The organism is Kitasatospora sp. NPDC001261, from assembly GCF_042896795.1.
Classification (GTDB): domain Bacteria; phylum Actinomycetota; class Actinomycetes; order Streptomycetales; family Streptomycetaceae; genus Kitasatospora.
Genome location: NZ_JBIAXP010000025.1, coordinates 57,672 through 115,342, shown reverse-complemented (window position 1 = coordinate 115,342; position 57,671 = coordinate 57,672). Strand labels below are relative to the sequence as shown.

Here is a 57,671-nt window from a genome sequence, read left to right as displayed (position 1 = left end):
CGCGGCTGACCAGGCCTCGGGTGAGCAGGGAGGGCGCGCCGGGGCGGTCCGACTCGTAGTTGGTCACCACGGGGAAGTCGACCTCGACGACCTCGGCGCCGGCGGCCTCCAGGTCGCGGCGGGCGGCCTGCCACAGGGCGATCACCGAGGCGCGGGTGTCGATCGACTGCCCGGTCTGGCCGCCGATGCCGCCGTCGGGGTTGGTGCCGGCGTCGGGGTCGGCGTTGATGTACATCCGGGGGACGCCGACGCGCCGGCCGGCGAGCGTCGCGCGCGCCGCCGCCGCGTCGGCGGGGGCCAGCGCCGGGTAGGAGGCCGGACGGACCTGGGACGGCGCGGGCAGCGGGATCCAGGGCTGGGCGCGCCACAGGTCGCCGCGGGTGTCCGGGTCGTCGGCGACGATGACGTCGAGCAGTTCGAGCAGGTCGGCCATGGTGCGGGTGTGGGGGACGACGACGTCCATGGTCGGGACGAGCGGCCAGTTGCCGCGCACCGAGATCACGCCGCGGCTGGGCGTGTAGGCGCACAGCGCGTTGTTGGAGGCGGGGGCCCGGCCCGAGGACCAGGTCTCCTCACCGAGGCCGAAGGCGCCGAACGAGGCGGCCGTGGCGGTGCCGGAGCCGTTGGAGGAGCCGGAGCCGTAGGCGCTGGTCAGCCAGTCGGCGCTGTACGGGCTCTCCGCGCGGCCGTACACGCCGCGCTGCATGCCGCCGTTGGCCATCGGCGGCATGTTGGTCAGGCCGATGAGCACGGCCCCGCCGGCGCGCAGGCGCTCGATGGCGAAGGCGTCGCGCTGGGCCACGAGGTGCTCGAAGGCCGGTGAGCCGGCGGCGGCGGTGAGGCCCTCGGCGAGGTAGCTGTCCTTGGCGGTGTAGGGGATGCCGTCGAGGGGGCCGAGGGTCTCGCCGCGGGCGCGGCGGGCGTCGGAGGCCTCGGCCTCGGCGCGGGCGCGGGGGTTCGTCACGACCATCGCGTTGAGCGCGGTGGCGGTGCCGGGCCGGTCGTAGGCGTCGATCCGGGCGAGATAGGCGTCGAGCAGGCCGACCGCGGTGGTCTCGCCCTTCTCCAACGCCGCGCGCAGGTCGGCGATACCGGTCTCGACGACGTCGAATGCGCGTGTCATGCGGGTGCCTCCAGGGTTTTCGGTTGAACGGTCCGAGGTGTCGGGCCTCGAAGGTGCGGCGCTGGGCCGCTGGTGGGACGTGACCCCGCCCGGGGGGTGGGATGCAGCTTCGCACGCGTCGGCCGAGCGGTGCCGCCCGGGCCGACGCCGGCTACAGGACGGCGGGGGCGAGTTCGGCGGTGTGCGGGTGCTCCTGGTCGGTGTCGGTCATGCGGCGGTCGGGGCGGCGCGCCAGCAGGTAGGCGAGGCCGGCGAGGGTGACGGTGCCGACGCCGAGCGGCGCCGCCCAGATCTGGTACCAGGGCGCTCCGGCCGGGGCGAGGATGGCGCGCGGCCAGCAGATGTTGACCAGCTCGAAGCCGGTCCACAGCACCGCGAGGACGTTGAGCGGGGTGCCGAGGCGTCCGTAGCCGACCGCTCCGGCGGGCGTCCAGGTGCCGCGCAGGCGGGCGACGAGGGCGACGAGGGCGAGGATGAAGAACGGCACGAAGATGGCGGCGCTGCCGAAGGTGATCAGGCTGCCGATGGCCGAGGTGTTCAGGCCGAGCACCAGCGCGGCGCAGCTGACCGCCGTGGCGGCGACGAGGCCGCCGATCGGCGCCTGGTGCCGGTTGACCTTGCGGACGTGGCGGGAGAAGGGGAAGACGTCGTCGCGGGCGAGGGAGTAGAGGCCGCGGGCGGCGCCGCCCTGGGAGGCCATCAGGCAGGCGGTGAAGCTGATCAGGACGACGAGGACGAAGGGCTTCTCGGCCCAGCCGCCGAAGGCGTGGGTGACGGCGGTGGTGACCGGGTCGAGGTCCTTGACCGCGACGACGTCGGCGGGGTCGGGGTGGGCGAGTTCGACGGAGACCGCGTTGAGGATGACGACGAGTCCGACGCTGAGCAGCGACCACCACATCGCCCTGGGGACCTGTCGGGCGGCGTCCTTGGTCTCCTCGGCGGTCGACACGCAGGCGTCGAAGCCCATGAAGGCCCAGCCGGCGACGGCCACGGCGGCGAGCAGGGCACCGGTGTCGCTGATGCCCAGCCCCTTCGGCGCGTTCAGGAAGTCGGTGAGCAGGGAGAGGCCGTGCTGCCGGAAGACCAGCAGCAGGGTGAGGCCGACCAGGACGGAGGCGACGGCTTCGGCGGCGATGCCCAGGCCGACGAACCAGCGCAGGAAGTTGATGCCGTAGGCGTTGACCAGGGTGCAGCAGAGGATGAAGCCGGCCGAGACGAGGACCTGTTCGGCGGGCGTCGGGACGGTGCCGAAGAGCGCGAAGAGCCAGGGCGAGGCGAGGTAGGCGACGGTGGTGTTGCCGAACATCACGGCGAACTGCCACATCCAGCCGCTCAGCCAGGCGACGGCCGGTCTGGCCAGGCGTCTGCTCCACTGGTAGGCGCCGCCGGCCAGCGGCCACTGCGAGGCGAGCTCGGAGTAGACGGCGACGACCAGGCACTGCCCGAGCAGGCACAGCGGCAGCGCCCAGACCCAGGCCCCGCCCGCGACGCTCATGCCGACCTGCACGGCGGCGTACAGCCCCACGACGGGGGAGACGACGGCGAAGCCCATGGAGATGTTTCCGAGCACGGTCAGGCTGCGCCGCAGCTCCTGCTGGTAGCCGAGCGTGGCCAGCCGGTCGGCATCGGTCGGGGTGGTCTCGGCCACGGGCTGCGCCTTCCAGATAAAACTAACTTTGTTAGCAACCGCTGTCGGTCTGGCACGATAGCCTCCGGACACGGGGAGCGGAAGAGGGGATTTTTCTGTGGGCCGACCGAGCAGGGCAGTGCTGACCCGCGAGCGGATCGCGCTCGCCGCGCTCCAGGTGGTGGACGAGGACGGCCCCGACGGCCTGACCATGCGGGCGCTGGCGGAGCGGCTCGGGGTCAAGGCGGCCTCGCTCTACAACCACATCCAGAGCAAGGACGAGCTGGTCGACGCGGTCTCCGGGCTGGTCAACGACGAGATCGACCACACACCGCTGGGCGATCCCGACTGGCGGGCCGGCCTCGCGGCGTACGCGCGCGGCTACCGCGCGGTCTTCCTGAGGCACCCGAACGCCATCGCCCTGCTCGCCCGCCGCCGCGTCGAAGCGGCCAGCGCGCTGCGCGGCTACAACGGGCTGCTCGCCCTCCTCGGCCGGGCCAGCCTCGGCCCCGCGGACGCGGCGGAGGTCGCCGCGGCGGTGGACTACCTGGTACTCGGCTCCGCGGTGGAGACCTTCGCGGCCGGCTTCACCCGGGCACCGGCCGAGTACCGGCCGGAGTACCCGGCGCTCGCGGACGCCCTGGACAGCTCCTTCGCCCGCGGCGGCGGTGCCACGGGCCTCGACGACCGCGGGTTCGAGCTCGGGCTCGGTCTGCTGCTCGACGGCGTGGAGCGTCGGACCCCGTAGGGCCGGGGCGGGGCGCCGCTGCCAGGGGAGGGGACCGAGGCTCGTGCCGGACGGCGGGGGCGTTCGCGCGCCGACGGGTTGTCGGTCTGCGAACGCCCCCGCCCGGGGCCGCGGCGGATTGCTCGCGCCGGTGTGCGGGTCAGTACCGGGTGGTGACGGTGACTCCGCTGAACGCGGTCTTGCCGTAGAGGGTGATGTACCGGTACCCGGCGGTGGTGTTGGTGACGGTGATGCTCTGGTCGGCGCCGTTCTTGGTCGAGGAGGCGGTGTAGGCCGTGTTCGAGGCCCAGGCGTCGGTGTTGTAGTACAGGTGGGCGGTGCCGGTGCCGCCGGCCGTGCTGACGTTCAGGGTGACGGTGCCGGCGGGCATGAAGATGTACAGCTTGTCCTGCTCGCCCTCGGCGGCGGACCGGTCGGTCCGGAAGCAGTTGCGGTCCATGGCCCGCGGGTCACTGCCGGTGCAGGCGGTGGGGGCCGCGGGGGTGGTGACGGTGACGGGCTTGCTGGTGCCGGCGGTCTTCCCGTTGGTGTCGGTGACGGTCAGGGTGACGGTGTAGGTGCCGGGCGCGGTGTACGTCTTCCACGGGGTGGTCTCCGCGGAGGTGGTGCCGTCGCCGAAGTTCCAGACCCGGGAGGCGATGCCGCCCTTTCCGCCGGTCTCGGTGGAGCGGTCGGTCAGCTGCGCGGTCAGGCCGGAGACGGTCGCGTCGAAGGCGGCGGTCGGCGTGCCCGCGCTCAGGCAGGTGTCGGCGGCGCAGGTGTCGAGCCAGGTCCTGAAGCCCGCGTCGTAGAGGGTGCCGATGGCGTTGTAGTAGGCGTAGCCCTGGGCGTAGTTGCCGGCGCGGAAGTAGTAGAGCATGCCCTGGATGACGCTCGGGTACCGCTCGACCATGTGGCGCACGGCGAGGTAGCCCCAGTGGTAGGTGCGGACGAGGTCGCTGTTGCGGTAGGTGCTCTGGAACAGGGTGCTGAGCGGGTAGGTGTGCTTGGGGGCCTGGGTCACCGCGTTGGTGTCGGTGACGCCGCGATACGTGTAGGAGACGTACTCGGCGACGCCCTCGATCCACCACAGGTCGGGGACACTCGTCTGCTGGTCGAAGCCGCCCTTGAGGTTGTAGCGGGCGTCCAGGACGTGGGCGTACTCGTGGTTGAGGTTCCAGATCCGGGCGGTGAAGCCGTTGTCGGTGGGGTGCCGGTACATGATGGTGACGGGCTGGTTGGCCGGGTCGGTCGGTGTCCCGGTGAGGGTGATGCCGCCGTTGTTGGTGTTGGCGCCGTAGATCGCCCCGGCGTAGGTCTGGTAGTCCGCCTTGCCGGAGAAGACCACGATCTGCACGGACGATTCGTACTGGCCGGGTATGGGGCCGTTGTCGCGGACGAGGTTGTGGAAGAACGCGTCCTCGCCCCTGAGATCGGTGCAGACGGCGGCGAGTTCGGCCGGGGTGAGGTCCTGGGCCAGGATGGTGCGGGTGGCGTCGCAGGTGTGGCGGACCGGCAGCGAGGCGGCGATCAGCCGCTTGTTCAGGTCGCAGGTGCCGTAGGTGGAGCACTGGTCCGGGTCGAGGTAGTCGGCCATGGCGGCGGTGGCGACCCACAGCGGGGCGGTCGGGCCGGTGATCGACGATCCGTCGAGCAGGGACTTGACCAGCGGCCGCACCTTGCCCTGGAAGGCCGGGTACTTGACGAAGCGGGTGAGCACGCGGCCGGCGTTGGCGTCCAGGACCGCGTTGTCGGTGCCGAGTAGGTCCCGGTGCTTGAGGGTGAAATCGTTCAGGGTGTCGATGATGCTCGGGTCGGCGGCGACGGCGGCGAGGAAGTCCGGGTTCTTGTCGTGGCCGCGGTCCAGCGGGGTGAAGACGCTGTTGACGAAGGTGACCATGTTCCTGGAGCCGTCGTACGAGCGGTCGTAGCCGTTCAGTACCCGCTTGTAGGTGTTCAGGTAGCGGGCCTGCAGCTTGGCGCTGTCGGTGAGGATGACGACGTCGTTCGCGATCTGACCGTGCGCGTCGGTCACGTCGGTGAAGTGCGGGCCCGCGACGAACGCGTCGATGCCGCGTGCCACGGCCTCGGTGAGCGTGTTGTCGAAGCCGGGGATGTGCGCGGGGTCGTTGGACTGCACGTAGTAGCCCGCGCGCAGGAACAGGACGAGCTGCCACGCACTCGTCGAGTTGTCACCCGGGTAGGTGGCGGCGGCGTCCCGGAAGGCGTCGGCGACCGTCGCCATCTGGCCCTGGCGGAACACGCTGACCGCCTCCGAACCGGAGGCGTAGAACAGCGAACCGATGCACTCGGGCTTCGAGGCTTTGACGAAGGAGACGAGCGCGGCACCGGAGCGGCCGCTGAAGTCGGCCGGGGTGCACGACTGGACGGCTGCCGGAGCCGCGGACAGCGTCTGCGGCGAGGCCTTGGCCGAAGCCGTTCCGGAGGAAGCGGGCTCGGGCGACACGGGAACGCCGGGCAGCGGGAGCTGATCGGGCGTCAGTCGGCGGCTCTGCGGTGCGTCGTGCTCCGAGGAGTCCGTCCCGGGAACGTCGGTGGGCGGCAGGAGGCTGCCAGGGGCCTGCCGGGTGCTGGGGGTGGTTGTGGGGGTGGGGGCGGCAGCCAGGCTGGGGCCGGCGGCCAGGCCGAGGAGGGTGGTGCTCGCCGCGATCGCGGCGAGCAGTCTGGGCATGCGTGAGGGCAGGCGCAACGTCGTTCCTTAGTGGGGGGAGGCAGACGAGCGCTCAGCAGACGGGGGAAGGGGAGGCGGCTGGGGCGCGTCGACGCATGCTCTCACGTGGTCCGACGCGCCATCAATAGGGCGTGACATGTCACATGCCTTTGGGGGGTGAGGCGTAGTTCGGTGGGGGGTGGCCTGAAGTCGCCCACGCGGAGAGGATCATGACCCGCAGTCGGTTGGTGGGCGACCGGGATCCGCCCGCAGGCGCCGGCCCGGCGAGCGGGCCGGCGCCTGCTGACGGCCTGACAGATCCTGGTTGCCGGTGGAGGTGCGGGTGCCGTCTCGTGTCAGGCCCTGGGGCGCCGCTGCCGCTGTGAACTGTCCGTCGGCATCGGGAGGTTGCGCAGTGTCAGCGCGGCCGGCGGAGGCAGCGGTCCGTTGGCCGCGTCGGCGCGGAACGACTGGAGCAGGTAGGCCACCAGGCGCCGGGACGCCGCACCGTCGTCCGGCAGGGCGGTCACCAGGGCGCAGTGTGCCAGCAGGACCACGGTGAGGTCGGAGGGGTGGAAATCGGCCCGCAGCGAGCCCGAGGCCTGGGCCCTGCGCACCAGGGTCGTGAGGTCCCGCTCGGCTCGTCGCCGGGACGGCGCGTGCTCCGGCGTGCTGTCCGGGAAGGCCGTGACGAACGCGGCCGGGAAGCCGCGTTCCTCCCGTTGCAGGGCGCAGACCGTCTCGACCAGCTGCTGGAAGCCCTGCCACGGGTCGGGGGCGGCCAGCGCCTCGGTGAGCGCCCGCGAGCAGGTCTCCATCTGCCGCGCGAACGCGCCCCGCACCAGGGCGTCCCGGGTCGGGAAGTGCCGGTACAGCGTCGCCACGCCGACCCCGGCCCGACGGGCCACGGTCGCCATCGGGGCGTCGATCCCGTGCTCCGCGAAGACCGTACGGGCGGCGACGAGGACGCGCTCCCGGTTGCGCCGGGCGTCCGCCCGCACCCCGTCCCGGGCTGTGATCCGAGAGGATTCCGCCATCACTGTCTCTCGCTTCCGGTCGAAACGGACGATTGCGTCCACTTGAGAGCCTACGGTCGCTGCCAGATCCCTACGGCCCCCGGCGGCAAGGCGGAACGATGAACGACCACATGATGAAGGCAGTGCTCTACGACCGCTACGGCGGCCCCGACGTGCTCTACACGGGCCGCGTGCCACGCCCCGAGCCGGCCCGCGGCGAGGTCCTCGTGAAGGTGCGCGCGTTCAGCGTCAATGGCGGCGAACTGGCCGTCCGCTCCGGCCGTCTCCGCCTCCTGAGCGGCCGGACGTTCCCCAAGCGCGTCGGCCTGGACTTCACCGGCGAGGTCGCCGCACGGGGAGCCGGAGTCACCCGGTTGGCGGCCGGCGACCGCGTCTGGGGAGTCCTGGGCCGCACCTCCGGGTTCGGCAGCGCCGCCGAGTACGTCACCGTGCCCGCCGAGCGGGTCGGCCGGCTCCCCGACGGCCTCGACCCGGTGGACGCCGCCGCGCTGCCGGTGGCCACCGCCGTCATCACCGCGCTGCGGGACAAGGCCGGGCTGCGCCCCGGTGAACGACTCCTCGTCCGGGGCGCGGCGGGCGGTGTCGGCAACGCCGCCGTCCAGCTCGGACGGGCGTACGGCGCCGAGGTCACGGCCCTCGCCCGCGCGGCGAGCCTCGACTTCGTCCGCGGACTCGGCGCGCACCACGCCGTCGACCACCGAACCGTGCGGCCGGCCGAGTTGGGCCGCTTCGACGTGGTCCTGGACGCCGTGGGGACCGACCTGCGGGCCTTCCGGCGCCTGCTGACCCCCGGCGGGCGCATGGTCGCCCTCGCCTTCGACCCGAAACGGCCCGCCGCGACGTTCGGCTACGTCGCGGCCAGCACGGTCCACGGACACCGCCGGGTCCGCTTCTTCAGCGGCGACCCCAAGCGGGCGGACTTCGACGACCTCGCCCGCCACGTGGCCGAGGGCAAGCTGCGCCCCGCGGTGGACACGGTCTTCCCCCTGGAGGAGACGGCAGCGGCACACCGGGCGCTGGAGGCGGGCGGCGTCCGGGGCAAGTACGTGGTCAGGGTCGCGTAGGAGCTGGTGGAGGCGCTGAGCGCAGTCACCCGTACGGGTTCGTGCGGCCCTGTCTGAGCAACGGTTTCATCCGGCTGACCAGGGGTTGTAGGACCAGTACGTCCACGTTCGGCGCAATCGCGGGTTGGGGCCGGTTGGCGGCGTCGGGCTGCGCCTCGTTCTTGATCGCGGCAGTGTCGGAGGCCCGGGGTTGTCGTCGCGCGTGGCGGTCCGCCGCGGGTCGTCATCGCCCCGTTCGCCGCCGTCGCCGGCCGCCTACGGCCGACTGTTCTCCCTCAAGTCGAAAGGCCCAGCATGACGCAGAGCACCGCCCAGGCTCCCGCTTCCACGGGTCCCCGGGGGCCCGACAGCCTGCCCGGACGACGCGGCGCCGATCCGGCGCTGGCCATCGAGGCGGCTGCCGCCGTATGACGGGCCAAGGAGATGCCGAGGACCAGGACCCCACCGTCACCGACCCTGACCTCTACCGCATCGTCTTCGAGAACGCGCGCGTCCGGGTGCTCGAGTACCGCGACACCCCGGGGGTCAAGACCGGGCTCCACTACCACCCCGACAGCGTCATGGTCGTCCTGAGCACCTTCCGACGCCGCATGACCGAGGGCGACACCGTGGTCGAGGTCGAACGGACACGGGCACCTGAGGCGAACTGGCTACCGGCCCGGACCCACGTCGGCGAGAACATCGGGACGACGGACACCCACATCATCTTCGTCGAACTCAAATGACCGGCTGACAGGGTCCCGAAGCCGACCGGGCGGAGAGGAGGTGTTTCGCCCGGGTGGTACCGGCAGGGCTCGGCCGCCCGGGCCCTGGACGTCTCGCACGACCGGGGGGCGCCGCGCGACCGTCCGGCTAGTGAAGGCGTCGCAGGCCCTCGCGCAGGGCGCGGGTGATCGGTTCGACGGCCTGTGGGGAGTCGAGGAAGTGGTGGGGGACGGGGAGGACGTGGTGGGTGAGGGGGTGACGGGTCATCGGCTGCCAGCGTGGTACGGAGGCGGCCGGGACGATGGCGTCGTCGCGGGCCGTCCACACGGTGACGGGGTACTCCAGCGGCCTGGGGTGCGGGCCGTACGCGTAGGTGTCGATCAGGGTGAGGTCGGCGCGGATGGCCCGTAGCGCTTCGCGCCGGTCCGCCTCGCGCTCCTCGGTGGGCAGCGGGATGGCCAGGGTGGCGGTGAGCGCGGTCAGGTCGTCGTCGGTCAGGGCTCGCCCGGCCACGTCGAAGGCGGCGTACTCCGGCGGCGAGAACGCGGCGCACACGTGCAGGGCGAGGGCGGGCCGGCCGCGCTGCTGGAGGCACCACGCGACCTCGTAGCCGATGACGGCTCCCATGCTGTGTCCGAGGATCACCAGGGGCTCCGTCGTGTACTGGGCCACGGCGTTGGCCAGTTCGGCGGCGAGGTCGGCGAGGCCCGAGGCCGGGTCGGCACCCGGTGCCTCCGGGTCGGCCTTCCGGCCGGGGTAGCGGGCGGTCAACGCCCGTACCGTCGAGGTGAGATGACGCGGCCACAGGGAGAAGTCGGTGACGCCGCTGCCCACCCCGGGAAGCAGCAGGACGGCGACCTCCGCCTCGGTCCATCCCCCTCCGGCCGACAGCTCCCACAGCGGGCCGTCGCCGAGCATCCTGCCCCCCACGGAACCCTCCCTCCCCATGCGCACCCGTTCCGGTGAGGCAGCCTTCCCCGGACGGGGCACACCGATAGCCGGAACCACCCGATCGTGGTAACTGCGGGAGGCCGACGTGTCCCCGCGCCCGGGCTGGGCAGGCTCGGGCGGAAAGGCCTGGTCAGGGCGGGAAGGAGGCGGTTGTGCGGAGTACGGAGAACGTCCGCGGTGGCGTCCAGGTGCGGGACGTGGCGGTCATCGGCGTCTCCTGCCGCCTCCCGGGCGGCCTGAACGACCTCGGTTCGCTGTGGTCGGCCCTGATCGAGGGCCGGGACGTGGTCACCCGGATGCCTGCCGAGCGCTTCGACGCGCGGGAGTTCACGGATCCCGATCCGCGTCGCCCGGGCCGGAGCTACACGGCGGCGGCCGGGGTGCTCGACGACATCGCGGGCTTCGACGCGGAGTACTTCTCGATCTCCCCGCGTGAGGCGGCCCGGATGGACCCGCAGCAGCGGCTGCTGCTGGAGCTGGCCGTCGAGGGCCTGGACGACGCCGGCCTCGACCCGGCGGCGCTGGCCGGCTCCGGCGCCGGGGTCTTCGTCGGGGTGTCCAACCACGCCTACGGCAACCTCCAGCTCAGCCGGCTGGAGACGGTCGACCGGCACACTATGACCGGCCTGGCGAGCGGCAACACCGCGGGCAGGCTCTCGCACGCCCTCGACCTGCGCGGTCCCAGCCTGGCCGTGGACACCGCCTGTTCGTCCAGCCTGACCGCCCTCCACCAGGCCTGCGGGTTCCTCGCGTCCGGCGGGGAGCTGGCCCTCGCGGCCGGGGTCAACGTCCTCATCGGTCCACACGAGTTCGTCGGATTCTCCAAGGCCGCGATGCTCTCGCCCACCGGCCGCTGCCGGGCGTTCTCCGCGGCCGCCGACGGGTTCGTCCGGGCCGAGGGCGGGGTGGTGCTCGTCCTCAAACCGCTCGATCGGGCGATCGCCGAGGGCGACCGCGTCCACGCCGTGATCGCGGCCACCGGCGTCAACAGCGACGGCCGCACCGCGGGCCTGGCCCAGCCCAGCGTCCAGGCGCAGGCCGCCCTGCTGCGCCAGGTGTACGGCGGGCCCGGCCCGGACGCCCGCGAGCTGGTGTACCTGGAGGCGCACGGTACCGGCACCCCGGTGGGCGACCCGTTGGAGCTGGAAGCCGTCGCGGCGGCGCTGGTCGGCAGGTGCGCGCCGGGCAGGCCGCTGCCGATCGGGTCGGTCAAGACCAACCTGGGGCACCTGGAGTCCGCTTCGGGGCTGGCGGGGCTGCTCAAGGCGGTGCTCGTCCTGCGGCACCGCGTCATCCCGCCGTCCCTGCACGGCCTGCCGGTCACGTCGGCCGTCGACTTCGCCCGGCTGGGCCTGCTGCCCGTGCCCGCCGCCCTGCCGCTGCCCCCGGGCCCGGGCGGACTGGTCGGCGTGAACTCCTTCGGGTTCGGCGGCTCCAACGCCCACGCCGTCCTCGCCCCCGCGCCCGAGGCGGCCCCTCGCGGCGCTCCGCCCGCCGGATCCCGCCCCGTCCTGGTCAGCGCGCGCGGCCCCGCCGTCCTCGCCGCGGCCGCCACCGAACTCGCCGACCACCTCGACGCCACGGCCGCGGACGGCCACGCGTTCCACGACGTCGCCCACACCACGCTCAACCGGCGCGGCAGGCAAGCCTTCCGCGCCGCCGTGATCGCCTCCGACGCCCGGACCGCCGCCGCCCGGCTGCGCGCCGTGGCCGACGCCCCGCTGGCGCCGGTCCTGGCGAGCGGTGCGATCGGCTTCGTCTACAGCGGCAACGGCGCCCAGTGGGCCGGCATGGGACGCCGGTTGCTGACCTCCCCGGCAGCAGGAGGCGCGAGCGGCAGCCCCTCCGGGACGGCGGCCTTCCGGCACGCCGTCGGCGAGGTCGACGCGGTGCTGTCCCCGCTCCTCGGCTGGTCCGTACACGAGGAACTGACGCACGGCACCGACGCCGCCCGGCTGGCACGGACGGAGGTGGCACAGCCGCTGCTGTTCACCGTGCAGGTGGGGCTCACGGCCGCGCTGGCGGCGTACGGGGTGCGCCCGGCCGCCGTGGCCGGGCACAGCGTCGGTGAGGTCGCCGCCGCCCACGCGTGCGGTGCCCTCGACCTGGCCGCCGCCGCGCAGGTGATCGCCCACCGCAGCCGCGTGCAGGCCCGTACGGCCGGCAGCGGGCGCATGGCGGCCGTGGGCCTGTCCCCCGGCCAGGCGCGGGAGGAACTGGCGGCCTTCGGCGACGCGCTGGAGCTGGCCGCCGTCAACAGCCCGCAGGATGTGACGGTCGCCGGAGACGAGGCCGCCCTCGTCCGGCTGGCCCGTCGGCTGGCCGAGCGCGGCGTCCACTTCCAACGGCTCGATCTCGACCACGCCTTCCACACCGCCCGGATGGACCCGGTCGAAGCGGACCTGCGCGCCGCCCTGGACGGGCTGCGCCCGGGCCCAGCGACGGTGGCGTTCGCCTCCACGGTGACCGGCGCCCTCCGGCGGGGCGAGGACCTGACGGCGCGGTACTGGTGGGAGAACGTCCGCCGACCCGTGCAACTGCCGCCCGCGGTCAGGGCGTTGGCGGCGGGCGGCTGCGACGCCTTCGTCGAGATCGGCCCGCATCCCGTCCTCGGCCACTACCTGCGCCGCACCCTCGGCGCCGACGGCACGGCCCCCGTCCTGGTCCTGCCCTCCCTCTCACGGGACCGGGACGGCGCCGAGGACATCGAGCGGACGGTCGCCACGCTGCTGGCCGCCGGCGCCCGCACGGACACCGGCGTCTTCTTCCCCGGGCCGGGCCGGGTGCGCAGCCTGCCCACCCGCCCCTGGCAGCGCGAGCGCCACTGGCACGGCTCACCGGACTGGTTCGGACGGGGCTGCGGCGACGGAAGGCACCAGCACCCCCTGCTCGGCGAACGCACCGCCCACGCCGAGCCGCTGTGGCAGCTGCGGATCGACCCCACCCGGCACCGGTGGCTCGCCGACCACGTCGTCACCGGAGCCGTCGTCGTCCCGGCCGCGGCCTTCGCCGAAGCCGCCCTGGGCGCCGGCCGGGTCCACCACCAGGGCCCGGTGCAACTGGAGGACCTCGCCGTCGAACGCGCGCTCACCCTGCCGTTCGACAACCCCGCCATGGACATCCGCCTGCAGACCTCCCTGGACACGGCGGACGGCACGGTGCGCATCGCGAGCCGCGACGGCACCGGTCCCTGGCGCACCCACGCCCGCGCGGTGGTCCGCCGCCTCCTGCGGGAACGGCCCCCGGCGGAGGACCTCCGCGCGCTGCGGGACCGCCTGCCCACGAGGCTCCGCGCGGACGACGCCCGGGCCCGGGCCGCCGACGCGGGCATCGTCTACGGCCCCGCCTTCCGCGCCCTCACCGCCCTGTACGTCGGGGACGGTGAGGTCCTGGCCCGCTACGAGCTACCGGAAGCCCCGGAACCCGCCGAGGCTCCGGGCGGCGGCGGGGCCTCGGGCAGGGGTGGGGCTCCGGACAGGGGTGGGGCTTCGGGCGGCGGCGGGGGGTACGTCCTGCACCCCGTGCTGCTCGACAGTGCCCTCCAGGCCGGTGCGCCCCTGCTCGCCCAAGGGGGTGAGGCGCCCGACGCCCTGTTCCTCCCCTCGGCCGTCGCGGCCCTGCGGGTGTGGGCGGAGGCACCCGCCAAGGGCTGGGTGCGGGTACTCCGCCGCGACGCCGGGCCCCGCGAAGTGTGCTGGGACGTACGGCTACTGGACGACCAGGGCCGGGTCACCGCCGAAGCGGACGGCTGCCGGCTGCGCAGCTTCGACGCCGCCCGCACCGCGCCGGCACACCTCGCCACCGTCCTGCGCGCCTCGCCCGGCCACAGCGGACCCCTCCCGTCCCCGGCCGGCATGCCCGCCCTCCGCGACCTGGTCCGCGCGGCCCGGCACTCGCTGGACGGCCCCGCCTGGGACGCCCGCCGGTACGCCGGGGCCGCCCTGCTGGCCGACCGGCTCAGTGGGCACTTCACCCTCCGCGCCGCCCGCACCGTGGCCCCCGGCGCCACCTCGTACACCCCCGGGAGCCTGATCGCCGCCGGGGCGCTCCCGGTCTACCGCCGGCTGCTGCACGCCTCACTCCGCCAGGCCGAACGCGTGGGCGTGCTGCGGCGCGACGCGGACGGAGCGTGGGCGGCGGCGGTGCGCCCCGATCCGCACGGCGCCCTCGCCGAGCTGGTGCGCGCACATCCGCAGTGCGCCACGGAAGCGGTGCTGCACTCCCACTGCGGCACCGTGCTGCCCGACGTGCTGCTCGGCCGGCGGGACGCCGTGTCCGTGCTGTTCGACGAGAACACCCGTCACTGGGTGGAGAGTTACTACTCCGGCACCACCGTCACCCGACACTGCAACGCCCTGGCCGCCGCTCTCGTCCGCCGGCTCGTCCGGCACTGGCCCGCCGACCGCCCGCTGCGCGTCCTGGAAGTGGGCGCGGGCACCGGAGGCCTGACGGCCGCGCTCCTCGACGCGCTGCCACCGGAGCGCACCCACTACACCTTCACCGACCTGTCCGACGCCTTCCTCCCGCGCGCCCGCGTCCGCTTCGCCGGCCACGACACCCTCGCCTACCGGCCGCTCGACCTGGACCGCGACCCCGAATCCCAGGGATTCCAGCCGGGTTCGTACGACCTCGTGGTGGCCGGCAACGTCCTGCACGCCACCGCCCGGCTGCGCGAGACCACGGGGCGGGTGGCCCGCCTGCTCGACGAGGGCGGGCACCTGGTGGCCGTCGAAACCCACGCCCTCGACCGCCTCCTGCCCTGCTTCGGCCCCCTGAAGAGCTTCTGGAACGCCGACGAACCCGACCTGCGCCCCGATTCGCCGCTGCTGACCGCCGCCCAGTGGCAGGACCTGTTCACCGCCCACGGCTTCGCGGACACGGCCCGGCTCGGCGTCGATGCGGTGCGGGCCGGTACGCCAGAGGCCGACTACTCCGTGCTCGTCGCCCGGCGCGGCGCCGTACCGGGCGGGAAGCCACTCGCGCCGCCCACCGTCACCGCCGTGCCCCCGACGGTCGCGACCTCGACGGCCGGAGCCGGTGCCATGGAGCAACCCGGTGCCATGGAGCAACCCGCTTGCCGGGGTCCCGCGACGTCGTGGGTCATCGCGGCCGAGCACCCCGAGGACCCGCTCACCGAACCCCTCGTCGCCGCACTGCGCGCGGCCGAGACCGGCCCCGTCACCGTCGTCCGGGCCACCGCCGACTCCGCCGACTGGCTCGACGGCCTCCGCGCCGACCCCGTGCGGCCCGTCCTGGTGCTCCTGCTCTCGGGCAGCGACACGTCGAGCGATGACACCTCGGGAAGCGACACGTCGAGCGGTGCCACCTCGGACAGCGAGGAGGACACCGGTCGGCAGGCACTGTCGACCGCCGTGACCCGCACCGCCGTCCTGCGCGCCGTGGCCGAGGCCTGCGCCGTGCTCCCGCCCGCCGCCGACCCCGTGCTGTTACTGGTCGGCCCCCCGTCCGGTGCGCTGCCGACGCCAGGTGCCCGGCTGTTCCCGGCGGACTGCGTGCCGTGGGCGGTGTCGCGCACCCTCGCCAACGAGAAGCCCAGGCCGGCGGTCCGGCGGCTGGTCCTCGAGCCAGGGCCGTCGCCCCGGCTCGACGCGCGGCGGCTGGCCGACGAGTTGCTCCAGTCCGGAGCGGAGGACGAGATCGTCCTGCGGCCCGCCGGCCGGTTCGTCCCGCGCCTGCGGGACCTGCCCGCGCCGACCGGCCCGGCGGGTCGGCGCCCCTACCGTCTGCGCCTGCGCCGACCGGGGCTCGGTCACGCCCTCGACTGGGTCCCCGCCCCTGAGCCGCCACCGCCGGGCCCCGGCGAGGTGGTGATCGAGGTCCGGGCGGCCGGGCTCAACTTCCGGGACGTGCTGCTGGCCACCGGTTCCCTGCCGTCGGGTGCCGAGCCCGCCGTCCCGGGCGAGTACCGGCTCGGTCTGGAGGCCTCGGGCGTCGTCGCGGCGGCCGGGGAGGGAACCACCCTCCGGGTGGGGGAGCGGGTCTTCGCCTGCGCGCCCGGGGCGCTGGCCTCGCACCTCCTCGTACCCGAGGCGGCCACGGGGCGGATGCCCGACGGCATGACGTTCGCCGAGGCCGCGACGCTGCCCGTCGCCTTCTTCACCGTCCAGCACTCCCTGGAGCACCTGGCCCGCCTCACCGCGGGCGAAACGCTGCTGGTGCACGGCGCCGCCGGCGGTGTGGGCCTCGCGGCCCTGCAGTACGCGCGGCAGGTCGGGGCGCGGGTCATCGCCACCGCGGGCAGCCCCGCCAAGCGCACGCTGCTGGAACTGCTGGGCGCCGAACACGTCCTGGACTCCCGCACGCTCGCCTTCGCCGACCAGGTGATGGAGCTGACCGAGGGGAAGGGCGTCGACGTCGTCCTCAACTCCCTCGCGGGCGAGGCCCTCTCCCGTAACCTCGACCTGCTGCGGCCCGGCGGCCGCTGCGTCGAACTCGGCAAGCGCGACATCCACACCGGAGGCCGACTGGCGCTGCGGGCCTTCCGCAACAACCTGTCGTTCCACGCCGTCGACGCCCTCCAGATGTTCGCCCGGCAGCCGGAACTCTCCGCCCGCCACTTCGACGACCTCGCCCGGCGCGTCCACCAGGGGGTCTACCGCCCGCTGCCGCACCACCTCCACCCCGCCGAGGATGTCGCGGACGCGTTCACCCTGCTGCGGCGCTCCCACCACGTCGGCAAGGTGGTCATCGCCCTCGACCCGGCACCGCGCCTCACCACACCTCCCCGGCGCCTGGTATGCGACCCTGGCGCCAGCTACCTGATCACCGGCGGACTCACCGGTCTCGGCGCCGAGGTCGCCCGGTTCCTCGCCGACCGCGGAGCCCGCCACCTGGCCCTGCTCTCCCGCCGCGGCGCTGCCACACCGGGCGCCGACGAGCTGCTCGCCGCGCTGGCCCGCCAGGGCGCCACCGCCACGGCGTACGCCGCCGACGTCGCCGACCCCGACGCCCTCGGCGACGTGGTCCGCCGCATCGCGGCCACCGGGCATCCGCTGCGCGGCATCGTCCACTCCGCCGTGGACGTGCGCGACGCGCTGCTCACCGAACTCGACGACGCGACGGTCGAATCGGTCCTCGCGGCGAAACTCCGCGGCGCCCTGCTCCTGGACCGGCTCAGCCGCGGCCTCCCGCTGGACTTCTTCGTGGTCCACTCCTCCGTCTCCGCCACCGTCGGCCACCGTGCGCAGGCCGCCTACGCCGCAGGCAACCTCGCCATGGAGGGCGTCGTCCGCGCCCGCCGAGCCGCCGGCCTGCCAGGTCTGTCCATCGGCTGGGGCCTGATCGGCGAGGTCGGCCTGGCGGCGGACGAGGAAGTCAGCCGGGTCCTGGAACGCATGGGCCTCGCGCCCATGCGCACCGACCGGATCCTCGCCGCGATGGAGGACCTCATGACGCGCCCGCACGGCGGCCACGGGGAAGGCGGGGACGGCGGGGGTGACGGGGAAGGCGGGGAACCCGTCGTCCTGGTCGGCCACTTCGACTTCGCCCGCCTCGCCACGCTGCTGCCCACGGTACGAGCACCCCGCTTCACCGCCGTCCTGCCCGCCGAGGAACCCGACGCCGTCCGGAAGGCCGTCCGGCGTCCCCCCGGGTCCGACCGCGCACCCGCTCCCGGCACGGCCGACCTCACCGACCTGCTCGCGACCCTCGTCGCCCGCATCATCCACCGCGCACCCGACCGCATCGACCGGACCCAGGGGCTCGACACGCTCGGCCTGGACTCCCTCATGGCCACCGAACTGGTCGTCGCCCTCCAGGGCGAACTGGGCGTCGACATCCCCACCATCGAGGTCGTCAACGCCGGCAGCATCGACAACCTCGCCGACCGCGTCCTGACCCTCTTGGACCCGGCCGCCGTCCGCCCGTGACCGCGGCGCTCCGCGACCGGTTGCTGCGCCTTGCCGGCGCGGGGGCTCGGACGGCCGAGTCACGGTGCCACGGCTGAGGATCATCTGACATGTAGTCAAATCCATTGAGTGAGACGTCGGATGCTTCCTCGATGACCGACGGCGACCTGAAATTCCGTAATAAGTTGATTGCTGCTTCATGGGTGATCTGCGGCATACGGTCGTGTCAGCGCGGCCAACCCGCCTCCGCACGCACCCGCGAAGGAGCGCCACCCTGAACGCCCACGACGACGCCGACGGACCCCACCGCCCCCAACCCGGCCCCGAGCGGGAACCCGGGCCGGCCCCGGCACCGCAGCCCTCCGCGGACAAGCCGGCCGCCGGACCTCCGCCACCGCTCCCGCAGCCCGAGCGGCCCGACCAGCCCGAGCAGCCCCCGGCGCCGCCGCGCGACCACACCGCGGAGGGACGGCGACCGGCCCCCCACGCGCCGACGCGTACAGCCCCCAAGCCCAGGGGATCCCGCCTGCGTGCCGCGCTCGCCGCGGGCCCCCCGCCCGGGCCCGCGCGCCCGGAGTTCTGGCGCAGCCCCTTGCGCGGCCCCTGGCTCACCTCGGTGTTCGGCCTGGTGTTGCTGCCCGGGATCACGGTGGTGTTCGTGACCGGGCTGCTGTCCTACGCCGCCTACAACCCCGACCTCGCCGCGGTCAACGACCAGACCCCGGACAAGGGCTGGCTCGGCTTCTACCTCTTCTCCTGGCCGACCAGCCCCAGCTGGCTCTACCGGCTGAACCAGGGGGTCCACGTGACCCTCGGCATCGTGCTGGTCCCGGTGCTGCTGGCCAAGCTCTGGTCGGTCATCCCCAAGCTCTTCGCCTGGCCCCCGCTCCGCTCGCCGGCCCAGGCGGTCGAGCGCCTGTCGCTGCTGCTCCTGGTCGGCGGCGCGCTGTTCGAGTTCGCCACCGGCATCCTCAACATCCAGCTGCACTACATCTTTCCCGGCTCCTTCTACACCCTGCACTACTACGGTGCCTGGGTCTTCATCGGCGCCTTCGTCGTCCACGTGGTGTTCCGCGTCCCGGTCATGGTCCGGGCGCTGCGCAGCCGGCGCCTGCGCACCGAACTGCGCACCGGCGCCGCCGACACGCTGCCCGAGCCGCCCGACGACACCGGTCTGGTCTCCCCGCGCCCCGCCCCCGCGACCCTCTCCCGGCGCGGAGCCCTCGCGCTGGTCGGCGCGGGCTCCCTCGCGCTGTTCGCGGTGACGGTCGGTCAGAGCATCGGCGGATGGTGGCGCAGGACCGCGCTGCTCGCCCCGCACGGCCAGGAGCCCGGCGACGGCCCGAACGGTTTCCAGATCAACAAGACCGCCGCCGCCGTCGGCATCCGCCCCGCCGACATCGGCCCCGACTGGCGGCTGACCGTCCGTGGCCCCGGCCGCGAAACCGTCCTCACCCTGGACCAGCTGAGGAGCCTGCCGCAGACCACCGCGGCCCTGCCCATCGCCTGCGTCGAGGGATGGTCCACGCCCGACCAGGACTGGACCGGCGTCCGGCTGACCGAGCTGGCCGCGCTCGTCGGCCTGACCGACAGCCCACCGGACGTCTTCGTGGAATCCGTCGAACGCGGCGGGTCCTTCTCCTCCACCGTCCTGCGCGACAACCAGGTCCGCGACGCCCGCTCCCTGCTGGCCCTGCGCGTCAACGGAGCCGACCTCTCGCCCGACCACGGCTACCCGGCCCGGATCATCGTCCCCGCCAACCCCGGTGTCCACAACACCAAATGGGTCACCCGCCTCACCTTCGGAGCCACCGGATGAAGCGCCGCAGCGGCCTCCGCGAGCGCTACGGCGCATCCCCCCTGCACCTGCTCCTCCTCCTGTGTTCCTTCGCCCTGGCCCTGTACGCCGGGATCTGCCTCCTCAAGGGCGATCCGCTCGGCGTCGTGATCTGGTTCGTCGGGGCCGCGCTGCTCCACGACCTGGTCCTGCTGCCGCTCTACACGCTCACCGACCGGGCCGCCCAGGCCCTGACGGGTGTCCGCCAGGCTCCCGCGGGCGGTACGCACCGGATGCCGGCGGTCAACTACGTCCGCGTCCCCGCGTTCCTCTCGCTGCTGCTGCTGGTCGTCTGGTACCCGCTCGTCCTGCGTCGCGTCCCCGGGTACCGCTCCGCCACCGGCCTGGACCCGGACGTCTTCCTCGGGCGCTGGCTGCTGCTGACCGCGGCGTTCTTCGCCGTCTCGGCGCTCTGCCTGCTCGCCGCGACGGCCCGGCGGCGACGGTCGTACAAGCCCCGCCGCGGGCCCGCGGCGCGGGGACGTTCGTGATCCGTAAGGCATGGTGCCCCGGTTCCGGCCCGGTCCGTTCCTACAGTTGGCCGGGAGGCTGTTCCCGAGAAGAGAGGTGGACCGGGATGACGGTCGACCAGGACGTCCCGCCGAGCGCCGAGGTGGGCGTCATCGGTGGCTCCGGGCTCTACGAGCTGCTGGACGACGTGACCGAGGTACGGGTGGACACCCCGTACGGCGAACCGAGCGACGCGGTGTTCGTGGGAGAGGCGGCCGGCCGCCGGGTCGCGTTCCTGCCCCGGCACGGGCGCGGCCACCGGCTTCCCCCGCACCGGATCAACTACCGCGCCAACCTGTGGGCACTGCACACGCTGGGTGTGCGGCAGGTGGTCGCGCCGTGCGCGGTGGGCGGGCTGCGCCCGGAGTACGGGCCGGGCACGCTGCTGGTGCCCGACCAGTTCGCGGACCGGACCTCGGGGCGCCCGCAGACCTTCTACGACGGCCTGCCGCTGCCGCACGGCACGGTGCCGGAGGTGGTGCACGTGTCCATGGCCGACCCGTACTGCCCGGCGGGGCGGAAGGCGGCACTGGACGCCGCCCGGGAGGCGGCCTGGGAGCCCGTCGACGGCGGAACGCTGGTGGTGATCGAGGGCCCGCGCTTCTCCACCCGCGCCGAGTCCCGCTGGTTCACCGCCAACGGCTGGTCGGTGGTCGGCATGACGGGACATCCGGAGGCCGTCCTCGCCCGTGAACTCGGGCTCTGCTACGCCTCGCTGGCCCTGGTCACGGATCTCGACGCCGGGGTGGAGAGCGGCGCGGGCGTCACCCACGGCGAGGTGCTGAAGGAGTTCGCCCGCAACGTCGACCGGCTGCGCACCGTGCTGTTCAAGGCGGTGGAACGGCTGCCGCTGGTGCGCGAGTGCCCCTGCCCGCACGCCCTGGACGGTCTCACGACCGGTCTTCCGGGGGTCCCCGGCGTCTGACGCCCCATCCCGGCGAGGGAACGCCGGGGCCGCGAGGCTTCATCAGTGGGAGGTTGGACAGGATGATCGACCGTACAGTTCCGTCCTGCGCGCTCGCGCTCGCGGCCCTGGTCACCGCTCTGGCGCTGACCGTCACCGACGACGGCTCCGTGCCGCTCGCCGTCTGGTACCTCCTCGACACGGCCCTGTTCGCGGTCGCGGTGGTGCTGCTGCGCAGGGTGCGCGGTCGGCTGGTCGCGCCGCTGGTCCTGGCCGGCGCCGTGGCCGTCGCCGCCGTCGGGCTGCTGGCCCCACCCCGCACCAGTGACGACGCCTACCGCTACGTCTGGGACGGCCGGGTCCAGGCGGCCGGGATCTCGCCCTACGCCCACACCCCGGACGATCCGGCGCTGGCCCGGTTGCGTGACCCGGGGCTCTTCCCGGTCGGTGACGGCTGCACGGGCTGGGACGAGCGGCGCACCACGGCCGGGGACTGCACCCGGATCAACCGGCCGGCCGTGCACACCATCTATCCGCCGGTGGCACAGGTCTGGTTCGTCGTCCTGCACCCGTTCGGCAGCGGGGTCCGCGGGGTGCAGGCCGGCGGTGCGGTGCTGGCGGTGGCGACGACCGCCCTGCTGCTGAGAGTGGGGCGGGAGCGGTGGCGGGCCGCGTTGTGGGGGTGGTTCCCCGGCGTGGCCGTGTGGGCGGTCAACGACGCGCACGTGGACACGCTCGGAGCCCTGCTGACGGTCGCCGGGCTCGGCTGCGCGGTGCGCGGGAGGGCCGTGCGAGGGGGGCTCCTCCTGGGCGGCGCGGTCGCGACCAAGCTGCTGCCGGCCCTCGTCCTCCCCGGCGCGCTGTCGGGCCTGTCCGCCCGGCGCCCTTCCCGGAAGGACGTCCTGCTGGTCGGATCCGCGCTCGGCGCCTTCGCCCTGTCCTACCTGCCGTACGTCGTGGCCTCGGGCACCTCGGTCCTGGGCTACCTGCCGGGCTACCTGAAGGAGGAGGGCTACGAGCAGGGCCACATCGACCGGTTCGGGCTGCTGCGGCTGGTGCTGTCCGACCGCCTCGCGCCGTGGGCGGCGGCGTTCGTCCTGGCGGCCGTGGTGGTCCGGGTCCTCCGCCGGGGCGACCGGAGCCGGCCGTGGGCCGGCGCGCTCCTGGTGACGGGCACGGCGCTGCTGCTGGTCGCGCCCTCCTACCCCTGGTACGGGCTCCTGGTGGTCGCGCTGGTGGCGCTCGACGGCCGCTGGGAGTGGCTGGCCGTCCCGGCCGCCGGGCAGGCGCTCTACCTGGTGCAGGGCCCGGTGGCGCAGCAGTTCGCCTACGGCACGGCCCTGTGCGTCGTCCTCCTGGTCCCGCTGCTGCGCCAGCGCCGTACAGGGCGGGTCGCCGCCGTGGCGGGGGCCGGGAACTGACCGGCGGCCGAGCTAGGTGGCAGCGCCCCCGACGTTCCGGCGAACCCACTGGGCCAGGCGGGCGGGCGAGCCGAAGTTGTCGGGGTTGATCTCGTCGAGTTCGGCCGAGAAGCCGAACGCCTCCTCGATCCACACCACCACTTCCATGACGGCCGTGGAGTCCAGCACGTACGAGAGGTCCGTGTCCGCGGCGATGTCGTGACCCGGCCCCAGCTTCTCGGAGATGTGGCTGATGATCCGCTCTTCGATGGTGGTCATAGAGGTAGCTGCCTTCCATTCGATCACTGGTTCTCAGCGGGCGGGCGCGGTGCGGCGGCGCAGGGTGAGGAAGCGCCGGCCGTGGGAGGTCCATCGTTCCACTTCGACGAGCCCGGCGCCGTAGGCCCGTCGTACGGCCGCCCTGGCGCCGAGGCGTGCCCAGGCGAAGGGCGGGCCGAGCCGGCCGTCCGGGCCCTCGACCCGGACGGTGACGCGTTCGTCGACCTCGCGCGGCTCGACCTCCACCAGCAACAGCCCGTCCGGCGCGATGAGTTCGGCCGCACGCCGCAGCAGGGCCTCCGGGTTCCCGCCGATGCCGAGGTTGCCGTCCGCCAGCAGGGCCGCACCCCAGCGGCCCTCGGCGGGGAGCCGGTCGAACACCGACCGGCAGAGGGCCGCGCCGCCGAGGCCCAGGGTGCGGGCGACGGCCGCCGGGGTGACGTCGACGCCGAGGGCCGGGACGCCCACGGCGAGGAGCGCGGCGACGAGTCGGCCGGGTCCGCAGCCGAGGTCCACGACGGGCGCGGACAGGTGGAAGCAGCGCATCAGGAGGCTGTGGTCGCCGCCGGCGGCCGGTGCGCACCAGCGTTCGATGTCGAGCGGGATCCGGCGTCCGTCGTCGCCGCGCAGCCACAGCGGACCGCGTCCGGTGCGGACGGCGTCGGCGAACGGGTCGTCGATCCATGCCGTCGAGGTGCCGGTCAACCCGCCACCTCGGGGACGGTGCGGAACGAGCTCAGGCGGGCGGCGAACCGGCTCCGCGGCGCCTGGGAGGCGACCAGCAGGGCGTCCTCGACGGTGTCCACGTCGGTGGCTTCCGGCAGGGTGCGCACCGTCAGGCCGGCCGCCCCGAGCCGGTCGAGGAGCACCCGCCCCGTGTCCGGGGTCGACATCGGTACCCCGAGGAGGAGCCGGCGGGCGAGGTCCTCGGTCGGCCGGGCCAGGCCGAGGGCCCAGAAGCCGCCGTCGGTCGCGGGCCCGTACCAGGCGTCGGCCCCGGCCCGGCCCGCCGGGGAGAGCGGCTCGGCCAGGGTGGCCGCGCTGAGCTGCGGGGTGTCCATGCCGACCAGCAGCGCGGGCGCGTGCGGGGCCAGCCGGGCCGCGTGGCCGAAGGCCGCCGCCAGCCGGGCGTCCAGTCCGCCGCCGCCCTGCGGAAGCACCTGCCACCCGGGCGGCAGCCAGCGGCCCGGCTCGCCGTCCAGGACCAGCAGGCGCCGCCCGGCCGGCACGGTGGCCAGGGTGTGCAGGGTGTCGGAGAGCGCGGCCTCGGCCAGCGCCGCCGCCTGCTGGGGCGTGCAGGCCGGGGTGAGCCGGGTCTTCACCCGGCCCGGTACGGGCGACTTGGCGATGACCAGCAGGGTGGGCGGCGGGGCGGCGAGCACGGCCCGCATGTCCCGGATCGCCTGCCGGGTGCCGCGCACCGTGCCGGTGACCTTCGAACGGCCCGCGCGCGGCAGGTAGTCGACGGAGGTCTCGGTGATCCGCATGCCGGCGGCCGAGGCGGCGAGCACCATCTCCAGCGGGTATCCGGAGCGGCGGTCGCCCAGGCCGAGCGCCAGCAGGCGTTCCCGTCGGGCGGCCCGCATCGGGCCCAGGTCGTGCAGCGGGGCGCCGGTGCGGGCCCGCAGCCGGCGGGCCAGCACGGTGTTGGCGAGCCGTGCGTGCACGGGCCAGGCGCCCGTGCTCACCGGCCGGCGGCGGCCGAGGACGAGGTCAGCCGTGCCGTCGGTCACCGGAGCGGTGACCCGGGGCAGTTGGGCGGGGTCGAGCGAGCCGTCGCAGTCCAGGAAGCAGACCAGCTCGGCGGTGGCGGCGAGGAGCCCGGCGTGGCAGGCGGCGCCGAACCCGCGCCGGGACTCCTCGACCACGGTCGCTCCGAGCGATCGGGCGAGTTCGGCCGAGCCGTCCCGCGAGCCGTTGTCCACGACGATGGCCCGCCAGCCGGGCGGGATGCGCCCGAGCACCCAGGGCAGCGCCTCGGCCTCGTCGAGGCAGGGCAGGACGACATCGACACCGGACGAACGAGGGGTAGCGGAGGTCACGTCGGCCACGCTAAGGGCGTGTCGGCCCGGGACGGCGGTGCCGCAGCCTTACGGAAGCCGAACGTCGCGCCGACGGCCCACCGGGGAGCCGTCGGGGCCCGCACCGGTGTGCGGACCGGTGTGCGGACGGGGCCCAGGATCTTACGGAGGTCGAACGGGGGGACGGCGGCGGCTTCCGCACCGGCGCCCGGCGCCTATTCTCGGCGGGGTGAACGAGCCCTCCGCCAACGTGTCCTCCGCCATCGCCGGGCCGTCGGCCGTCGGCCGCATCCTGGTGATCGACGACGACCCGACCGTGGCCGAGGTCGTCGCCGGCTACCTCACCCGGGCCGGCCACCACGTCGACCACGCCGCCGACGGTCCGCGGGGGCTCGCCCTCGCCCGGGCCCACCAGCCGGACCTCGTGGTCCTGGACCTGATGCTCCCGGGCATCGACGGCCTGGAGGTGCTGCGGCGGCTGCGCGGCCAGGCCGCCGGCGGGGAGCTGCCGGTCGTGCTGCTCACCGCCAGGAGTGACGAGGCCGACCGCGTCCTCGGCCTGGAGCTGGGCGCCGACGACTACGTCACCAAGCCGTTCAGTCCACGCGAACTCGTCCTGCGGGTCCAGTCGGTGCTGCGGCGCTCGCGCGTGGCGGCACCCGCGACGGGCGCCCCGGCCGGGCCCGTCCGCTCCGGGGACATCACCGTCGACGGGCCGGCCCGTCGCGCTCACCGTTCCGGGAGGGAACTGTCCCTGACCGCACGGGAGTTCGACCTGCTGGCCTTCCTCCTGCGGTTCCCCGGGACGGTGTTCTCCCGTCAGGAGCTGATGGCCCGCGTCTGGGGCTGGGACTTCGGCGACCTCTCCACCGTCACCGTCCACGTGCGGCGCCTGCGCGAGAAGATCGAGGACGATCCCGCCGCCCCCCGGATGATCAGCACGGTGTGGGGCGTCGGCTACCGCTACGACCCGATGCCCGGTGCCGGGGAGGACCGCGGGTGAAGGACCTGCTGCTGATCGCCCTGTTCGCCGCGCTCGGTGCCGGCGGAGCGGGCCTGCTCGGCTGGCCGGCCGTCCGGCTGCTGCGCAGGCGCTCGATGGCGCTCTCGCTGTTCTGCGTCGCCGTCGTCACCGTGCTCGCGGTCGTCTCCGGCACCTTCGCCGTCGCGCAGGCCATGTTCCTCTCCGCCCACGACCTCGGTGTCGTGATAACGGTGCTCGCCATGGCCGCCGTCGTGTCCCTGGGCACCGCCGCCCTGCTGGGCCGACAGGTGGTCGCCGGCAGTCGGGCCCTGACGGCCGCCGCCCGGACCGTCGGCAGCGACACCGGCTTCACCGCGCCCGTCCACCCGCTGGGCCGCGAACTGGCCCAGCTGAGCGAGGAACTGTCCGCCACCAGCGCCCGGCTCGCCGAATCCCGGGGCCGCGAACAGGCCCTCGAACAGTCCCGGCGGGAGCTGGTCGCCTGGATCTCCCACGACCTGCGCACCCCGCTGGCCGGGCTGCGGGCGATGGCCGAGGCGCTGGAGGACGGCGTCGCCGAGGAGCCGGACCGCTACCTCCGGCGGATCCGCACCGAGGTCGAGCGGCTCACCGGGATGGTGGACGACCTCTTCGAACTCTCCCGCATCCAGGCCGGAACGCTCGCCCTCTCGCTCTCCCGGGTCTCCGTCTACGACCTGGTCGACGACGCGCTGGCCGGTGCCCACGCGCTGGCCCGGCAGCGCGGCGTCCGGCTCGAAGGCCGGCAGGTGGAGCCCGAACCGGTCGAGGTGGACAGCCGCGAGATCACCCGGGTCCTGGGCAACCTGCTGGTCAACGCGATCCGCTCGACCCCTCAGGACGGCGTGGTCACGGTCTCCGCGCGGCGGGAGGCGGACGAGGTGCTGCTCTCGGTCACCGACGGCTGCGGGGGCATCCCCGCCCAGGACCTGACCCGGGTCTTCGAGACCGGCTGGCGTGGCACCGCGGCCCGCACGCCCAGGCCGGCCGATCCCGGCGGGCGGTCCGACCGGCCCGAGGCCGGCGGCAGCGGTGCCGGCCTGGGCCTCGCCATCGTCCGCGGCATCGTCGAGGCCCACGCCGGGCGGGCCCGCGTCCACAACGTGGCGGGCGGCTGCTGCTTCGAGATCGCCCTGCCGTCCGCCCGGAGCTGACCTCAGACCCGCAGCGGTGCGGCGGCGAACTCCGCCATGCCCCGGTCGAACGGGACGCGCGGCAGCCAGGCCAGTTCGGCGCGCAGCCGGTTCGAGTCGGCGGTGACGTGCCGTACGTCGCCGAGCCGGTACTCGCCGGTCACCGTCGGCGCCGGACCGCCGTGGGCCGCGGCCAGCGCGGCCGCCATCTCACCGATGGTGCGCACCTCGCCGCTGCCCACGTTGTACGCCCGGACGCTGCCCGGCGGCCGGTCGCCCACGGCCGTCAGCGCCGCGAGGTTGGCGGCGGCGACGTCCTCGACGTGGACGAAGTCCCGGCGCTGGCGGCCGTCCTCGAAGACCCGGGGCGCCTCGCCGCGGGCGAGGGCCGAGCGGAACAGCGACGCCACCCCCGCGTACGGGGTGTCGCGCGGCATCCCGGGGCCGTACACGTTGTGGTAACGCAGCGTCAGTACTGTTCCGCCGCAGGCGCGTGCCCAGGCGGCGGAGAGGTGTTCCTGCGCGAGCTTGGTCACCGCGTAGACGCTGCGCGGGTCGGCGGGTGCGCTCTCCGTGACCAGGCCCGGCCGCAGGGGAGCGCCGCAGACCGGGCACGGCGGCTCGAACCGTCCGGCGTCCAGGTCGGCGGGCCGCCGCGGCCCCGGTGCCACCTTGCCGTGCTCCGCACAGTGGTAACGCCCTTCCCCGTAGACCACCATGGATCCGGCCAGGACCAGCCGTCGGACGCCGGACCGCGCCATCGCGGCGAGGACCACCGCCGTGCCGAGGTCGTTGCAGCCGACGTAGTGCGGTGCGTCCTGGAGGTCCAGTCCCAGGCCGACCATCGCCGCCTGGTGGCAGACCGCGTCCACCCCGGCGAGCGCCTCCTCGACGGTCTCCGCGTCCCGGACGTCCCCGCGCCGGAAGTCGACACCCGCGGGCAGCGCGGGCGGGTTTCCGGTCGGATGGACCGCGGGCAGCAGGGCGTCCAGGACGCGCACGTGATGGCCGGCCGCGACCAGGGCGCGCACCACGGACGCGCCGATGAAGCCGGCACCGCCGGTGACCAGGATTCTCATGCCGCCGACGCTAGCGTCCGACCGGGCCCGCGGCCGGTCGACACGGGGCGGCGTCACGGACCGGTAAGACGCGCACTCCCGGGCCCGCCGAAGGCGAGGACGCCGTCCTCGATCGGGTCGGACAGCAGGACCTTCCGGTCGTGGTGGTAGTCCATCACCATCCGCCAGGGGAACTCGCGCCCCTGGCGCGGCATGACGTCCTTCGCCCGCCGGATGTAGCCCGAGGTCAGCTCGTCGACCACGCCCTCGTCGGTCGCGTTGGCCGCGTGGTCGACGGGCACGGCGACGGTGCGGCCGGTGGCGTCCAGGTGCCTGAGCAGGCGCACCAGGTAGGCGGCGGCGAGGTCGACCTTCAGGGTCCACGAGGCGTTGGTGTAGCCGAAGACCCAGGCCAGGTTGGGGATGCCCTCGAGCATGACGCTCTTGTAGGTGCAGACGTCGTGCAGGTCGCGCGGTTCGCCGTCGACGCTGATCGTGGCGCCGCCGAAGGCCTGGAGGTTCAGGCCGGTGGCGGTGACGACGACGTCCGCGGCGAGTTCCCGGCCGGAGGCGAGCCGGATGCCGGTGGGGGTGAAGGTCTCGACGGTGTCGGTGACGACGTCGGCGCGGCCCTCCCGGAGCACCCGGAAGAGGTCGCCGTCGGGGACGGCGCACAGCCGCTCGTCCCACGGGTCGTAGGACGGGCTGAAGTGGGTCATGTCGATGCGCGGGCCGACCGCCCGGCGCACCCCGGCCAGCAGCATCCTGCGCGTCGCGCGGGGGAAGCGCCGGGCGGTCCGGAAGAGGGCGCGCTGCAGGCCGATGTTGCGTCGGCGGGTCATCCTGGCGACCAGCGGGCCGGGCAGGAACCGCTGCTGCCAGGCGGTGATCCGGTCGACCGAGGGCACCGAGAAGACGTACGAGGGCGAGCGCTGGAGCATCGTCACATGGGCCGCCCTGTCGGCCAGCGCCGGGACGAGCGTGACGGCGGTCGCGCCGCTGCCGATCACGACGACCCGCTTCCCGGTGTGGTCGAAGTCCCGCGGCCAGTGCTGCGGGTGGATCCGCACGCCCTCGAACCGCTCGGCGCCGGGGAACTCGGGCAGGTGGCCCCGGTCGTAGTCGTAGTAGCCGGTGCAGGTGACGAGGAAGGAGCAGACCCAGGTCTCCCGTTCGCCGGTCGCCTCGCGCAGCGCGGTCACCGTCCACCGCTGGTGCTCGCTCGACCAGTCGGCGGCCAGCACCCGCAATCCGTGGTGGATCGCCTTGTCGACGCCGTACTCGCGGGCGGTGGCGGTCACGTAGTCGCGGATCGACTCGCCGTCGGCGAGCACCCTGGTCCCGTTCCAGGGGCGGAACCGGTAGCCGAAGGAGAACATGTCGGAGTCCGAGCGGATGCCCGGGTAGCGGAACAGGTCCCAGGTGCCGCCGATGCCGGCCCGGCGCTCCAGGATCGCGAAGTCACGGCCGGGGAGCTCCCGGCGCAGGCGGCAGGCGACGCCGATGCCGGCGACTCCGGCGCCGATGACGAGGATGTCGGTGCGGTGTGTGGTCATGGGTCCACTGTCGTGGTTCGCGGGGCGGCCGTACCGTCTTTTCCCGACAAGCTTTCGGCATTGCGCGACAGGGGCGGGCGACGGGCAGTCCCATCCGGGCCACCTCGGTCCGTCGCCGGCTCCGCGACCTGCGCGCAGGACGGTTCCACCGGCGGCGGCCCGGGCCGTGTGAGTGGCCCGGGCCGTGTGGGCGGTCCGTTTCGGTTCGAACGGCGGCGGTGCGGCGAGGGGTCCCGCCGGCGGGTGGGACCCCTGCGGGTAAGTCAGTCGGTTGCCTCCGCCGTCGGCCGGACGGCGATCGCGTCGATCTCGAAGAGCATCCCGGGCAGGGCGAGCGAGGCGACCCCGCTGAGTGTCTGCGCGGGCAGCCGGTCGCCCCAGGCCCCGGCGAGGGCTTTGCCGAGGACGGCGAGCTTCTGCGGGTCGTGGTCGACGATGTACGAGCCGAGCCGGACCACGTGCTCGAAGCCGAGGCCGACTCCGGCGAGCGCGGTGCGCAGGTTGGCGAGGGCGAGTTCCACCTGGGCGGCGAAGTCGCCGGGCACGACCTGGCCGTGGGCGTCGGAGGCGTACTGGCCGCCGATGAACACCGGTTCGCCGGGTGCGGAGGCGGCGTGGCTGTAGCCGAACGGCGTGGGGTCGTGCAGGCCGGGCGGGTTGGTGATGGTGCGGGTGTCGGTCACGGGTTTCCTCTCCTGGTGTCGGGCCGGGCTCGGTGCCGGGCGGTCTACGGCTGGGACCGGGCCGCTTCGTCCCGGGCGTCGCGCCAACTCGGCGACTCCAGGAAGTGGTTGTCGAAGAGGTCCTGCTTGGCGAGCAGTTCCTCGACCGTCGCCTCGCCCGCGCGGATCCGCTCCAGCAGGCGGAAGTAGTCGAAGCGTTCCACGCCGGGGGTGATCACTATCAGCAGGTCCGCCCCGGAGTCCGGCGCGGCCGCGAAGGCGTGCGGCAGGTGGGGCGGTACCACCACGAGGTCACCGCTGCGGGCGGTGACCACCTCGTTCCCGACCAGCACCTGGGCCGAGCCGTCGACGACGAAGAACAGCTCCGAGGAGCCCCCGTGGTAGTGCGGGGTGGCGCCGTCCTTGCCGCGCCCCAGCGTGACGCGCAGGGTGCTCAGGGCGCCGCCGGTGGCGCTGGAGTCCGCCAGCAGCCGCCCCTGGCCGCCGAGCATCGAGACGGTCTCGGCTTCGTCGCCCCGCACGACCACGGCTTCCGGTCCGATCAACGTCATTGGTCTCTCCCCACGGTGAGCACTCCGATAGTTCCTCGGCTGATAGTACTACGTCTAACTATCTCCCATCGAATAACATTCCCCCATGGATCACGTGGACGTCATGCTCGACCAGTGGAGCCGGGAGCGCCCGGACCTCGACCTGGCGGCGGTCGGCACCGTCGGCCGCCTCGGCCGCTTCGCGCTGCTCGCCGGCCGGGTCGTCGAAGAGGTGTTCAAGCAACACGGCCTCCAGCGCGGCGAGTTCGACGTTCTCGCCACCCTGCGCCGCTCCGGCGCGCCGTACGAACTGATGCCCTCCGAACTCGCCGCGCTGCTGCTGATGTCGCGGGCCGGCATGACCAGCCGGATCGACCGGCTGGAATCGGCGGGCCTGGTGGAACGCCGCACCGACCCGGCGGACCGGCGCAGCGTCCGCATTGCCCTCACCGCGGCCGGACGCGCCCTCGTGGACGCCGCCTTCACCGACCACGCCGCCAACGAGACCGCGCTGCTCGCCGCCCTCTCGGGCGAGGAACGGGCCACCCTGGACGGGCTCCTGCGCAAACTGCTCGCCGGCGTCGAGGGCACGGAGACCCCGGCACCCTGACGCCCCCCCCGCCCGACGCCCCCGCCCGAGGTCCAACCACCCGAGGTCCAGCCACCCGCGACCGCTCCGGAACGCCGTCGGCCGCCGTACAAGGGGAGCGCGTACGGCGGCCGACACCCGGTGCGGTGTGCCTGCCGCAGCTCCTGCGGCTGATGCGCCCGGAGACCCTGTGCCACGAGTAGCGGCGCGGGACCGGATCCGGTCGCGGGGCCGGAACTGGTGAAACCGGCGGGCCGTACCCGTTCCTGACACCGGGTCGGCCCGTGTCGGCTCTCATCAGCCGATCCAGCTGGGAGCCGCCGGCGCACGCTGCCGCGCGCCGGCCGTCAGCCGATCGGTCCGAGGAGAAAGTTGCCCGGCGCGGTGGGGTCGTCGCTGAGGTAGAACTCGATGATCGCCTCGCGGAACTCGTCGAGGCTGATCACCCCGTTCCCGTCCCGGTCCAGCCGTGGGAACGCCTGCTCGGAGTGCACGCGGGGCACGCCCAGCTGCTCGTACATGTGGACGTACTCCTCCTTGCTGAGGACGCCGTCGCCGTTGGTGTCGTAGGCGTTCAGCAGGGCGTCGGCGATCGCCAGCACCGTGCCCTCGAAGTGCGCGGGCGTGGTCACGTCGGCCTTCATGACGGTGAGGAACTCCTGGCGCGAGACCTGTCCGTCGCCGTCGGTGTCCCCGTGCTCCAGCAGGAGGTCCCACCAGCGCGCGAAGGCGTCGTGCAGGGCCCGGATGGTGGCCTGGTCGTCCCTGGTCGCGGTCCGGGCGAACACGTCGGCGGTGCCGCGCAGGTCCTCCTGGGACAGCTGTCCGTCCCCGTTCAGGTCGAACCAGTCGAACAGGGTGTTGAACTTCTTGCTCTTCACGGCCGACGTCATGTGGTCCTCGATTCCCTGGCCGCGCGGGCGGCGTGCGGCGGCATGCGGCGAACGGTAGAAGGGGCGCTCCGGGGGACGCCCCCGCAACGCGGGGAAGCCACCGTCGCGGGTGACGGCGGGAGGGCGGCGGTGCGCCAGGTGGCTCAGCCCGGCCCGGTGAGGGCGTGGAGGGGGACCTCGACGCGCTGGTCGTGCTTGTCGACGAGCCAGCGGTCGATGTCCAACAGCCACCAGCGGTCGACCTCGACAGTGTAGAAGCGGCGGGGGCCCGAACCCCGGAAGTCGGATGCGGGCAGGAGCCATTCGCTCCGCACGGCGGGGTCGGGGAAGTTCAACTCGTAGTAGAGCCGGTGGTGTTCCGCCACGCCCTGGTCGTCGGTGGCGCGGCAGGTGCCGGTGAACTGGGCCCCGTCCAGGCCGAGTCCGGGCAGGCCGGTCAGGTAGAGCGAGCCCGCGACGCGGGGGTGGCAGCCGATGTTGCGGGAGTGCAGGGCGGTGCGCAGCGAGTAGTAGAGCAGCCGCAAGGGGGCGCCGGGAGCGCGCAGCGGCACGAAGTTGACGGTGGAGGCCCACGGTTCGGTGCCGTCGGTGGTGGCCAGGGTCATGAACCGGGCGTGGGTGAGCAGGTGCCCGCTGCGGCGCAGGAGTTCGTCGGTGCCGGTCACGGGGTGCGTCCCGGTGCGGGGGTGCGGTCGAAGCCGAGGGGGACCGGGGGGTCGCTGAGCAGGGTGGCGTCCAGCAGGGTCCACCAGCGCGTCTGTTCGGTGCGGCGGTGTTCCCAGGCCGGGTCGCGGCCGCGGTCGGCGACCTGGCGGCGGTAGCGGCCCCAGCCGGCTTCGTCGGCGAAGCTGACGGTGTGTTCGATGGTGTGGACGTGGGCGCCGACGGTGCGTACCGCCCACCGGGTGCGCAGGACGGTGTCGAGTCCGTCGTAGTACCAGGACTCGCGGGCGCGGACCCACTCCCAGAAGGCGTGCGGGTCCGTCTCCGCGTCCGGCGTGGGCTGGATCAGGTAGACCAGGTGCAGCACGGCGGGTCTCCTTCCGATGTCGGCGGCGGTCAGCCGGAGGCGGGAGCGTCGGGGCCGTCCTGGGCCCAGCCGTTCCACTCGGGTGCCAGGGCCCAGGGGCGGGCGGCGCACCGGCCGGTCCAGAGCCGGGCGGTGCGGGCGTTGTGCCGGGCCGCCGTCCGCCGGTCGCAGAACCGCCCGTGCAGGGGCAGGACGACGGCGGCGAGCGGGGAGAGCACGGCGCCCTGCCGGATCTTGATCTGCCAGGCGGAGACGGCCAGGCGGTAGCGGTGGAAGCCGCCGGCGGCCGCGTAGTCGACGGGGGCCTGGTAGCAGAGCACGAAGTACTCGCTCCGGGGCTGGGCGGCGCGGTAGTCGAAGCCGAAGTAGCGGCCGTAGAGCCGGTCGTGGTGGGTGTAGCAGACGTTCACGGCGACGGGGCGGCCGTCGCGGACGGCGAAGCAGCCGACGGCCCGGTCCAGCACGCCCGTCGTGGCCTGGGCCGCGAAGGAGCGGAGCATCCAGGCGGGGTCGGTGGTTCCACCGTGCCGGGCACGGGTCTGCGTCACCAGGGCCGCGGCCTGCCGGGCGACGTCCCCGTGGGCCAGGGGCCGCCATTCCACGGTCGTGCCGCCGCGCTCGCAGGTGCGGCGTTCGGCCCGGCGGTGGGTGCGGTCGGGCTGGCTCATCCGCGCCGACTGCTCGGCGTAGCCGCCGGCCGGGACGGCGACGTTGGCGTCCGCGTCGTGCAGCAGGACGACGGCCCGGGGGTGGATCCGGGTGAGCTCACGGGCGTCGCCGGCGGCCAGGTAGGGCAGGACCACGCCGTCGAGGCCGCGGTCGCGGGCCAGCCGGAGCGCCCCTTCCAGCAGGACTTCCAGGGCGCGGTCGCGGTCCTCGCCGCGGGTGCGGACCAGTTCGTTGTAGGTCGAGCGCCGGGCTCCCAGCCACAGCCATCGCGCGGACCGGGCGGCCGCCAGGTCCGGGAACAGCGTGGGCAGGTGGAACAGCCCGGGTTCGTCGTTCTCGCCGGGCCAGACGGACAGGGCGCCCAGCAGCCGGCCGCCGGAGGCGGCGGTGAGCGCGCCGGTGTCGCCGTGGGCGAGTTCGAGCGCGCGCACCCAGGCGCTGCTGTTGTAGAAGTTGTCCGGGCCGATCAGCCGGTCCCACCGCGCGGGGTCGACCGCCGCGGGGGACGGGGGGAATCCTGCCTCGATCGGGCCGGGGCGGCGGTGGTCCCGTGGTGTGGTCGCCATGGTGGTGTCTCTGGGATCGGGCTCCGGGGGTCGGGTTCTCCGGGATCAGGTCCTGGTGCAGCTGATGATCGCCGCGTGGGGGCAGGCGAGGTACGGCCGCCAGAAGTCCTCGCCGTGGCGGGCGGTTCCTTCCCCTGAGACCCGGAAGGCGGGCCAGGAGATCGAGGCGAAGCCCGTCTCGCGCAGGGCCCGTTCCAGGGTGGCCCGGCTCCAGTACCGTGCGGTGATCCGTTCGTCGTAGCGGCCGAAGCACAGTTCCAGCGTCACCCGCGAGGCGTCGTGGCGCGACTCGGTCTCCACCAGGCGCAGGCCGTAGCGCTCGTAGTAGGTGCGCTCGCCGTGGAAGTCCGGGTTCACCGGCAGGGTGACGAACCGGCCGCCCGGGCGCAGGGTCCGTGATGCCAGGGCGCACAGGGAGAGCAGTGCTCCGTAGTCCTCCGCGTACGGCAGGACGTACACGGCCAGGCACGCGTCGAAGGCGCCGTCCTCGACGAGGTCGCGGCGCTCGGTGTACTCGATGCCCAGCGGCTCGTCGCGTTCGGCCCGCCGCGCGACGTCGAGCATGCCGCCGGAGACGTCGTACCCGACCACCCGCGCCGCGCCGCGTCGCTTGAGCTCCCGGCTGTACAGGCCCGTACCGCACCCGATGTCCAGGACGCTGCGGCCGGTGACCGTGCCCAGTGCGGCGAACACGCTGAACGACTCCAGGTGTCGGCGCCAGGGCAGGAGGAACATCTCCTCGTACATGTCACCGAGGGTGTCGAACCGGTCCGCTCCGCCCATGCCTTCGATTGTCCGCCCGATCTCCGGGGCGTGCCCGGCCCGCTACCGCCGCGGGTCCCGAGACCGCCGCCGGCCGGGCTACCGCCCGCTCCCGGCCGTCGCCCGCCCGCGCAGGGAGACCCCGAAGCGGCTCCGGAGCCGGTGCACCTCCCACCACGCCACCGCGGTCACCGTCGCGGGCCCGCCGACCACGGCGGCCAGCTGGACGGCCGGCGGGCCGGGCGGCAGGCCGCCGAACACCAGCCCGATCAGGGCGAGTTCCCAGACCAGGACGCCGGTCAGGACGGGCGGGAACACCGGGTGCACCCGGTCCATGGTGAAGGCCGTGCGAACCACCGTCGGCGAGGCGAAGGCCACGAACATCAGCACCCAGATCGGCAACGCCAGGACCAGCAGGTTGAACAGCGGCCCGAGGAACAGCCCCTGGACCGACCGCTGCGCCTGACCGGCGAGCCACAGCAGCACCGGCACCGCCGCGCACGCGCCCAGGTACTGCGAAGCCATCAGGACCGCCGGCCGCACCTGGGCCCGCATGGCAGGGCGCGTGGCCGGCCCGGCGAGCCGGAACAGCACCCCGACCACCACGGGCGCGGTCACCAGCACCAGCAACGGGGTGACCGTCAGCCGGGTCTCGAACTGGTCGTCGAGCTGGTCCCAGTCGTCCGCCGTCCCGTACACGAGCAGCACCACGAGCGCCGCCCCGAGCGCCAGCCACCCCCGTATCCGCTGCACCCGCAGCACCACCTCGTCGGTGATCCCCCGGGGCCCGGGCACGATGAACACCCGTCGCGCCAGCCGCCGTGCCGACCTGGCCATCGGGTAGAGCGCCAGGAAGACCAGGAACGGCCACAGGCAGAACAGCAGCGGCACCAGGGCCCACCACCTGGCCACCCGCCGCGCGGGCGCCAGCAACTCCCGCAGGGTGGGCCACTCCTCGCCCCGGAACCGCTGCCACAGCGGGACTCCGGCCGGTCGCGGCCACTGGCGGGGATCCCGCGGGTAGGGGCTCCGTGGGAAAGAGCCCCGACCACCTACTTCAACGACCTGCGCGCCACCGCCGTCCTGCTGCGGCCAATGACCGCCACCCCGGACCAGAGCGACACCGCAGAGCCCCGGGGCGACGGACGCCTCCCGCAACACCCGGCCGACGCCGCCCGCACCCTCACCGCCGCCCACCGCCTCCTCGCCCTCGACACCGCTGAAGCCGAGTACAGGATCAGCGGCCTGCTGGCCGCCGTCCGCTGGTCACCCCACCGCTGGCAGTCCGTCCTCAACGGCACACGCGACGCCTCCCCGGCGATACGCCGCCTGGTGCACGAAGCCGACGGCCTTCCGCGACCCGCCCCGGCACCGCGCAGGCCGCAGCCCCCGATCCCGCCCACCCACCACGGGACCTTCAGCTGGCGCCACGTCCCCCAGCTCCTGCCCGCCCAGTGGATCCGGCAGCACTTCGACGTCCCCGCCGATCTCCACCACGTGCTCAGACGGGCCGTGCCCCTCCGCCTGGTCCAGATGACCGCCGGCGGATCGCAGAAACTCGCCGCCTCCCGCCTGGACCTGCCCTGGGCCACCGCTGGCTGGCTGCTGTTCGACGCCCGCCGCCGCCTCGCCACGGCAGGCGCCACCGACGAGGCCCAGGCTGGCCTGCGACGACTCGCCGCCCACCTCGACCATGACCCGAACCCGGTGGACTACCACTACCGCCGCGAGGCCCTCGCCCGCTGGACCCTCCCCCAGACCGACTGGAACCGCCTGGCCGAGCACCTGCCCGAGCGCACCTCCCGCCGCTTCGACGACGCCGTGCGCCGCGACATCGCCACCGTCCTGATCTGGGCGGACGTCACCCAGGGCCACCCCCACCGCGCCCCCGCTGTCCAGCGGGCCCGCGCCGCCTCCCACCCGGCCCGCAGCCCCCTGCAGACCGCGCTCTCGGAGCTCCTGTCCCAGCGGCGCGCGGGCCGGGCGTGGGACCTGCGGCCGATCGCCGATGCCCTCGACGCCTACGCACGCGACCTCGGCGACGCGATCCACCTGCTGCAGAGCAATGCACGCCTCGGATGCGGCCGCTTCCGGGGCCTCGTTCTCCCAGGTGGCGACGAGTTCGTCGACCGCAGCGGGTTGCGGCGGCCCGCGACATCGCCGCCCTCTCGACCACCATGACCGTCACCGGTCTGTCCCCCGACGGCGGTGCGCTCACCGCCGAGGCCTCCTGGGCGGGTACGTCGCCGGCCGCCGGCTCTTCGCGATCGACACCCCGCATCCCTCCCCCGGGACCCCGGCGACGCCGACAAGAGGGAGGCGACGAGAGTCTCCATGCCCGTTCGGGAGAACCTGGCCTGTTCAGCGCCCACCTGAACGTCACCGCGACTGTTCTATCGACAGGCTGCGGTGCCCGGCCGAGTGCCGGACACCGCAGCCTCCCTGGTTGCGACTCGGTCAGTCCTGCCCGCCCACGGCGACGGACCCGCTTGTATCCCCGTCCCAGATCACGTCCTTCGGCGACGAGAGACCTGTGCCCTCGATCGTGGCGGTGTCGTTCCAGGAGCCGCTCATGGTGATCTGCGGGCCGCGCGCCGCGTGGGCCGCCGCAGGTACGGCGAAGGCCAGGGAGAGTCCGGCGAGCACGGCAGCGGCAACGCTTCGACGTCGCATGATGTCCTCCAGGTGTCGAGGGGTTTCTAGCGGGTTACCGAGCCTGGCGGACGCGAGGTCACGCAGTGGCCGCCGGAATCATCCGACGGTGAACAGCTCGCGCGCATGTGGTGACACCAACAGCGCCCTCCCGACTGGGTCGGCCCACCGGCTCCGTGACGAGATGCCGCCTGGCTCCGGGAAGCCGGTCGTCGCGCTCACCCCGGTCCGCCTCGTCCTGGCGGATCCAGTTGCGCAGGGCCTCATGGTGAACCCCGAGTTCGCGGGCCATCTGACGGATCACGGGCTTCGGATCGGCCGACCGTCCACGGCAGGGCGATCCCCACGGCCGAGGCCCACGCAGCGAGAACATCCGCTCCCCACTTCAGGCGCCGGTGGACTGGTGTGCGTCGGTGGCCTCGTTCGGACGGTTCCCTGCGACGCGCGGTTACCCCCGAGCCAGCTGGGCTACAGGTAGACACGGAAGCACTCCTGTCCCTATCCACATCCGATCACGGAGCTGCCATGCAGAATCCCGCCTTCTCGAACAGAATCCCGTCCACCTACTTCGCGACCACTGGCATCGGCGACTCCGGCGAGGGGGAGCAAGTGCTGAACGTGCAGAACGTCTCCGGACACGATGTCACCATCCAGGCCGGCCAGACGTTCCAGGTCCCCCTGTACAACGGATCACCGGACGAGTAGCCGCATCCCGCGGGGGCCGCACACAGGACGCGGTCCCCGCAACCCCTGCACACAGCGCACGCCCCTGGAAACAGGGCCCGGTCCTTCCTGGCCGAGGCGGGGACTCAAGGTGCGGGTGCCGGTCAGGGCCGCAGCAGCGTCCCGCCGTACGGGGCGGGTCCTCGCGGCGAGCGGTCGGCACCACGGTGCCGGGCCCGGTGCCGGACAAGGCCCTCGCCGGGGACGCCACCGGGGACGATCGACCGGCGCCCCGGCGCCCGAATCCTCCACAACCCGGCGTGCTGGACACGGGCACTACGGTGAGCCGCATGGACATGCGGACGGCGATTGCGCGCTTGACGGAGGAAGCCGAGCAGCAGATCCACGAGCGGGTATGGGAACCGTCCGCAGGCGAGCGAGACCTCGCGATCCGGGTCGAGGGCGGACTGCGCGAGGCCATCGGCCCGGCAAACGTCCAAGAGGTCCTGCCGGAGCAGAACCGGCTGGAACACCTGCGCGAAGTCCTGGCGGTCATCGCCATCGCCCTCGCCGGCACCCACGGCCGCCTTGCCTGGTTCCTCTCCGGTGCCATCACCGCCCTCGAACCCGTCCTGCGCTGGCGCGCCCTACCCGCGGACGATCACGCTTTCGGCACCGTCCCCCCGGCCCCCGAGCAGTACACCGAAGCCGAAGACGCCGTGCGACGCCTCCAGGCCGCCCTCGCCCGTATCACCGCCGGCTGACACCCGGGCGAAGCGCGAGCCGTCCACACCTGGCCTGGACACCTCGCAGGCCCAGCCCCCGAACCGCTCCAGCCCCGACGCCGACAACCCCGTCCCCCCGCAGCCGGTGAGCCCGACGCCATCGTTCGACAGCTCCGCTCCCGTCGCGTCGCTCCAACGGCCCCGGAACACTTCGCCCGGGAGGGGGAAGTCTGCCGGGATCCGTTGTGCGTGCTGCCGGGGACCGTGTCGGCTGGCTTCCGACAGCTGCCGACCGGCACCTGGATACCACCCGGGCCGTGCGCATGCGCCCGGGCCCGCGAGAGGAGCACGACCGTGAAGACCATCAGGGCACTCGTGACAGCCGCCGTCACCCTCGTGGCGGCAGCGGGAATCTCCGTGGCCACGGCACCCAGTGCGGCCGCGGACGTTGATCAGGGCGACTGCAGCCTGTACCAGTCCGTCTACAGCAACCCCCAGTACGCCAGGGGGTCTTGCGCCTATGCGCCTACAAACCAGCGATGGCGCGTCGTGGCGTTCTGTTCAACGCTGGAAGACCACAAGTATGCCGTCGTCACCCCCTGGGCCTGGGGACAGGGGTACACCCATCACCACGGCGAGGGCGTACCTGTTGTCAACAGCCAGCAGGCAACATGCAACCCCGGTGACGCCCTGCTCGACGCGACCATCGAAACGGGCTGACCGCCCATCGGGGCACGCTCACGCACAGACGGATGCCGCCCGGTCCGGTGGGGCCGTACGACGGCCTCGGAAAGCAGCGGTCTCCCTGCCTCGCTCCAACGGCCCCGGAACAGTTCGCCCGGGAGGGGGAAGTCTGCCGGGATCCGTTGTGCGTGCTGCCGGGGACCATGTCGGCTGGCTTCCGATAACTGCCGACCGGCACCTGGATACCACCCGGGCCGTACACATGCCCGCCCGGGCCTTCGAAGGGAACACAACCGTGAAGACCATCAGGGCACTCGTGACAACCGCCGTCACCCTCGCTGCGGCCGCGGGAACCTCCCTGGCCGCAGCACCGGTCGCCCAAGCAGTGCCCGCGGACTGTAGCCTGCGCCAGGAGACCGGCCACAACCCCCAGTACGCCGAGGGGGCCTGCCTGTACGCTCCAACGACGCAGCGGTGGCGTGTCCTGGCGACCTGCGAAACGCTGGACGGCCGCTTCTACGGCGTCGCCAGCGCCTGGGCCTGGGGACAGGGGTACCCTCGCAACCACGGTGAGGGCGTACCTATTGCCAACACCAAGGAGGCATGGTGCAAACCCGGTGACGCTCTGTACGACGCGGGGATCGAACTGGGCTGACCGCCCACCAAGCACGAGTCTTCGGCAGGGTCCTCGATTCGGATACCCTGATGGCCGCCCGGGTCCTCCGCCTGGGTGGGCCACCGAGGCACGGACGCACCTGGCCGGGGTACCGCCTTCGCGGGGCGGGCAGAGACGGCACCCACATCGGCCCTGCCAAACGCGCTCCGGCTACGCGGTCGCAGGCCGCCTCCTGAGCGGAACCGTCACCCAGGCGGTCGGCGCCTCTGGGCGGCACGGCCGTGCGCGCCATAGCCTCGACACATGTCCGGCGCCCTCGCGCAGCGCGACACCGCTGGTCGGACGGGCCTCCTCCAGGAACTTCAACCCGGGCTCGCTCACGCCGGTGTAGATGCCCCGACGGTCGAACGGGCACATGAAGCGCGACAGCACCCCCGGTCCTCCAACCGGCTGACCAGGTGAATCGTGGCGCTCTGGCCGAGCACAACCGCGTCGGCCACCTGGTTCATGCCGCTGTGCCCCACGCCGACCTCGACGCGCTGCTCGCGGCCGTCCGGGACTGGGAGGAACAGCCCCCCGACACCGGCGCCGCCACGTTCCCCGCACTCGCCGACCACGCCCGCCGGGTCACCGGCCTCGCCACGGCCACGCCCCTCCAAGTCGACGCGGCGCTGCCCCTCGCGGCCGGGCGGATATCCCGCGAGGTCGCCGACGCGGCCGTGGCGGCGGCCGAACTGCTCCTGCGTCTCACCCCCTTCCCGGACGGGCCGCCGCACATCGCCGGCTACCGGCGCGCGTTCGAGGCCCGGTACGGCACCGACCGCGACGTGCCCCTCCTCGAACTCCTCGACCCCGTCGCCGGCCTCGGCACACCCTCCCCGTCCGCGGCGGGCGCACCCCTGGACACCACACGGGCCGACACCCTGCTCCGGCTCGCCACCGAGGCGCTCCACGACCACCTGACCGGCATCGACCTCGACCAGGACACCATCGACCGGATCGCCCTCGCGGACCCCGAGCCCCACCGGCTGCCCGCCTCGCTCGACCTCTACGCCATGGTCGCCGCCCCGTCGCCCACCGCCATCGACGCGGGCGACTTCCGGCTCGTGGTCGGCGCCAACACCGGCGCCGGAGCCGCCGGACGCAATCTCGGCCGCTTCGCGGGGGTACTGCCCGAAGCCGTACTCGTCCTCGCCGGGATCGCCGACGCCGAACAGGCCCTGGACCCCGAGCGCGTCCAGGCCGAACTGGTCTACCTGCCCGAGAAGACCCGCTCGGCCAACGTCGTCGTGCGCTCCGCCGTCCGCGACCACGAGATCGGCATCCGCACCAGCGCCGAGCCCGGGCCGACCCGCTGGATCCCCCTCGACGAACTCGCCGTCCGGGTCACCGACGGCAGGTTCGCGCTGATCTGGGACGACGGCACCGGCACCGTCCGGGAGATCGCCGTCTGCGCCGGACACATGCTCAACCACAGCCGGGCGCCGGCCGTCTGCCGCTTCCTCGCCGACCTGAGCCGCGACGGCACCGCCCTGCTCACCGGCTTCGACTGGGGACCGGCCCGCGGCTTCCCCTACCTGCCCCGCGTCACCCGCGGCCCGCTCGTCCTGCGCCCGGCCCAGTGGCGCCTCGACCACGCCCGGGGACAGGAGCTCACCGGGCACCCGGACGCGTTCCCGGCCGCGCTCGACGCCTGGCGCCGCCACTGGCGGGTGCCCCGCCACACCTACCTGACGAGCAGCGACGAGGCCGCCGACCACCGACTCCTCATCGACCTCGCCGCGCGCTCCCACACGGAGGAACTGCGCCGCGCCGTGAACCACCTGCGGCCCGGCGGCGCCGTCGTCCTCCAAGAAGCCCTCCCCGGCCTCGACGACGCCTGGGCCACCGGGCCCGACGGGCCCCACATCGTGGAACTCGTCGTCTCCATGACCCGCCGCGCCGCCGCCCCTCCCGCACGGCGGCCCCGGCCCGCCCACGCCCCGATCGGCCGCACGGAGCGAATGCGCCACCCCGGAAGCGACTGGACCTACGTCAAGCTCTACGGCGACCGGCAGGACGAGAACTCCCTGCTCGCCGACGGCGTCAGGGACCTCGTCCGCGCCACGGCGCACCACACGGACCGCCGCATATTCCTGCGCTACGCGGACCCCGACCCCCACCTGCGGCTGCGCCTGCGCGGCGACCCCGGCCGGCTCATCCCCGCACTCGGCGACTGGGCCGGAACCCTCCTGGCCGACGGACACCTCTCCCGGTTCGGCTTCGACGTCTACGACCGCGAGATCGAACGCTACGGCGGCCTCCCCGCCATGGACGCCACCGAGCAGCTCTACACCGCCGACAGCCTCGCCGTCCTCGACCTGCTGTCCCTCGGCCGTACCGGACAACTGCCGCTCGACGACACGGCGCTCGCCCTGCTCACCATCGACGACCTGCTGGCAGGCCTCGGCCTCGACGAACCGGACCGGCTGCGCTTCTACCGCCGGATCCACGACCGTTGGACCCACCGGCTGTGCTCCGCCGGCGCCCAGTACCGCACCCGCAAAGCGGAGTTCTGCGAACTGCTGCGCGGCCCGGCCCCGCCCGGCATCGACGCCGTCCTCGCCGAACGCCGCCGCGCCGCGCAGGACGTCGCCGCCCGGCTCGCCGACCTGGACCGCCACCGGCTGCTCGGCAAGCCGCTGCCCGACCTCTGCGACAGCTTCGTCCACCTGCACTGCAACCGCCTGCTCGGCCCGGACCGCACGACGGAACACACCATCCTGGAACTGCTCTTCCGGACGCGCCAGAGCCTGGCCGCGACGGCCCGCTGACACCCCGGTGGGTTTCCTCGGGACCACCGCGTGATCGATGTCCGTCAGGCCGGGGGAAGCTCAGTGAAAAGGAAGGGTTCAAGCATGGTTGACCGCGACGGCTACCTCGATGTCCGGTCCCGCAGTGCGTCCGTCCTCGACCTCGACGCGAAGCTGCCCGGCCAGGCCTTCAAGAAGGGCGCGGGGGAATCGTTGTTCTGCGAGTTCGACGCGGTCCTCACCCGGGAATTCCGGCCGGCACTCCGCGAGATGGCCCGGTGGCACGGCGACGACCGAATCGAACGCCTCGGCTCTCGTGCACCTGGCCGTGCCGCCGCACCCGCGGAACGCCGAGGACGACCCGTGGCGGCTGTGCGCCGTGCACAGCCCTGGCCCCCCGTTTCCGTGATCCGAATGGCCGCCTCCCGCACCACCGGACGGGCGATGGCGGCGCGCGGCCCCTCCCGAGGGCCCTTACGTTGAGGTCGAACGGCGCTCGGTCGCACCCGCCGCGACCATGCGCACAGACACGCGGCCATGCGCGGAGACAGTCGGCTCCCGGGGCCGAGGGAATCGGGGAACCGGGTGAGCGTGCCGGAAGAAGTCCTGGTGCCGGAAGGGGGCACCGCGGCGCCCTCGGGGTCGTCGGCCGGCGACAGCGCCGCCGGGCCGCTGCTGCCGACCCCGTCGCTGCCCAAGGGCGGTGGGGCGATCCGCGGGCTGGGCGAGAAGTTCACTGTCAACCCCGCGCGCGGCACCGGCTCGATGTCGGTCCCGCTCGCCCTCAGCCCCGGACGCTCCGGCAGCGGCCCCGGGCTGGCGCTGCGGTACGAATCGGGCGCCGGGAACGGCACGTTCGGCTTCGGCTTCGACATCGGGCTCCCCACGATCTCCCGCAAGACCGCCAAGGGCGTCCCCCGGTACGACGCCTCCGACGTGTACCTGCTCTCGGACGCCGAGGATCTCGTGCCGGTCCTGCTGGAGCAGCCGGACGGTTCCTGGTCGCCCGATGTCCGCGACGTGACCATCGACGGCGCCGCGTACCGGGTCGGCCGTTTCCGCCCGCGCTGCGACACCGCGTTCAGCCGCATCGAGCGCTGCGAACGCCTCGGCGTCGGCGAGGTGTTCTGGCGCACGCTCTCGCGCGACAACGTCACCAGCGTGTTCGGCCGCGACGCCGGCGCGCGCGTCGCCGACCCCGACGATCCCGGGCGGGTCTTCCAGTGGCTGCTGGAGGAGGTCCGCGACGACCGCGGAAACGTCACCACGTACACCTACAAGTCCGAGGACCTGGCCGGCGTCGACCCCTCCGCGCTGCACGAACGCCACCGCCTCGACGGGCCTCCGCCGGCCACGCGGTACCTGAAGAGCGTCCGCTATGGCAACCGGCAACCCGGATCGGCCGATCCGTCCTGCTTCCTGGTCGTCCTCGACTACGGCGAGCACGACCAGGCCCCGCTGGAGGTACGGCCCTGGCCGGTGCGCGAGGACGCCTTCTCCGACCACCGGGCCGGCTTCGAGCTGAGGACCCGCCGGCTGTGCCGACGGGTGATGATGTTCCACGACTTCCCCGAGGAGTTCGCCGGCGGCCCCAACCCGCGGCTGGTGGCCTCCACCGACCTGACCTTCGCGCCTGACGCCGTGGCCACCGAACTCGTGTCGGTGACCCACACCGGCTACGACTGGGATCCGACGCTCGGCGACTACCGCACCGCGGCCCTGCCCCCGCTGGAACTCGGCTGGACGACGGCCGAGCCGGACACCGAGGCCCGGCGGGTCGAGGCGGTTCCGGCACCGGAGGGCAGCGACGGGCCGTACTGGGTGGACCTCGACGGCGAGGGCCTTCCCGGCGCCCTGAACCGGCAGGCCGGGGCGTGGTGGTACCAGCGCAACCTCGGCGGCGGCCGGCTCGCCCCGCCCGAGCAGGTCGTGACGGCGCCCTCGCCGGGGACGGCGGCGCCCGGCGGCGAAGGACGGCTGCGACTGACCGACCTGACCGGCGACGGCCGCCTCAGCCTGGTCGACGCCGGCCCCGGAGGCCTCGGCTCGGCGCTGCGCGAGGACGGCGGCTGGTCGCCGTTCCGGCCCTTCCTCTCCACCCCCGTCCTGGACTTCGACGACCCGGGCCTGCGCCAGGTCGACCTCGACGGCGACGGGCTGCCCGACCTGCTGCTGGGCACCGGCGACGGCCTGGTGTGGAACCGCGGCGCGGGCCGCGACGGCTACGGCCCGCGGCAGCAGGTGACCCTGCCCTGGGACGAGACCCGCGCACCTCGGCTGACCTGGGTGGACACCACCCGGACGGTCTTCACGGCCGATATGACCGGCGACGGTCTGAGCGACATGGTGCGGATCCGCGACGGCGAGGTCTGCTACTGGCCGGCGCTGGGCCACGGCCGCTTCGGCGCCAAGGTCACCATGGACGGCGCCCCCGTCTTCGACTTCGCCGACACCTTCGACCCGCGCCGGGTGCGGCTGGCCGACATCGACGGCACCGGGCCGGCCGACCTCCTCTACCTGGGCCGCGACGACGTCCACTGGTGGCGCAACCTCGCGGGCAACGGCTTCGGCCCCAGACAGTCGCTCGGGGCGTTCCCGACCGTGGACGGGCTCGGCCGGGCCGACGTGGTGGACCTGCTCGGCACCGGCACCGCCTGCCTGGTCTGGTCCTCGCCCCTGGACCGCGGCCGGGTCGAGTACCTGGACCTGTCACGCGGCACCGACACCGGCCTGCCGGACGGCGATCCCCGCCTGGCCGGCTGGAAGCCGCACCTGTTGTGCGAGGCGCGCAACAACTTCGGTGCCCGCACCCGCGTCGAGTACGCCCCCTCCACCCGCTACTACCTCGCCGACCGCGCCTCCGCCGACCTGGCCGACCACTGGGTCACCAGCCTGCCCTTCCCCGTCCCGGTGGTGGCCCTCCACCGGATCACCGACGCCGTCTCGGCCGCCGACCACACCTGCGGTTACAGCTACCGGCACGGCTACTTCGACGGCGTGGAAAGGGAGTTCCGCGGCTTCGGCATGGTCGAGACCCGTGACGCCGAGACCTTCGCCGCGCCCGGCGGCGAACTCGACGTACCCCCTGTGCGCACCCGACGGTGGTTCCACACCGGGGCCTATGCCGACGTGCTGACCGGCCGCTGGAACGGGGACACGGCGGCGGACCCGCTGCCGCCCGTGACGTTCGACGGCGTGACCGGCGGCGAGGAGTACCGGCAGGCCCTGCGGGCGCTGACCGGTGCGCCGCTGCGCACCGAGATCTACGCCGACGACGGCACGCCGCAGGCCGTCCACCCCTACAGCGTCTCCGAGCAGTCCCACCGGGCCCGCCGCCTCCAGCCCGCCGCCGAGCCCGCCGTCCAGGGCACACCCGCGCCGCACCGGCCGTGGGCGGCGTGGGCGGCGTTCACCACCTACGAGGCCGAAGTGCTGCTCCGCCACTACGAGCGGGACCCGGCCGATCCCCGCGTGGCCCACTCGCTGACCCTGGACGTGGACGCCTACGGCTCGGTGACCTCCAGCGCCGCCGTCGACTACGCCCGCCGTACCCCCGCCGTGGCCGAACAGCAGGCCGTCCCGGTGACCTGGGTGAGGGCCACCATCGACAACACCGACACCGCGCAGGTGCTGCGGCTGGGCACACCGATCGAGGTCATCGCCCACGAGATCACCGGCCTGCCCGCCCCCGGCGGCCACCGGTACACCGCGGACCAGTTGCGCGCGGCCTTCGCCGCGGCCGTCGAGATCCCCTACGAGCAGCAGCCCGCGGCCCGGGTCGTCCAGCGGCGGTGCATCGAGCGCCAGCGCACCCGCTACTGGTCCGACGACCTCACCGCGCCCCTGCCGCTCGGCCTCACCGGCGCCCGCGCACTGCCCCACCAGTCCTACCGGCTCGCCTTCACACCCGGGCTGCTCACCGCCGCCTATGGCGGGCTCGTCGACGCCCCGCTGCTGACCGGCGAGGGCGGCTACGTCCTGGAGGACGGCCTGTGGTGGGCCCCCTCGGGCGTCCACGGCTACGGCGCGGACTTCCTGCTGCCCGTGTCGTACACCTCCCCGTTCGGCAACACCTCCACCATCGACTACGACAGCCACCGGCTGCTGACGACGGCGAGCAGGGCGTCGCGGACCGCGCCGTACGACACGCTCGTCACGACGGTCGACAACGACTACCGGGTGCTGGCGCCCCGGCAGATCACCGACCCCAACGGCAACCGCGGCCACTGCGCGTTCGACCCGCTCGGGCTGATCACCGCGACCTGGACCACCGGCAAGGCTGCCGGCACCGACGGCGACCCGGACGCCCTGCCCGGCACCGTCTACACCTACGGCCTGGACGCCTGGCAGACCCACGGGGGACCGGTCTGGGCGCACGTCGAGACACGGGAACGGCATGGCGACCCGGCGAGCCCCTGGCAGCGCAGCCGGGTCTACACCGACGGCCTCGGCCGCGTGGCGATGACCAAGTCGCAGGCTGAGCCCGGTCCGGCCCAGGCCCTGGGCGCCGACGGCCACGCGGTGCCCGTGGACACCGGCACCGCGCCGCGCTGGATCGGAAGCGGCCGCACCGTCTACAACAACAAGGCACTGCCGGTGGAGAGTTACGAACCCTACTTCTCCACGACCGTCGACTACGAGGACGCCGAGGTCCTGGTCAAGCAGGGCGTGACGGACATCCTGCGCTACGACCCGCTCGGCCGGCTGATCCGCACCGACCACCCCGACGGCACCTACGACACGACCGCGTTCACCCCGTGGGAGGAGACCCGCAGCGACCCCGGCGACACCGTCCTGACCAGCCGGTGGTACGCCGACCGACAGGCCGCCGGCACCCCGCCCGCCGAACAACGGGCCGCCCAGCTCGCCGCCGCCTACGCGAACACCCCGGCCGTCGCCGTCCTCGACACCCTCGGCCGCACCGTGCGCACCCGCGAGGACAACGGCCCCGACGGGGTGTACGAGACCGTTGCCGTCCTCGACGTCGAGGGCAACACCCTCGCCGTGACCGACGCGCGGGGCGTGCGCGCGGTGGACCAGACGCACGACCTGCTCAACCGGGTGCTGCGCACGGCCGCCGCGGACTCCGGCGAGCGGCGACGGCTCACCGACTGCTCCGGCGTCCCGCTCCGCGCCTGGGACGCGGTGGGCACGACCGTGCGTTACACCTACGACCCGCTGCGCCGCCCCGCCGAGACCTGGGTGCTGGCCGCCGGCGCGAGCACCGAACGGCTCGCCGACCTCACCGTGCACGGCGAGTCGCACCCCCAGGCCGTCAGCCTCAACCTGCTCGGGCGGGTGTACCGGCACTACGACGAGGGCGGCCTGGACCAGGCCGGAGCCTTCGACTTCAAGGGCAACCTGCTCTCCACCTCCCGCACCCCCGCCAAGGCCGAGACCCCGCCGGACTGGTCACCGCTGCACGGCCGGCCGCTCGCCGACCTCGACGCCCTGGCCGCGCCCCTGCTGGACACCACCGACGTCCTCACCTCCGCGACCGCCTACGACGCGCTCAACCGGCCGGTCCTGCAGACCCTCCCCGACGGGACCCGCGTCGCGCCCCGCTACGGCGAGGGCGGACTCCTCGCCGCCGTCGACGCCTTCCCGGGCACGGCGACCGCCGCCACCCCGATCGTGACCGACGTCGAACACGACGCCCACCGCCGGCGGCGGCTGATCGGCTACGCGGACGGCATCGTCACCACGTACACGTACGACCCGATCTCCTCGAACCTCACCGGCCTGCGCACGCTCACCGGCGGCGGGTCGCCCACCGCGCTCCAGGACCTCGGCTACACCTACGACGCCGCCGGGAACCTGGTCGAGGTGACCGACGCCGCCCAGCAGACCGTCTTCTTCGACGGCAACGTCGCCGCCCCGGTCACCCGCTACACCTACGATCCCGTCTACCGGCTGCGCTCGGCGACCGGCCGCGAACACGCGAGCCTGGGCGTCCAGCCCGACAGCACCGAGCCCGCGTACGCGCCGCTCCCGCACCCCAACGACGCGCAGGCGCTGCGCACCTACCGTCAGGACTACACCTACGACCCGGCCGGCAATCCCCTGACCCTGGTGCACAGCGCCGGGCCCAACGGCAGCTTCACCCGCCGCTACACCAACGACACCGCGTCCGACCGGTTGCTCTTCCATACCAGGCCCGGCGACCCGGCCGGCAGCGCCGGCTCCGCGGCCTTCCGCTACGACGCGAACGGCCGGACGACCGGCATGGCCCACCTGCCGGGCGCACTGGAGTGGAACCATGCCGACGAACTGCGGTCGGTGGACCTCGGGGGCGGCGGCCGGGCGTCCTACCTGTACGACGCGACGGGGCGGCGCGTGCGCAAGACCGTGACCCGGATCGGCGGGCTCCAGGAGGAGCGGACCTACGTCGGCGGGTACGAGGTCTTCCGCCGCCGGCGCGGCGGGGCCGTCGTCTTCGAACGGACCACCGTGCACATCGGCGACGGCGAGGGCCGGATCGCGCTGGTCGAGACGGTGACCGTCGACACCGACGATCCGGGCTCGGACCGCTCGCCGGCGGTCCGTCTGCAGTTCAACAACCGCCTCGGCTCCAGCCTGCTGGAGACGGACACCACCGGCCGGGTCATCTCGTACGAGGAGTACCACCCCTACGGCACGACCTCGCTGTGGCTGGCGGCGGGTGCGGCGCAGGTCAGCGTCAAGCGCTACCGCTACAACGGCAAGGAGAAGGACGACGAGACCGGCCTGTACTACTACGGCGCCCGCTACTACGCCTGCTGGCTGGGCCGCTGGATCAGCACCGACCCCGGTGGCTTCACCGACGGCCTGAACCTGTACGCGTACGTCTCCGGCGACCCGGTGAACTTCGCCGACCCGACCGGGCGGGCGGGGAGCGGCCGGGGGAAGGAGTTCATCTACGACCTGCGGATGCGCACCACCCCGCTCGACGCGGAGACCCGCCAGATCATCGAGAGGCTCCACCCCGGCCAGCCCATCGATCCGCGCTGGGGGCAGGACGCCTGGAAGACGCCGAAGGAGATCCTCGAACACCACCGCACCATGCTCAAGCGCCACGGCGACAAGTTGTACAAGTGGCGCAATCCGGGCGGAGGCCGGGGCGGCATGGGCAAGGGCGCCCCGCGGGTCCGTAGCGCCGTCCACGTCGAGCACCCCTACAACATGAAGTTCGCCACGCACGGCGACGCCGGCAGCGGCTACTGGGGCAATGCCTCCGACAACTACGCCAAGGAACACGTCTACCGGCGCTGGCAGGCCGCACGGTCCTCGGCCCAGGCCACCGCGCAGGCCCCTGCCCAGGCCCCGGCGCAGGCTCCCGCCGCTCAACCGCCGGAAAGGGTGCGGGTGGGCGTCGAGGAGCCGCGGGTCCGCGTCGACGCCGAACCGCGGATCCGGGTCGATACCGAGCCGCGCATCCGCGTGGCTCCCGTCGAGAGCGCGGCCGAACACGCCGCGGAACGCGCCGCCGAACACGCCCTGGAGGAGGCCGGAGAGGGCGCCCTGAAGCGGATCGGCGAGCAGGCGCTCAAGAAGAGCGCCCTGCTCGTGCCCGGCGTGGGCATCGCGCTCGGCATCGGGATGGGCCTGGAGGACCTGCGCGAAGGCGACTACTTCGGCGCCCTGCTGGACTTCGGCGGTGCCATCCCGGGTCCGGTCGGTGAGGCGTTCGGCATCGCCGGGATCGTGTACTCGATCGGCAAGGCCGTCGTTCAGGGCGCGGCCGAGCAGCCCCCGGCAGGGCCCACACCCGGACCCGCGCCGACGCCCGAGCCCGTGCCCGAGGCGCCGCCGGCGCCGCCGGTCGCGCCCCCGCCCCCGCGGCCGCCCGTGCGGCCCGCACCCAAGGCCGCCCCGGCCGCGCCGCCGGTCGAGCCGGAACCGCAGCAGACGTTCGATCCGAGTCTGCCCATGGTCTAGCGGCACCCCCGCTCGGCACGTTCGCCCTTCCTACGTCCGCGCACCACACAGATCAGTTTGGGGAGTCATGTCCACCGTTGTCCGTGGGACCGCCGCCGCGGCGGCCGGGTCGCGGCTCGGCCGGCGGGCCGCCGTCGTGACGGGGCCGCCGCAGAGCACCGAGTCCACGATCCTCGGGCCGTCGTCCACCGACCACCGGGGCCCCCACCGGGCGACCCGTGAGCCCGGGCGGGGCTTCGGCCCGCCCGGGGAGTGGGTGGTGGACGACGGTGGTGCCGTCCTCGCGTTCCCACCCGACCTGCCGACCGGGCCGAAAGGCCCCGCCGCACCCGGACCGGCCGCCGCAGGCGGGGCGGCCACGGGCGCGGGAGGCGAGGGCGGACAGGGCGGCGGCCCTGGCTACGGCGGCCGGGGCTACGGCGGACACGGGCCCGGCGACGGGCACGGCCCGTCCGTCGCTGACGACCTCACGGTGTCCGGGCAGGTCACCTGGCCGGAGGGAGCCCCCGTCGTCAACGCGGTGATCCGAGCCGTGGACCGGGACCTGCGCACCGAGCAGCCGCTCGGACCGTTCGCCCCCGGCTTCCCGAACGAGACGCGCACGGACGCGGCGGGCATGTACACCATCCACTACAACCGGACGCAGTTCGCCCGGGTCGAGCTGGGATCGGCGGACCTGATCGTCCGGGTCCGCGACGCGGCCGGCGTGGTGGTCGCGGCCTCGCCGACCATGTTCAACGCACCACCGCAGGCCGTGATCAACCTGGTGGTGACCGGGCCGATGGCCGGGCAGCCCTCCGAGTGGGACCGGCTGGCCGCGGTCGTCGAGCAGCTCGTCGACAATCCGAGCCCGGCCGGCCTCGGCCAACTGCGCATGTCCGACCTGGAGTTCCTCCTCGGGGAGACCGGTGCGGCCGCCGACCGGCTCACCGCGCTGATCCAGGCGGCGGGGCTGGTGACCGACGCCGTCGCCGCGGGCGTCACCGGGATCCCGCCCGAGGCGTTCTACGGCCTGATCCGCGAGAAGCTGCCCGCCGACTGGCCGGGCCTCGCCGGGCACCCGGCCGCCGACTTCGCCGCCGCCCTGCAGAAGGCCGTCAACGAGGGCATCGCCCCGTCGGCACTCGCCGCACAGGCCGCCCACCTCGGCGACCTCATCGCCCAGGCGGCGGCCCATGCGCGGTCCACGACGACCGGCCAGGCGGCGAAGCTGGCCGACCCCGCCGTCCGGTACGCCGACACCCGGCACGCCGGCGGCGAGCCGATCGTCGACGCCCGCCTCGACGCCGCGCTCGCCGGGGCCGTCACCGCCCTGGTGAACGGCGCGGGCACGCCGTCCGACGCCCTGGAGACCGCACTGGCGTCGGCGCTGTCCTCCGCACGCTGGCAGGACTACGCCGGCGTGACCGTCGCGGCCGTGGCGGGCGCCGTGCTCGCCGGGATCGCCGCCTCTCCCGCGCTCACCGCCGAAGCCACCGCCCTGGCACGGACGATCGCGGCCCAGCCCGCCCCAGGCACCAGCGCCGTCACCGTCTCCGACCTCCTCCACCTGGACGCGCCGGTGCGGGACAACCCGCTGCTGCTCGGCGACGTACGGCAGGGCATCGTGGTCGAACTCGCCGGTCTCGCGGGGCTGTCGCAGACCGCGACCGGCGCCGCGGCCGCCCAGAGCACGGGACTGTTCGACGCGCAGGACAACACGCTGGACGCGCTGCGCTCCTCCGGTGCGATCACCGACGCCGAGGCCGCCTCGCTGAGCGGCATCCTCGACCTCGGCCGGCTCACCGACCACCACACCGGCCTGCTGCACACCCTGGTGAGCCAGGGCGCCACCGCTCCGCTCACCCTGGCCGGCTGGGACGCCGCGCGCTGGACCCAGGTGATCACCGCCACGCCGGGGCCCCTCCCGCCGGGCACCACCCCGGACGCCTACGCCCGGAACCTGGTCGCCAACCTCGAACACACCCATCCCACCCAGGCGCTGGCGGCCCGGCTGGCCCCCGGCGACGACCACCTGACCGCGGTGTACCAGAACAACCCGGGCCTGGACCTGCGCCGGCTGGACCTGGCCACCGGCGCGGGGGCCGCGGGGCTGAACTGGACCGGAGTCCCGGAGGCCGACCGGCCCGCCGTCCTGGGAAGGCTCTCCGCCCACCAGCGGCTGCTGACGATCGGGCACGACACCGCGACCCGTGCCGCCCTCGCCCGGGCCGGCTTCGACTCCGCCCTGCGGATCGCCGCCCACACCGAGGCCTCCTTCATCGCGAAGGTCACTGCCACCCTCAGCCCGCACGGACCGGGCGGCGCGACCTCCGCAGGCGGCCCGCACAGCCTGGGCGGCACGACCACCGGCGGCGGGGGCCTGGACGTCGGCACCGCCCGGATGGTCTACGCCCGCGTCCAGGACGTCGTCCTGAACGTCGCGCAGGCGTACGGCTCGGCCCGGGACGTCCTCAACGGGCCGTTCGCCGGGCTGCCGGTCTCACCGGTCACCCCGACCTTCGTCAACGACCTGCTGCGGATCACCGGCCTCACCGGACTGTTCGGTTCCCAGGACTACTGCACGTGCGGCGACTGCCAGTCCGTGCTCAGCCCCGCCGCGTACTTCACCGACCTGATGTACTTCACCGAACAGCACGTCTCCCAGCCGTACTTCACCGGCCCCGGCCTGAGCACCCACCCGCTGTACCTGCGCAACCGCCGTGCGGACCTGTGGAAGCTCCGGCTCACGTGCGACAACACCAACACCCTGGTGCCGTACCTGTCGATCGTCGACCAGGTGATGGAGGACTGGATCCAGGCGCACGTGCTGACCGCGACCCAGCCGGACGTCTACGCCGTGCTCAGCGATCCGGCGCAGAAATTCTCCTGCCAGGTACCCTTCAGCCTGCCCTTCGCCGAACTCGGCCTGTACCTGGGCTACTTCGGCCTCGCCGCGGCCGACGTTCAGCAGGTGCTCCAGTTGCCGGACGCGACGGTCAGGCGCGCCCGCACGGGCCTGTCGCCCGACGAGGCCACCGTCGTCGCGACCCCCGACCCCGCCGGGATCATCCAGCGGCTGGGCGGTCCGGCGACGCTTAACCTGCTGCCGGTCACCGACTTCGTACGCCGCCTGGCCATCTCCCGCGACGACCTGACCACCGTGCTGGCTGCGCGCTCCGACCCCGACCTCGCGCAGATCACCGTCGTCAAGCTGAGCGGCGGCGCCGGCGAGATCCAGAACTTCCCCGAGGCGCTGCAGAACCTGACCGCCGACCGCGCCGACCGCATCCACCGCCGTATCCGGCTCGCTCGGCCGCTGCCGTGGACCCTGGACGAGCTGGACCTGGTCCTGCTGTCGGCCCAGCAGGCCGCACTGGTCGGCGGCGACGTGAGCGAGGCGGCGACCGAGCTCGTCGGCCGGCTGCTCGCCCTGCAGGGCGCGTTCGGCCCGTCTGTGCAGCAACTGTGCGCGCTCGTCACCGACATGCCGGTCTCCACGGCCTTCCCGAACACCCCGACCGCACCCGGCGCCCGGCTGCTGTACGAGACGGTGTTCGACCTGCGCGGCATCTTCGGCCCCGCCGACCCAGCGCTCCCGCTCAACCCGACGGTCGGCTACTACCACTACTCGCTGGACACCACGCTCGGTACGAACCCGCCGGTCATCGACCCCAAGACACCGCTGCTGCTGGCCGGGCTCGGCATCAGCGAGACGGACCTGCTGCTGCTGTTCGCGCTGCTGAAGAACGAGCTGCCCTTCGACGCCACCGGGCACACCACCCTCAACCGGCACAGCCTGTCGCTGCTGTACCGGCACGTGCTCGTCGCCCGCTCGCTCGGGTACACCGTGCCCGACCTGATCACGGCGCTGGGCCTGGTCCTCCCACCGCCGGCCACGGCCGAGCTGAACTCGCTGGACCGGATCGAGCAACTGCTGGCCTTCCACCGCTGGCAGGCCGGCTCGCCCCTCACGATCTCCCAACTCGCACTCGTCCTCACCGGTGTGACCGGCAAGACCGTCGGATACCTCAACAACCCGGCCACCGCCGCCGCGCTGGTGCACGGCATCCAGGTCTCCGGCACGCAGCCCAGGCTCGACGCGCTGCGCAACAGGCTCGCCACGAACTTCAACGTCGGCTCCGCGCGGCTCGCCACGATGCTGGTCTGGGCGGCGCACGACATCGCCGCAGCGGACATCCAGGCGGCACTGGACGCGCCGTTCACCGGGACGGTGCCGGACAATCCGGCCCTGCTGCTCCCCCTGCTGGACCTGCTGCACCAGCTGGAGCGGGTGGCGCTGCTGTTCGGCACGGTGGGGCTGCAGGACGCGGGCATCGCCTACCTCACGGCGAACCGGCACGTCCTGGGCATCGCCGACCTCAAGGCCCTGACCCTGCGCGACGTACAGGCGGTGGCCGCCTACGGCGCGCAGGTCGCCGCGGCGACCGCGGTGACGCAGGCCGTCGACGCCGAGACCGTCGTGCAGCAACTCCTCAGCTCCTACGACGCCGGCGGCACCTTCGGCCCGGCCGACCGCGCCCGGCTCGCCGCCACGCACCAGGTGGACCAGAGCCTGATCGACTCCATCGTCGCGGCTACGAGCCTGCCGCCCGTCGCGATCGACGCCCTCACCCGCCTCGACCAGGTGTTCGCCCTGTGCCGCACCCTCGGAGTGAACGCGTACTCGCTGCACAAGCTCGGCCAGGACACCGGCTACCCGGTACTGCGGGACGCCGCCGCGGTGGCCGCCGGCGCCATCGCGGCGCAGTACAAGGACGACACCGCGCGCGACGCGGCGCTGGAGCCGTACCAGGACCGCGTCAACACCCTCAAGCGCGACGCCCTGTGCGGGTTCCTCGTCGACGGCCAGCCGCAACTGAACTTCCACGACCACAACGAGATCTACGACTACTTCCTGCTCGACGTGGACATGAGCGGATGCGCCAGGACCTCCCGGGTCGTGTCGGCGATCTCCAGCGTGCAGCTCTACCTCCAGCGCTGCCTGACCGGCCTGGAGAAGTCCGACCCCGCAGGCTCCGCGACTCTCGTCGACGTGCCACCATCGGCGGTGCCGGCCCAGCAGTGGGCGTGGCGCAGGAACTTCCGGGTCTGGCAGGCAAACCGCAAGGTGTTCCTCTACCCCGAGGCGTACATCGACCCGGACCTGCGGGACGACAAGACGCCCATCTTCACCGACCTCGAAGCCGATCTGTTGCAGAAGCCCATCACCAAGGACACCGGCGAGGAGGCCTTCCAGCGCTACCTGACCCGGCTGGCGGAGGTCGCGGGCCTGCGGATCTGTGGCAGCTACTACGACGACGACCAGGCGACGTACTACTTCTTCGGCCGCACCCAGTCCGACCCTGCGGTCTTCCACTACCGCACGTGGAACACCTCGACGTGGACACCGTGGAAGCGCGTCGACCTGCCCATCGAGGGGAAGTGGGTCTCGGCGACCCGGTTCCAGGGCAAGCTCTACCTGTTCTGGGCGAGCATCGTCACCACCGAGCACACCAGCTTCAGCGGCGGCGGCTCCCACGACGAGCCGTCCACCGTCAAGGTCGGCCTGGTCTACTCCGCGCAGAAGCCGGACGGCACCTGGCTCGCGCCGCAGAAACTGGACTGGCTCTACCCGATCGGCGAGCCGAACCAGGTCTGGTGGTGGGAGTCCTTCGTCGCCGACGACATGCCCGGGGACAAGACCGCCAACACGCCGTACCCCGTGATCAGCGGCGACGCCATCATCCTGCGCTACATGAACCGGTTTCTCGACCAGGGCGCCGACCGGGTTCACGACCGCCAACTGAACCTGTTCCACAACCAGTTGCACACCCCCGACCGTTGGGTGCCCGGCACGCCGACCGGACACGCCATGGGGCTGTACTGGACCTTCGGCTCACCCGTGGGCTGGCTGGGGGTGTGGCAGTCCTCCGACACCGACCCGGCCGGCTTCGACCTGCTGCGGGAGATGTTCCACACCGATCCCGGAGCGGGCGGGTCGTCGCCGGACTTCGTCACCACCGGCTTCCCCGTACCGGACTACAACGTCTACTTCGAGCACGGCAAACCGGACTTCGTCTCCCCGATCCAGGCGGTCAACAACGGATTCCCCGAATCCGTCCTGGCCGTCCCCGTCCACAACCAGCAGTACCTGATCCACGACCGCCACTACCTGGACTTCCCCCGCTTCTCGCACTTCGTCTCGGCACTGCTGCCCATCATCACGGAGGCCGCCGCGGGACCGGCGATCACGGCGGGCACCGCAGGACCGGCGAAGGAGGCGCCCGCACTCCCCGCCGCGGCGCTCGTTCCCGGGCGGTCGCACTCGGCGCCGCTGACCTTCAACCTGGCGTCCCTGAGGCTGCCCCGGGCGCTGACCTCCCTGCCCCTCCAGCCCCTGCGGTGGTGGTGGAACCCGCGCCAGCTCATCCGGCTGACCACCTC

At 73.7% G+C, this 57,671-nt stretch carries 40 protein-coding genes and 2 pseudogenes (2 of these 42 cut by a window edge); 20 read left to right on the top strand and 22 right to left on the bottom strand.

Annotation, left to right across the window (positions count from 1 at the left end; genetic code table 11):
- Nucleotides 1–1,123, bottom strand: the 5' portion of a protein-coding gene (locus ACFY4B_RS30185) for an amidase (RefSeq protein WP_387973248.1). The gene continues 614 nt to the left of window position 1, outside the view; 1,123 of the gene's 1,737 nt are visible here — the first part of the coding sequence; the start codon lies at nucleotides 1,121–1,123; its stop codon lies off the left edge, out of view.
- A gap of 151 nt (nucleotides 1,124–1,274) precedes the next feature.
- The gene (locus ACFY4B_RS30180) at nucleotides 1,275–2,771 is read right to left on the bottom strand and encodes an APC family permease (RefSeq protein WP_380777169.1); all 1,497 of its coding nucleotides are present in this window, start codon (nucleotides 2,769–2,771) and stop codon (nucleotides 1,275–1,277) included.
- A 97-nt stretch (nucleotides 2,772–2,868) separates the two neighbouring features.
- Here ACFY4B_RS30180 and ACFY4B_RS30175 point away from each other — a divergent pair, with 97 nt between their 5' ends.
- Entirely contained in the window at nucleotides 2,869–3,498 is a 630-nt protein-coding gene (locus ACFY4B_RS30175) for a TetR/AcrR family transcriptional regulator (RefSeq protein WP_387973245.1), read from the top strand.
- A 139-nt stretch (nucleotides 3,499–3,637) separates the two neighbouring features.
- Here ACFY4B_RS30175 and ACFY4B_RS30170 read toward each other — a convergent pair whose 3' ends face one another.
- Together ACFY4B_RS30170 and ACFY4B_RS30165 are read right to left on the bottom strand one after the other, a co-directional pair.
- Nucleotides 3,638–6,169 (bottom strand): collagenase, encoded by a 2,532-nt coding sequence (locus tag ACFY4B_RS30170; protein WP_387973242.1) that lies wholly within the window; start codon nucleotides 6,167–6,169, stop codon nucleotides 3,638–3,640.
- A gap of 335 nt (nucleotides 6,170–6,504) precedes the next feature.
- The gene (locus tag ACFY4B_RS30165; RefSeq protein ID WP_387973239.1) at nucleotides 6,505–7,185 is read right to left on the bottom strand and encodes a TetR/AcrR family transcriptional regulator; all 681 of its coding nucleotides are present in this window, start codon (nucleotides 7,183–7,185) and stop codon (nucleotides 6,505–6,507) included.
- 98 nt (nucleotides 7,186–7,283) lie between these two features.
- On the opposite strand from ACFY4B_RS30165, the gene ACFY4B_RS30160 reads away from it, so the two are divergent.
- Together ACFY4B_RS30160 and ACFY4B_RS30155 are read left to right on the top strand one after the other, a co-directional pair.
- Nucleotides 7,284–8,249 (top strand): NAD(P)-dependent alcohol dehydrogenase, encoded by a 966-nt coding sequence (locus tag ACFY4B_RS30160; protein WP_387973236.1) that lies wholly within the window; start codon nucleotides 7,284–7,286, stop codon nucleotides 8,247–8,249.
- 407 nt (nucleotides 8,250–8,656) lie between these two features.
- Nucleotides 8,657–8,974 carry a cytoplasmic protein gene (locus ACFY4B_RS30155; protein ID WP_380777173.1) on the top strand — a complete coding sequence of 106 codons (318 nt, stop codon included), beginning with the start codon at nucleotides 8,657–8,659 and terminating at the stop codon, nucleotides 8,972–8,974.
- 127 nt (nucleotides 8,975–9,101) lie between these two features.
- On the opposite strand, the gene ACFY4B_RS30150 is transcribed toward ACFY4B_RS30155, so the two are convergent.
- Complete coding sequence (locus tag ACFY4B_RS30150) at nucleotides 9,102–9,884, bottom strand: thioesterase II family protein (protein ID WP_387973233.1); 783 nt, start codon at nucleotides 9,882–9,884, stop codon at nucleotides 9,102–9,104.
- A gap of 173 nt (nucleotides 9,885–10,057) precedes the next feature.
- Here ACFY4B_RS30150 and ACFY4B_RS30145 point away from each other — a divergent pair, with 173 nt between their 5' ends.
- From ACFY4B_RS30145 to ACFY4B_RS30125, 5 genes are all read left to right on the top strand, one after another.
- On the top strand, nucleotides 10,058–17,794 hold the full coding sequence (locus ACFY4B_RS30145; protein WP_387973230.1) for an SDR family NAD(P)-dependent oxidoreductase: 7,737 nt from the start codon (nucleotides 10,058–10,060) through the stop codon (nucleotides 17,792–17,794).
- 505 nt (nucleotides 17,795–18,299) lie between these two features.
- Entirely contained in the window at nucleotides 18,300–19,592 is a 1,293-nt protein-coding gene (locus tag ACFY4B_RS30140; RefSeq protein ID WP_387973354.1) for a molybdopterin-dependent oxidoreductase, read from the top strand.
- Nucleotides 19,589–20,101, top strand: coding sequence for a hypothetical protein (locus tag ACFY4B_RS30135; protein WP_387973227.1), 513 nt, complete (start codon nucleotides 19,589–19,591; stop codon nucleotides 20,099–20,101). The genes ACFY4B_RS30140 and ACFY4B_RS30135 overlap by 4 nt, the downstream gene beginning before the upstream one ends.
- An 86-nt stretch (nucleotides 20,102–20,187) precedes the next feature.
- Nucleotides 20,188–21,045, top strand: a complete 858-nt coding sequence (locus ACFY4B_RS30130; protein WP_387973224.1) for an S-methyl-5'-thioadenosine phosphorylase — start codon at nucleotides 20,188–20,190, stop codon at nucleotides 21,043–21,045.
- Between the two features lie 62 nt (nucleotides 21,046–21,107).
- Complete coding sequence (locus ACFY4B_RS30125; protein ID WP_387973221.1) at nucleotides 21,108–22,445, top strand: glycosyltransferase 87 family protein; 1,338 nt, start codon at nucleotides 21,108–21,110, stop codon at nucleotides 22,443–22,445.
- Nucleotides 22,446–22,457: 12 nt separating this feature from the next.
- Here ACFY4B_RS30125 and ACFY4B_RS30120 read toward each other — a convergent pair whose 3' ends face one another.
- From ACFY4B_RS30120 to ACFY4B_RS30105, 4 genes and pseudogenes are all read right to left on the bottom strand, one after another.
- Nucleotides 22,458–22,703 carry an acyl carrier protein gene (locus ACFY4B_RS30120; RefSeq protein WP_387973218.1) on the bottom strand — a complete coding sequence of 82 codons (246 nt, stop codon included), beginning with the start codon at nucleotides 22,701–22,703 and terminating at the stop codon, nucleotides 22,458–22,460.
- A gap of 33 nt (nucleotides 22,704–22,736) precedes the next feature.
- Nucleotides 22,737–23,408: a methyltransferase domain-containing protein gene (locus ACFY4B_RS30115; protein WP_387973215.1), complete on the bottom strand. Its 672-nt coding sequence runs from the start codon at nucleotides 23,406–23,408 to the stop codon at nucleotides 22,737–22,739.
- Entirely contained in the window at nucleotides 23,405–23,863 is a 459-nt protein-coding gene (locus tag ACFY4B_RS30110) for a DUF2064 domain-containing protein (protein WP_387973352.1), read from the bottom strand. The genes ACFY4B_RS30115 and ACFY4B_RS30110 overlap by 4 nt, the downstream gene beginning before the upstream one ends.
- 198 nt (nucleotides 23,864–24,061) lie before the next feature.
- Nucleotides 24,062–24,754 (bottom strand): annotated as a pseudogene (locus tag ACFY4B_RS30105) (glycosyltransferase family 2 protein); the annotation flags it as partial.
- Between the two features lie 199 nt (nucleotides 24,755–24,953).
- Between ACFY4B_RS30105 and ACFY4B_RS30100 the strand changes: the two are divergent.
- Together ACFY4B_RS30100 and ACFY4B_RS30095 are read left to right on the top strand one after the other, a co-directional pair.
- Nucleotides 24,954–25,727 carry a response regulator transcription factor gene (locus ACFY4B_RS30100; protein WP_387973213.1) on the top strand — a complete coding sequence of 258 codons (774 nt, stop codon included), beginning with the start codon at nucleotides 24,954–24,956 and terminating at the stop codon, nucleotides 25,725–25,727.
- A complete protein-coding gene (locus tag ACFY4B_RS30095) occupies nucleotides 25,724–26,881 on the top strand; it encodes a sensor histidine kinase KdpD (protein ID WP_117486306.1) in 1,158 nt (385 codons plus the stop codon). The genes ACFY4B_RS30100 and ACFY4B_RS30095 overlap by 4 nt, the downstream gene beginning before the upstream one ends.
- A 2-nt stretch (nucleotides 26,882–26,883) precedes the next feature.
- Here ACFY4B_RS30095 and ACFY4B_RS30090 read toward each other — a convergent pair whose 3' ends face one another.
- The 4 genes from ACFY4B_RS30090 to ACFY4B_RS30075 all read right to left on the bottom strand — a co-directional run bounded on the left by ACFY4B_RS30090 (nucleotide 26,884) and on the right by ACFY4B_RS30075 (nucleotide 30,708).
- Nucleotides 26,884–27,939, bottom strand: coding sequence for an NAD-dependent epimerase/dehydratase family protein (locus tag ACFY4B_RS30090; RefSeq protein WP_387973209.1), 1,056 nt, complete (start codon nucleotides 27,937–27,939; stop codon nucleotides 26,884–26,886).
- A gap of 53 nt (nucleotides 27,940–27,992) precedes the next feature.
- Complete coding sequence (locus tag ACFY4B_RS30085; RefSeq protein WP_387973207.1) at nucleotides 27,993–29,474, bottom strand: flavin-containing monooxygenase; 1,482 nt, start codon at nucleotides 29,472–29,474, stop codon at nucleotides 27,993–27,995.
- 263 nt (nucleotides 29,475–29,737) lie between these two features.
- The gene (locus ACFY4B_RS30080) at nucleotides 29,738–30,157 is read right to left on the bottom strand and encodes a RidA family protein (protein WP_387973204.1); all 420 of its coding nucleotides are present in this window, start codon (nucleotides 30,155–30,157) and stop codon (nucleotides 29,738–29,740) included.
- Nucleotides 30,158–30,201: 44 nt separating this feature from the next.
- Nucleotides 30,202–30,708, bottom strand: coding sequence for a cupin domain-containing protein (locus ACFY4B_RS30075; RefSeq protein WP_049650454.1), 507 nt, complete (start codon nucleotides 30,706–30,708; stop codon nucleotides 30,202–30,204).
- Between the two features lie 85 nt (nucleotides 30,709–30,793).
- On the opposite strand from ACFY4B_RS30075, the gene ACFY4B_RS30070 reads away from it, so the two are divergent.
- Complete coding sequence (locus ACFY4B_RS30070; protein ID WP_387973201.1) at nucleotides 30,794–31,297, top strand: MarR family winged helix-turn-helix transcriptional regulator; 504 nt, start codon at nucleotides 30,794–30,796, stop codon at nucleotides 31,295–31,297.
- 326 nt (nucleotides 31,298–31,623) lie between these two features.
- Here the strand turns inward: ACFY4B_RS30070 and ACFY4B_RS30065 are convergent, their stop codons facing one another.
- The 6 genes from ACFY4B_RS30065 to ACFY4B_RS30040 form a co-directional block, all read right to left on the bottom strand.
- Complete coding sequence (locus ACFY4B_RS30065) at nucleotides 31,624–32,169, bottom strand: EF-hand domain-containing protein (RefSeq protein ID WP_387973198.1); 546 nt, start codon at nucleotides 32,167–32,169, stop codon at nucleotides 31,624–31,626.
- A 143-nt stretch (nucleotides 32,170–32,312) separates the two neighbouring features.
- A complete protein-coding gene (locus tag ACFY4B_RS30060) occupies nucleotides 32,313–32,834 on the bottom strand; it encodes a pyridoxamine 5'-phosphate oxidase family protein (protein WP_198959389.1) in 522 nt (173 codons plus the stop codon).
- A complete protein-coding gene (locus ACFY4B_RS30055; RefSeq protein WP_049650457.1) occupies nucleotides 32,831–33,199 on the bottom strand; it encodes a hypothetical protein in 369 nt (122 codons plus the stop codon). The genes ACFY4B_RS30060 and ACFY4B_RS30055 overlap by 4 nt, the downstream gene beginning before the upstream one ends.
- A gap of 29 nt (nucleotides 33,200–33,228) precedes the next feature.
- Nucleotides 33,229–34,434, bottom strand: coding sequence for a GNAT family N-acetyltransferase (locus tag ACFY4B_RS30050; protein ID WP_387973195.1), 1,206 nt, complete (start codon nucleotides 34,432–34,434; stop codon nucleotides 33,229–33,231).
- A 45-nt stretch (nucleotides 34,435–34,479) separates the two neighbouring features.
- Nucleotides 34,480–35,217, bottom strand: a complete 738-nt coding sequence (locus ACFY4B_RS30045; RefSeq protein WP_387973192.1) for a class I SAM-dependent methyltransferase — start codon at nucleotides 35,215–35,217, stop codon at nucleotides 34,480–34,482.
- A 78-nt stretch (nucleotides 35,218–35,295) separates the two neighbouring features.
- Entirely contained in the window at nucleotides 35,296–36,129 is an 834-nt protein-coding gene (locus ACFY4B_RS30040) for a hypothetical protein (protein ID WP_387973189.1), read from the bottom strand.
- Nucleotides 36,130–36,291: 162 nt separating this feature from the next.
- Between ACFY4B_RS30040 and ACFY4B_RS30035 the strand changes: the two genes are divergently transcribed.
- Nucleotides 36,292–37,377, top strand: coding sequence for a hypothetical protein (locus tag ACFY4B_RS30035; RefSeq protein WP_159028388.1), 1,086 nt, complete (start codon nucleotides 36,292–36,294; stop codon nucleotides 37,375–37,377).
- 276 nt (nucleotides 37,378–37,653) lie between these two features.
- Here the strand turns inward: ACFY4B_RS30035 and ACFY4B_RS30030 are convergent, their stop codons facing one another.
- Both ACFY4B_RS30030 and ACFY4B_RS30025 read right to left on the bottom strand, forming a co-directional pair.
- The gene (locus ACFY4B_RS30030) at nucleotides 37,654–37,869 is read right to left on the bottom strand and encodes a hypothetical protein (protein WP_147409018.1); all 216 of its coding nucleotides are present in this window, start codon (nucleotides 37,867–37,869) and stop codon (nucleotides 37,654–37,656) included.
- Nucleotides 37,870–37,927: 58 nt separating this feature from the next.
- Complete coding sequence (locus tag ACFY4B_RS30025; RefSeq protein ID WP_117486295.1) at nucleotides 37,928–38,221, bottom strand: transposase; 294 nt, start codon at nucleotides 38,219–38,221, stop codon at nucleotides 37,928–37,930.
- A gap of 152 nt (nucleotides 38,222–38,373) precedes the next feature.
- Between ACFY4B_RS30025 and ACFY4B_RS30020 the strand changes: the two genes are divergently transcribed.
- The 4 genes from ACFY4B_RS30020 (at nucleotide 38,374) to ACFY4B_RS30005 (ending at nucleotide 40,575) form a co-directional block, all read left to right on the top strand.
- Nucleotides 38,374–38,553, top strand: coding sequence for a hypothetical protein (locus ACFY4B_RS30020; RefSeq protein WP_049650462.1), 180 nt, complete (start codon nucleotides 38,374–38,376; stop codon nucleotides 38,551–38,553).
- 308 nt (nucleotides 38,554–38,861) lie between these two features.
- Nucleotides 38,862–39,275: a hypothetical protein gene (locus tag ACFY4B_RS30015; RefSeq protein WP_049650469.1), complete on the top strand. Its 414-nt coding sequence runs from the start codon at nucleotides 38,862–38,864 to the stop codon at nucleotides 39,273–39,275.
- 315 nt (nucleotides 39,276–39,590) lie between these two features.
- On the top strand, nucleotides 39,591–39,956 hold the full coding sequence (locus ACFY4B_RS30010) for a hypothetical protein (protein WP_049650463.1): 366 nt from the start codon (nucleotides 39,591–39,593) through the stop codon (nucleotides 39,954–39,956).
- Between the two features lie 259 nt (nucleotides 39,957–40,215).
- Nucleotides 40,216–40,575: a hypothetical protein gene (locus ACFY4B_RS30005; RefSeq protein WP_117486294.1), complete on the top strand. Its 360-nt coding sequence runs from the start codon at nucleotides 40,216–40,218 to the stop codon at nucleotides 40,573–40,575.
- Nucleotides 40,576–40,746: 171 nt separating this feature from the next.
- Here ACFY4B_RS30005 and ACFY4B_RS30000 read toward each other — a convergent pair.
- A pseudogene (locus tag ACFY4B_RS30000) lies at nucleotides 40,747–41,057 on the bottom strand (hypothetical protein); the annotation flags it as partial.
- On the opposite strand from ACFY4B_RS30000, the gene ACFY4B_RS29995 reads away from it, so the two are divergent.
- The 4 genes from ACFY4B_RS29995 to ACFY4B_RS29980 all read left to right on the top strand — a co-directional run.
- On the top strand, nucleotides 40,995–43,349 hold the full coding sequence (locus tag ACFY4B_RS29995; protein WP_387973182.1) for a lantibiotic dehydratase: 2,355 nt from the start codon (nucleotides 40,995–40,997) through the stop codon (nucleotides 43,347–43,349). The pseudogene ACFY4B_RS30000 and the gene ACFY4B_RS29995 sit on opposite strands and share 63 nt — an antisense overlap.
- An 84-nt stretch (nucleotides 43,350–43,433) precedes the next feature.
- Nucleotides 43,434–43,811, top strand: coding sequence for a hypothetical protein (locus ACFY4B_RS29990; RefSeq protein ID WP_387973179.1), 378 nt, complete (start codon nucleotides 43,434–43,436; stop codon nucleotides 43,809–43,811).
- 108 nt (nucleotides 43,812–43,919) lie between these two features.
- Nucleotides 43,920–51,245 (top strand): SpvB/TcaC N-terminal domain-containing protein, encoded by a 7,326-nt coding sequence (locus ACFY4B_RS29985; RefSeq protein ID WP_387973176.1) that lies wholly within the window; start codon nucleotides 43,920–43,922, stop codon nucleotides 51,243–51,245.
- A gap of 67 nt (nucleotides 51,246–51,312) precedes the next feature.
- A protein-coding gene (locus ACFY4B_RS29980) for a neuraminidase-like domain-containing protein (protein WP_387973173.1) crosses the window boundary here: on the top strand, nucleotides 51,313–57,671 show its 5' portion. The gene runs 3,070 nt beyond the window's last position; only the first 6,359 of its 9,429 coding nucleotides appear in the window; its start codon is at nucleotides 51,313–51,315; the stop codon falls past the right edge of the window.

Excerpts from the sequence above, each read along its gene's own strand:
- ACFY4B_RS30170 (WP_387973242.1), bottom strand. The coding sequence starts at position 6,169 with ATGCCCAGACTGCTCGCCGCGATCGCGGCGAGCACCACCCTCCTCGGC.
- ACFY4B_RS30165 (WP_387973239.1), bottom strand. The coding sequence starts at position 7,185 with ATGGCGGAATCCTCTCGGATCACAGCCCGGGACGGGGTGCGGGCGGAC.
- ACFY4B_RS30160 (WP_387973236.1), top strand. The coding sequence starts at position 7,284 with ATGAACGACCACATGATGAAGGCAGTGCTCTACGACCGCTACGGCGGC.
- ACFY4B_RS30155 (WP_380777173.1), top strand. The coding sequence starts at position 8,657 with ATGACGGGCCAAGGAGATGCCGAGGACCAGGACCCCACCGTCACCGAC.
- ACFY4B_RS30135 (WP_387973227.1), top strand. The coding sequence starts at position 19,589 with ATGAAGCGCCGCAGCGGCCTCCGCGAGCGCTACGGCGCATCCCCCCTG.
- ACFY4B_RS30130 (WP_387973224.1), top strand. The coding sequence starts at position 20,188 with ATGACGGTCGACCAGGACGTCCCGCCGAGCGCCGAGGTGGGCGTCATC.
- ACFY4B_RS30125 (WP_387973221.1), top strand. The coding sequence starts at position 21,108 with ATGATCGACCGTACAGTTCCGTCCTGCGCGCTCGCGCTCGCGGCCCTG.
- ACFY4B_RS30120 (WP_387973218.1), bottom strand. The coding sequence starts at position 22,703 with ATGACCACCATCGAAGAGCGGATCATCAGCCACATCTCCGAGAAGCTG.
- ACFY4B_RS30090 (WP_387973209.1), bottom strand. The coding sequence starts at position 27,939 with ATGAGAATCCTGGTCACCGGCGGTGCCGGCTTCATCGGCGCGTCCGTG.
- ACFY4B_RS30085 (WP_387973207.1), bottom strand. The coding sequence starts at position 29,474 with ATGACCACACACCGCACCGACATCCTCGTCATCGGCGCCGGAGTCGCC.
- ACFY4B_RS30075 (WP_049650454.1), bottom strand. The coding sequence starts at position 30,708 with ATGACGTTGATCGGACCGGAAGCCGTGGTCGTGCGGGGCGACGAAGCC.
- ACFY4B_RS30070 (WP_387973201.1), top strand. The coding sequence starts at position 30,794 with ATGGATCACGTGGACGTCATGCTCGACCAGTGGAGCCGGGAGCGCCCG.
- ACFY4B_RS30065 (WP_387973198.1), bottom strand. The coding sequence starts at position 32,169 with ATGACGTCGGCCGTGAAGAGCAAGAAGTTCAACACCCTGTTCGACTGG.
- ACFY4B_RS30050 (WP_387973195.1), bottom strand. The coding sequence starts at position 34,434 with ATGGCGACCACACCACGGGACCACCGCCGCCCCGGCCCGATCGAGGCA.
- ACFY4B_RS30045 (WP_387973192.1), bottom strand. The coding sequence starts at position 35,217 with ATGGGCGGAGCGGACCGGTTCGACACCCTCGGTGACATGTACGAGGAG.
- ACFY4B_RS30035 (WP_159028388.1), top strand. The coding sequence starts at position 36,292 with ATGACCGCCACCCCGGACCAGAGCGACACCGCAGAGCCCCGGGGCGAC.
- ACFY4B_RS30030 (WP_147409018.1), bottom strand. The coding sequence starts at position 37,869 with ATGCGACGTCGAAGCGTTGCCGCTGCCGTGCTCGCCGGACTCTCCCTG.
- ACFY4B_RS30025 (WP_117486295.1), bottom strand. The coding sequence starts at position 38,221 with ATGTTCTCGCTGCGTGGGCCTCGGCCGTGGGGATCGCCCTGCCGTGGA.
- ACFY4B_RS30020 (WP_049650462.1), top strand. The coding sequence starts at position 38,374 with ATGCAGAATCCCGCCTTCTCGAACAGAATCCCGTCCACCTACTTCGCG.
- ACFY4B_RS30015 (WP_049650469.1), top strand. The coding sequence starts at position 38,862 with ATGGACATGCGGACGGCGATTGCGCGCTTGACGGAGGAAGCCGAGCAG.
- ACFY4B_RS29990 (WP_387973179.1), top strand. The coding sequence starts at position 43,434 with ATGGTTGACCGCGACGGCTACCTCGATGTCCGGTCCCGCAGTGCGTCC.